Genomic DNA, 57,671 nt, shown 5'->3' on the forward strand with positions numbered 1-57,671 from the left:
GGACAAGGGTTGCAAACTCAGGTAGTGCACAACGGGAATACGTCTTGAATCCACTCTATAATGCGACATTGAATAGCTTCAATAAATTGGGCTATACCGAACTGCTGAACAATTTTTCGGGGGATTTTGACCTGAGTAATGGGCTGCGTCTCCGGGGACAGGTAAGTTTGTTGAAACGTTTGAATACCGATGATAATTTCCGCTCGCCCTTAGCTAATGACTTTTATTTCTATCCTACGGCACAAACAGACGAAAAGGGTAGTTATACCAGTTATACAAACAATGAATTGTACTGGGATGCAAACATACGTCTCAATTGGATGCGTACGATTGATAAACATAGCTTCAATGTGGTGGGGGGAACCAATATACGGACAGAAAGCTATGACGAGCGTTCATTTCAAGCGATCGGATTTCCGAATGATCGGTTTACAAGTGTAGGATTTGCCAAGGGATATGCTGAGAATGCGAGCCCGTCGAGCAGTTTGGGTGCCTCCAGGTTGTTTGGAGCTTTTTTAAGTGCTAACTATTCCTATGATAACCGCTATCTGATGGATGCAACGGTCCGAATTGATGGCTCCTCAAAATTTGGGGCAAATAAGCGCACCGCACCATTTTGGTCGACTGGTATCGGCTGGAATATGCACAAGGAGAAATGGTTCGCCAACGATGTTGTCAGCCAGCTGCGGCTGCGTGCAACACTGGGGCTGACGGGATCTGTGCAGTTCGATCCTTACATGTCGCGGACAACCTATAGTTACGATAAAAGCAATTGGTACTCATCGGGGCTGGGAAGTATCGTGCGTAACTATGGCAATGAAAACCTGACCTGGCAAAAGACCCAAAGTACCGATGTTGGTCTTGATCTAGGCCTTTGGCACGATCGTCTGACCCTTTCGCCACGCTACTACCATAAGATAACCCGTGATATCTTGGCTGATATTAACCTGGCACCTTCTACCGGATTTAGCTCTTATAAAGAAAACCTGGGGGACCTTGAAAATAAAGGATTTGAGCTCAATGCCAATTGGATTGCCCTTAAAAACGAAAAATGGACTCTGAGTCTATTGGCGAATTTGGTGCGGAACAGAAATAAAATCGTCCGTATTTCAAACGCATTGAAGAGCTACAACGAACGTGTCGACGAAGCTCAGCAGGGAACTGATTTAATGGCTGTTCCTTTGCTTCGTTATAAAGAAGGGCAATCCCTCGACGCTATCTATGCCGTTCCTTCTTTGGGTATCGATCCCGAGAATGGAAAGGAAGTTTTTATTAAAAAAGACGGGACGTTGTCGTATGACTGGGATGCAAGGGATATTGATGTCGTTGGAGTAGCTACACCAACAATGGAAGGATTTTTCGGAGGGACACTTCGCTATAAGCAATTTATGATGGTCGCTTATTTCCAAACGCGGATAGGAGGTAAAACCTATAACCAAACCTTGGTAGACCGTGTCGAAAATGCCGATCCACGCTACAATGTGGATAGCAGGGTTCTGGAGGAAAAATGGAAAAATCCTGGCGATGTTACCTTTTACAAAAGTATTCAGGATTTGGGACAGACAAGAGTGTCCTCGCGTTTTATTATGCCGGACAACTTATTTGCCCTACAGTCTCTTAATCTTTCTTATGATGTAGGGAAAGCGCTGTCGAAAAAATTGGCGCTGTCAAGCCTGCGTGTCGGCCTTGTTGCAAATGATATCTTTCGTTGGTCTTCGGTGAAAGTGGAACGTGGAATTACGTATCCATTTGCCCGAAGTTTGACTTTTACCCTACAGGCAGGATTATAAAAGATGGTAAATCCCATCCGAAGGATGGAAAAAATATGTACAGATGAAGAATTTAACTATAGTTTTAATACTGTTCACAGCCCTGAGTACGCTTTCTTGCTCCAAGTGGCTCGATATACAACCAGAAAGCGAAATTGACAAATCAGTTCTCTTCTCCACCGAAGATGGTTTCAAGGAAGCCCTGATTGGGGTATATACGCGTTGTGCAAAAGATGATCTCTATGGTAAGGAGCTAACCATTGGAACACCGGAGGTATTGGTCCAGAACTATGCATTATCAAGCAATGATCCGTTGCGTTATCAGCAGACAAAGTTGTTTAAATTTAATGACGGTAATTTTATTGGCCGAAAGGACAATATCTGGAAAGGTCTATACAATGGTATTGTTAATACCAATCTGATACTGGAGGAAATCGACCGTAAAAAACAATTGTTTACGGGAAGCAATTATCAATTGATCAAAGGTGAGTCGCTGGCTTTGAGAGCATATCTGCATTTTGATGCCTTGCGCCTATTTGGTCCGGCTCCGGTTGTAAATAACAAAATCGAAGCCATTCCATATGTAACGACCTATTCCAATAAGTCTACCAAATTGTCCACAGTGTCCCAACTATTGGATTCAGTAATCCGAGATCTGGAAGAAGCCAAAGAATTGCTGAAAGTTGACCCCATCCGCCTGAAATCCTATGTGGTTGGTTATCCCACTGTCGGTGACACGTTGAAAAATTCGGAGCTACAGGACAAGAGCCTCTTTTTACAGAATAGAAGGCACCGGCTTAACTATTATGCCGTGTGTGGACTGCTGGCACGCACCTATCTCTACAGCGGAGACAAAGTAAAGGCATTGCTGAACGCACGTGAAGTGATTGATGCCAAAAAATTTCCATGGACCAATGCCACTGATTTCCTTGCTGTCGATGCGGATAAAAAGGATCGGATTTTCTATAAAGAACTGTTGTTTGCCTGGTATATCCCGGCTATGAACAACACCTATAACAATGACTGGTTTCAGGACAACAACAGCGCGATCTATTTGGATCAGGATGAGGCAAAAACCATCTACGAGGTTGCAGGAGCCGGTGGCGGTGACATGCGCTATACACAATGGTTTGGAACAGTAAGCGTTGGAAATTCCTTTATATCATCTATTCACAAATATCGCCGGAATACGTTGGGTGACAGTTTTGCCGCCAATCTTCATTATTTGGTAGCTCCGGCGATCCGCTTGAGTGAAATCTACTATATCGCCGCCGAATGTAGCTACGAAACAGCACCCGCTCAGGCTGCAGCATGGCTTGACGAGGTCCGTGAACATCGAGGCATTGGTCAGAAAGTGGATATTTCGACAAACGCCAAACTCCGAACCGAACTACTGAAGGAATATCGGAAAGAAATGTTTGCCGAAGGACAATTGTTTTTCGCGTATAAACGGCTCAATGAACCAATTGTCGGACAGCAAGGCACTACAATTCCGGCCAGTCAACAAATTTATGTATGGCCGTTGCCGGATGATGAAATTATCTATGGACAACGGTAAATCGTAACCAAAATGAAAAAAGATACTTTATTACTTCTGCTATTGCTACTACCACTGCTGATGTTGTGTTCTTGCAAAAAGGCAGTTTTAGCGACCTACGACAGGTCGGCAAATGTTTATTTTGATTTGAGCGACGCTGATCGGGATAGCATTGTATATACTTTTGCCTACGATATGACCAAGGCGCAGGATACCATTTTTGTTCCTGTCAAAGTAATGGGATACCGTGACCAGCACACTCGGCATTTTGAGGCTTTCGTGGAAAAAGATTCATCAACGGCGCGTGCAGACCTGCACTATGATCCGTTGAAATCAGAATATCCATTGGAAAGTAATGCCGGTCGGGCCTTTATGCCTATCGTTGTGCATAATATAAGCGCGCTTGAAAGTCAATCTGTATCACTGCTCGTAAAACTTAAGGCTAGTGATGACTTTGGGGTTGAAAACCCAACACTGATACGGGCGCGAATTATTATTTCGGCCCAATTGGAACAGCCTGCCTGGTGGACCATGTGGCTCGATAATTATTCGCGGGTAAAACATCAGCTCTTCCTAATTGTCACCGAACAACGTTCGCTTTCGACGGTCGGGCTCGATGCACCCAAAAATCTCTACTTTGCAAATCTCTTGCTCATGATGCTCAACGATCCATTTAAATGGGTCAAGGATCATCCAGAAAAAAAATACGTGCTGAGCAGCAACGATAATGGACAGACCTACCAATTCTATCATGTGGACAATCCAAACCGAAGCATCTTATTAAGGAAAAATAGCGCTTCGGGTAAGTATTATTTTATAGATGAATCAGGAAAGGAAGTCAGATAGATGAAAAGAAATTTAAACAGATTGAGAGCAATACTATTTTTTGCTATTGTGTCTTTAACCCTATTGGCTTTCGAAAGCTGTTATAAGGACAAGGGAAATTATGCCATCGATATGCCTGATGGGCCGCAGATCACAGGGTTAGATACTTTGTATGAAGCATCGGTGGGGGACAGCCTTATTATAACCCCAAAAATTACCGGCATCGATGCGGCTTCAGTGAAATGTAACTGGCGAATAGATGTGCCAGAGGCACTCGTCCCCGAAGCTAACCACTACGAAGGTCCCGCGCTGCGTATCGTTTTCGGGCTTCAGGCCAAAAGATATACGGCGCGCCTTACGGTGACCAATACGGGCAATGGGATGAAATATTTCTATAATTTTAAGATCCAGGGAACGACAGCTTTTTCGCGTGGGTCACTTGTGTTATCTGTCGAAAACGGGGTTAGTAAACTCTCGTTTATAAAGCCCGATAATACTGTACAGCCCAATATTTATGAGGCGATCAACGGCGAACCATTACCGGTGGATCCTATGCATATCCATTACTTAAAAAACCAGTTTACGGGAAATACCCCCTTGGGTTACTGGATTATATCAAAACAGGCCGGCGTGCGGTTAGATGTAAACAATCTTGTTAAGGAGGCGGTAAAACCCGGTACCCTGCACGATAACTTTTTTTTGGCACCGTCAACGATTGCTGTGGGAAGTTTGTTCGCCCATCCTCAAGGGGTAATGATGGGGGTAATCAATGACAAATTTTATGGGGGAACTACAAACACCTGGGATCAATCGAACACCTACGGCATGTTTGGAACTTATGCGGATGGGGACTACGCGTTAGCACCAGAAGTAGTATTGACAACAGTAGACAATAATTATAGCGTAATCGCTTTCGAAAAAAATAAAAAGCAGTTTGTCCGAATCAATATTTACGGTAGCCCTATGTATTTTGGTACCCAGTATAGTCCCGTCAATACTGAAATTTTTGATCCAACACAGGTAGGCATGGATCTGATCAAAATGGTGCAGATCAATAATACGGATACCTATGCTTATACGAAGGACGGGAGTGGTCATATTTATGAATTGAAGTTCAATGCAAATTTTAATGGACCATTTATGATCACCGCAATACATAAGAAGATCTTTATAAAACAAGAATGGATCAATGCGGAAACAAAGTTGGTGGCGACCCGAAATGGGTATATTTATGTGGCCTACAAAAATCAGGTATTTCGCTACAACCCGCTCAATCAGCAAGTCGATCTATTGAAAACAACCATCAAATCGGATATAAGCATGCTCAAATTAGAGGACGATGAGAATACCCTGATTGCTGGGGCAGAAGGAGCGCTGTATTATATGGATATCCGTGTTGGGAAAAATGGCGAGTTGCTCAAAACAATTGAGGGTCTTCCCGGAAATCCTGTGGATATGACCTGGCGTAACTAAAAGGAATAATATAAAAATTGAACCAAACAAAAAAATATGAAAAATTTAAAAATAGTTGCCTTAGCACTGGCATTTTTGCCTATGACATCCTTTGCGCAGCAAGCTAGCTTCCAGATCAAGGGAAGTGCACCAAAAGCTTTCAATGGCAAGAAAGTGTATCTGGATTATATAAGAGATGGATTTCCGGCATCGGATTCATCGGCTATCGTGGACGGCAGATTTAGTTTCAAAGGAACAGTAGAGGAGCCGTCTTACTCCAGGATGGTTTTTGATCAAGACAGTAAGGGGAAATTAGTCGCACAGAATATTGGCGACCGTTTATACTTCTATTTAGGCAATGAAACTTACAATATGACCATCAAGGATTCATTGCGTACTGCTGCCATAAAAGGGTCGCCGTTGCATAACGCCTATGTCGCTTATTTAAATGAAATTGGTGGTGGTTTCATGGATATCATTGATGCGGGGAATAAGGCCTTTGCGGCCGTAAAGCAAGATGCTCCCGATGCCAGCGAGCAGTATAAGGCTATTCATGAAAGGTTTGAGGCGCGTTTTGAAGCTCGCCGGGTAAAAGAGCTTGCATTTGCTGCCAAAAATCCCAATTCAATATTTGCGGTGGACGCCCTTATTGATGCGGCCAACAAACGAAAGCTCAGTGAGATCGAACCTTTGTTTTTGAAGCTGTCCAAAGAAGTGCGTCAAATGACCAATGCGCGACAGTTGGAAGCGCGTTTTCTAGCGGAGAGAAGTGTAAAAATCGGCAATAAGGCACCCGATTTTTCCCAGCCGGATACGGAAGGGAAAATGATCAAAGTATCCGATTTTAAAGGCCAGTATGTGCTTATCGACTTTTGGGCAAGCTGGTGTAGTCCTTGCCGTGCTGAAAACCCCAACTTATTAAAGGCCTATAACAAATACAAAAGTAAAGGATTGGAGGTCCTTGCAGTGTCGCTAGATGATACCAAAGGAAAAAATGCCTGGTTAAAAGCCATCAAAGATGATGGTTTGCCATGGATCCATGTCGCAGATCTAAAAGGCTGGAGCAATGAGGCTGCGGTATTGTATGGCGTACGTGCTGTACCACAAAATTATTTAGTGGATCCTAAAGGAAACATTGTCGCTATCAATATAAAAGGTGAACTGTTACACCAGGAGTTGGCCAAAATTTTTGGAAATTAATGATCGAGCGTTTTGTTATCTCTTTTAAAGATAACGAAGGAAATTATAAGAAAAGAACGGTTTAGTGATTCGGGCGGCTAGCTGCTTGTCATTCAAAGCTAGGGATTGACTCCCTAGCTTTTTTTATTTTTTTATTTTCGTCAGCAATTTAAGCATGCTTGCCGCATAATTTTTACCCAGCTGCCGGTATCCGGCAGGACTGAAGTGTAGTCCATCGCCGATACCCTGGCAACCCGCAGAAGAAATGATATGTGCAGTTGGGATAGTAGCGGGCAATGTTTGGATGATACTGTTCATGCTTGCGCATTTACCCCCTGCTTCGGCCGATAGGAGTTCACCAGCAAGTAGGGGTACATCTTCGGCTTTCAGGTGCAAATCGTGCAAGAGGTTTTCATAGACTTTTTTTACTTTATTGGGCCATTCGCGATCGCCGGTATTGGATTCCCCCTGGTGAAGTAAAATACCTTTGATAATACCTTTCTGCTGTGCCATCTTGGCCAGGACGACAAGCCTTTCATAAGGATTATTGTCATAAGCTGCAAGCATGGATTTCATCCATTCGGGTGCCTTTGCGACATAGCTTGACGTGCTATCTTGATCAAATAATTGAATATGGCAACCACCTACCGAAACATTGATGACTCCGATCTCGATATTTTTGGGAAGCTTTTCTACAAGCGTTCTGCCAAAATAATCTGCAGGTGTAAGGCCTGTGTGGCAACGCGTAAGTGGTGCCCGGGCAGGATACCACTTACCGTACTGCCGTCCCAATTCGGGGCAATCTACTGCCGCCAGCACATGAAACCGGCTGTTGGTGATGGTGTCCTGAGGTTCGAATTGTCCATGTCCCTCCATATTGGATTGTCCTAAACAAAGGTAGATATGGAAGTTCTTGTCTTGGGCACAAGCTGTTGTTCCGGTAAAACAACATACCAAGAAGATCAGTAGCAGCATTTTAAATTGTGTTTGTCGCATCGTGAAGCTTTTTATGTTTTTAAAATTAACCTATTTCGCGGTAAGTATGGCTTACCGCGAAAAGATAGTGTTTAGTTCATGGCAATAAATTTGAACTTAAATAATTGACAGGAGGTACCATAGTAATCCCAAAGCTGAAGATTGGAATTGCCGTCCATGGTACAGTTGGGTACATCCCAACCGCGTGTAGCATCTACCTTTGAGGTAATTTTGTAATAGCCATTGGCTACAGCAGTTACCTTCCAGGCCTGAGCATCATTGCTATAGTTCTGCCAAAGCCGGATGGCAGTTCCGAGCGCATTGCTATTACTCGTCAGATCAATGCAGCGATTGCTTGCACTTGCTTTTGAAACAAAGCGCCAGTATCCGTTACCGGCATCTATAGCGACCCAGCGCTGTGCATTTGCGCCATTTCTGGTCCACGGTCTGAGCACTGCACCGTTGGCATCTTCACCTGATTTTAAATCAAGTACCTTGTTGGCATCGGTCTGGAATTCGATTTCGTAAATGCCATTATTGACCAGACTAGTAACTGTACAGTTAGACATGGGGTAATTGGAGGCAGCATACTGCTGAAACCACTGTTTAGCGGGAGCAGCACAGGCTTCCCAATCATTGTTAAAAGCTGTCCCGGCGTTGGGATCCCCTTTGTGGAGCAGATCGTCGGGGGCGAGAAAGTTCCAGCTTACATTGCCGGACTGATCCACAATATATTTTAAATTTGCACCAAAACCGTTTCCGCCAGCGGTACCGGTTGATCCCGTACCAAATGTGCCATATCCCTGTGGAGCCCAGTCTGTCTCTGTAATGGCAATGGGTGCAATGTCTGCAATAGGTTTAACATTTGTATTCCAGGCATTTTGAAAAGCTTGATAGGTATTGACACCACCCCAATACCCGGGGTAGATATGTACTGCATAGCCAATGTTGCCACCCGTAATCGGATTATTGACATAGCCTTGATAATGGGACTGCCAGCCAGTTCCTGGTATCCAGCATACATTGTTGGCACCGTTATTACGAATGATATTGACCAAGGGCTGAAAGAAATTTTTCAACGCAGCAAAATGCTCGTTGCCGGTCGTCCCCCAGTTGCCATTTGTTCCCAGAATCTCAACGGGTTCGTTAGCCAATTCAAACATCACATTGTCTGCATTCTTTAGTGATGGGTGCTGCGATAGAAAAGTCCATACGGTCTTAAGATAGGTATGATAGGCATCATTGACTGCGATACGGTGTGGACATACGCCAGGAGGACGCAAGATCACATACATGCCCCGGCTGCGGGCATGGTTGATTAGTGGAATAATGACCTGATCAGTATAGGTAACCAAGCGATTATAGTTAAATCTTGAGATGTCGTCTTCAGGAATAGGAGCGCCTGGATCATTGGTCCAATACGGATCGATGTGCAGACGGATATAATTGAGATACCAACCGTCGGCCGCGCTGCTGAGTTTGTCAACGACTGCTTTATTGTAATTGAGCGCATCCTGAACATTGTAATTATCCCAGGTGCAGTAACCGGAGTTGGCACCATACTGGCAGCCATTGAACCAAGGGCTTGGCGTAATGGCTACCCCATGCAGGACAATATTATTGTCGCAGGGATCTTTGAGGTACTTGCCTCCGACATGTAGGGTCGGGGTTGGCCGCGGCCAGCTTGTAACGGCTTGCGCGGAAACATTGGATTTAAGACTTCTTTCGGATTCGCTGGTCAATGTTTTTTCTTCCAGCCGCGAGCAGCTGGAAAAAATAGCTAATAAAAAGATCAGCAATAACCACATGTTGTTTGTTCTCATAATTTACATATTTAAAGGGTGATTAATGATCTTATTTTTTAGCTAACAATGCCTCAGCAACCGCCTGATAGGCTGGCTTTCGAACGAATCCTTCGGTCCATAAACCGATGGGTTCCCCACGTCTCCAAAATGAATTCTCTTGGTCCGGACTGTCCAGTGGGCTCCATATGGTAATACCATATTGCTTATCCTTGGGAATGATCTCAAGATATTTTTCAACGACAAATTTGTACATGTCGGCCTGCTGCTGATACATTTCAGTCGTTGCATTGCTAGTCTTTATGCCATTTCCCAAACCAATATCGAGCTCAGACACTTTGATCAGCTTGCCGGTGGCGGCCAATAGGTTAAACATACTGACGATATTGTCTTTGCTTGTGTTGATGTCGATGTGCATCTGGGTACCGATCCCATCCACCTTGGCGCCTTTGCTTTCGATGTAGCTGACATACGCGATCAGTCCTTTACATTTATTGCCACTGCCTTCCAAACCATAGTCATTGATGAAAAGGAGGTCATTTGCATTGCCATATTTGCGGGCAAATTGGAAAGCTTTCACGGCATAATCTTTACCTAAGTAATCCTGCCAGTAGAACTCATCATCAGCCAGGTCGGTTTTTCCAACTCCTGTCTTCAAGGCATATTGATCGGGCCAGTCGGACATGGGCTCGTTGACCACATCCCAGGCTTTGATATAACCTTTGGTTTTTTCGAGCATGCCAGCAATAAACGTCTCAAGAGTTTTTGTGAGTATGGCGTCTTTCTCGGCAGGTGTTTTCTCAATCGTGCTACCTCCCGGGCTGCCATATCCTTCACCATTGGCGGACTGCGCTCGGGATGAATTATTTCCCCAACCGAACCAACCGTCAATATTGTTTTCAAAATCACTGTTGGCAATGAGGCTTGTTGAACTGCCAGTTTTTGTAAGCACAACCTTGTCGATGAAGATTGTTCCATCGTATTGGCCAAAATTGATAATAAAACGGTTACGCGCGGCAGTTGCAGTCACTTTAAGTTCGTATTCTTTGTAGCTTGTCGTTAATGCTAATGAGCCCATGTTGTCGCCGGTGTAATTGGCGGTGGTCTGCAGATCGATGTCAATGTTGCCCGCTTTATTGCCTCGTGCGACAATCTTCAATACATATTCTTTACCCACTTCCGTCGGGTTGATATCATAGGCGGTCTGTGCTTCCCAGGCATTGACAACAGAGGGGTTACTCATTTTTAAAGCGTGCCCCGCCAGGGCTGGACCTCCCGAACCTGGTATCACCACAGGGGCAATTAACTTATTGAGATAGGCCGCATTCTGTCCCGAGTGCCAGCAAAGGGTATGGCCATATAGCGCCATGTTGTTTTCCTGTGCGGCTGTGATAAGCTGTTCGACCCGTGATAGATTGAGACTTCCGTCGGCCTGCACAATGGAGCCATGTTTCATTTCATAGCCCATGACCATTTCTTCAAAATTTCGGTTAGCTAAGCGGTAAAGGATTCCTTTGTTAAAATAATCGTTCATATTGAGCGCAACACCGAGCTTAAATCCGGGGTTGCCTTGCTTATCCAGATAACTTTTTAATGGGTTGTAAGCATTGATATCTTCCTGCGTCAGTACTTTCTCCGGTTTATCGACGGCGTAATCCAGTGGCTGATATTTGGAACAGGAACTCCAGGCGGTGCCGAGCGAAAGTAGGATGACGATAGTTTTATTGATTTTTTTCATCGTTGTTCGTTATAGAATTGATACTACTTTTTGATGGGTGTAAATGTTTCCATTTTTACAGATCTGTCCCGCATCACGAGGGTATCCTTGCTGGTGACACTCATTTGTGTCATATCGATCGTGTAGGAAAGATAAAGTGCATCTCTGTCTGTATTACCCCAGCTGTTTTTTTCGCCCCGTTTGACAAACTTACCGGTTCCTGTAGCGGAGATGCCAGCACTTGCCGAGCTAATGCTACAATTGTTGTCGTCATCAAAAGTTAAGTTCAGATTGACATTGATATTGACATCATCAGTTCCTTTAAAAGAAAGGGGTAAGATCGATTTCTTTAGCGCTGCCGTCGTGACGCTTTTGACTTCGTCTTTTTCTACGTAGGCCTGATGTCTGACGATATTTTTTGTCAAGCTATTATTGGCACCTTTGCCGACAATTTGGTCGGTACCCCGACGCAGGTAATTGCCGTGCCAGGGATTGATATATTTGAGTGCATAAAAGATAAAATCTTTTGGTGCGACATCCCAATCGGATACAATAGCCCTATTGGCAGTCTGTAGCGAAGTTTTACCGGAGAGGATGGAATCGGCGTTAACCACTTTTGTCATCCTTAGAGGAAGTACGTAATAGGTTTCCAAGGATTTTGGGTCGGCAAAAAATGCGTCAGTCAGTTGCACTTCAACACCGCCTGTGAGACTACCACTTGGGATGTTAATTTGATTGCTGCTAAGCTGGTAGTAATTGTTGGGCAATGCGGAAACTGCCTGGCCGTTTGGATAGCTAAGGCCATTCGTAAGGCTGTTGTCGACAACAAAATCGATACGGATGTCTTTTGCATTGTTGTATACTCCTCCAGTGGTTGCCATGACTTTCACCTTATGCTGGTTGTCGAGACTGTTGTCAAAAATGTCTTCGCCTAGGGTTACCGTTCTGACTGGTGTCTGATAGGCGAAGTATACCGATTGAAATTCGAAATCTGGGAACTCCCAGTCGTTATTTTTGCAAGACGCCAGGCTTACCAAAGCCATGGCGTAAAGAAGATTGATCTTTTTCATTATGCGTGTATTAATGTTAATTCCATCCCGTATTCTGTACAAGATTGCTGTATTTGAGTACTTCACTGTACGGGATCGGACCGTAGTACATAAAGTTTTCATAAAGCCTATTCTCTACCGGAATCTCGGTATAGCTGTTGTTGCTTATACTGACTCCTTTTGCAGCAACGTTGATATCCAACTTCCAGCGACGCAGGTCCCAAAACCGAAACCCTTCAAAACAAAGTTCTAGTCTCCGCTCATTGCGGATTAGCTGCCGCATTTGCTCTTTGTTGTTTTTTACCTGTTCTAGGTAAGGATCGCCATTGTTGGCTCCTACACCCGCCCGTCTGCGAATAGCCTTGATGATGTCGTAGGCCGAGAAGGTAAAAGTACCCATGCCAGTAGGCCCCCAGGCCTCATTTGCGGCTTCGGCATAGGCCAGATACATTTCTGTCATCCGTATACGTGTATTGAAATGCATTTGTTGTGTAGAAGATGAAGGGTTGAGGTTTACATCCTGGCGCAGCAGCTTTTTCAGGTAATAGCCCGTCCGAGTAGATGTCTCGACCTTATTTAACCCATCGTTTGTTGGACTATTGGCAGCGGTATTGATAGCCGTGTTGCTTACGCCTGCTGTGGCACCATTGACAATAATGTAAGTCTTCAATCGGGGATCCCGCTTGTCGTACGGATTGGTTTTATTGTAAGCCGAATTGGCATCGTCAATGGGATAGCCATTTTCCATGGGAAAGGCATCGACCAGATTCTGTGTTGGATTGAGACGTCCTCTGCCAAACAATGTTGGCGGAAAATGGTCCTGTTCCATGCTGTTGCTATTTCCTTTGTCGGTGCGCCAAAGTATTTCGGCCGGATTGGATCCGGAGGTTAAGCCATCGACCACATCTTTATTGTACCAGGTGAATCCTTTAGGATCAATACCACTTGGTCCGCCTTTGGCCTGGATGACCTGCCCCGCATAGGTGGCGGCTTGCTCCCAGGTTGTTTTGCTGCCCTCGCTGTATGCCGGACTTGCCGCCATTAACGCTGCTCGGGCACGAATTGCCTGCGCGATGCGCTTGGTCATGCGGAGTTTGAAATAGGCTCCAAATACACGGTTGTAGTCGTCTTTATTGATTGTGCCTGCGTATTTGACCGGAACTTGACTGTCTGCACCGATGTCTTCGTAATCCATAGGCAACAGGTCTTCTGCTTTTTTGATGTCATCGTAAAGTTGCTGCATGCAGGCTTCGAACGGTGCACGACTGTGGTTAAAATCCGAATTGACATCTTCGGGAGTCAGCAGGATAGGCACACCAAGTATCTCACCGGTACTCGACTTTCCGGCATGGGATTGCAACAGGTGAAACATAAATAGTGCCCGGAGACCATAAGCTTCACCTTTCATGCGATCGTTAAACATCGTACTGACCTTGGGATCCAAGGCCCATTCTACTTTATCACTTAGGGATAAAAAATTGTTGAGGTACTGTATGGCTGCATAGCTATTGCGCCATTGGTCGAAAGGATTGTTGATGCTTGTCCATTGTCCGGTTGCTGTTTTAAGGTAAGTATTGCTTTTATCGTTGCTCACAGCATTGTCTGTGGCGACATCATCAAAGCTATAGCTATTAGCCGGAACCCGGTTGTATCCATTTAAAAGTAGCCCTTGTGCGTAAAGGGGGCGACTATTGGCTGTTTCAATTTCAAGATTATTTTCAAGAGCCGGCTCAAACATATCTTCACAGGAAGAAAATAGTAAGCTGCTTAGGATGGCTATGGTTAGTATTCTTTTCATCATTCTCGTCTTAGATAGTAAAGATTAAAATAGTGCCTTCAGTCCGATGTTGAAAAAGCGCATTTGTGGTGCTTGTCCAATATTCAATTGCATCGTTTCCTTTTCTTTGGCGATGGTTAGTAGGTTGGATCCCGTGGCATAAATACCCAGTTCGTGTATAAACTTAGCATTGAATAGACGCTTTGGGAAATCGTAAGACAGCTGCACTTTGGATAGGTTGATGCGATCGGTCTTATAGAGCCAAAAGTCTGAGCTTCGAAAGTTGTTGTCACTGTTAAAGGTGGTAAGGCGCGGATAAGTTGCGGTCTCCTTGGTCGATTCTGTCCAGCGGTCACGTACGACCACTGAATATTTATCTTCCGCATCTACCCAAAAGTAAGAACTGTTTTTCATCGCTTTGGCTCCGAACTGTCCCGTTGCCGCGGCAAATAATGTGAAATTATTCCATTTGACTGTCAGGTTGCAACCTAATGTCAGTGGGGCACCGGCCCATCCGCCTTTGCCTAAGTATACTTCGTCGCGGGTATCGATGGTACCATCACCATTCTGATCTTTATACTTGATATCTCCAGGCTTGACTTCTCCAAATGTTGAAAAGGCAGCTTGGTCAATTTCACTTTGACTGTTATAAAAACCATCATGCTGTAAGCCCCAGATGGCGTCTAGTGGTTTTCCGGCTCTGTTTTGGTAAGCAAATTCATAGAGTTCGTCCCTTTTTACCGCCTTGGTCGTATAGTACATCCCGTTGAAACCCAGTGATACGAAGGTTTTGTTGATCTGTTTGTTCAGGTTGATGCCAAAGTCGACACCCCGGCGTTCGTCGTAGTTAAAATTGACATAGGGAAGGTCAGAATAAACCGGCCAGTAAGTCATAAAATACATTGGGTACTGTGTTGCCGCCTGTACCAACCCGCCGCTCATCCGATTAACAAAGTAGGACGTATTAAAGGTGATCAGGTTGTTGTAGAGCCCACCTTCGAGGTTGATATTAAATTCCTTGCGTTTCGGGAATTTCATGTTGGGGTTGTCACCCCTGCGTCTGTCAAAGGTATGGACGAGGTCACCGTCGCGCCAGCTATACCATGCTGCGTCGTTATAGGTATAATACCCCTGATAGAGGTAATAGTCGCTAATATCCAGATCCGTGTTTAATATACCTGCCGAGGCGGATAATCTTAACTCATTGACGACTTTGCTGTCGACCAAAAAATTTTCTTTAGATAGACGCCAGGCGAGCGCTAAAGTAGGAGATAGGGCTCTTCTATTCCCTTGTGGTAATTTGGCGGAATGACTGTAAGCACTGCTAAAGTCAACATAATATTTGCTTGAATAATTGTAGCCCAACTGCAGCCCTAGGTTGGCATTGCTGGTTTTGTGGTAGCTGCCGGAGGCAGCGATCTGGAACGCATTGGCCAATAGGATTGCCGATACATGGTGGTCATTACCGTAGGTACGGTTAAAGTTTAGGGACCCATTGAGACCGATGGTCTGTCTATAGGTACTGCCACTGATATTTTGGATGCCTGAAATACGGTCGTCACCATATTTTGTGAGGCTACTGATAAGGTCTTTTCCATCATAGTTGTTCCACGATGCCTGATAAACAGCATAATTGTTGTTATAGGATTGGTTGTAATTTGACTGATAATCCACAGCCAGGTTGGTTTTGAAAACCAGACCTTCCAAGATGTTTTTTAGATCAAAATTTAAACCCGTATTAAATTGAAACTGCCGATTTAGATAGCGGTTTGTGCCGCCGGCATAAACGTTTGCAAAGGCATTGGTTTGATCCAGCTGACTTCCCCCAAGGAGATATTTGCCATCGATGAGAAAATTGCTGTTGTTGACATACACCATCGAGTTGACGTCACCTTCTTCGATCATATCAATAGGAATGAGTGGAGAGAAGCGATGTGGCCGCACGGTTGCCGCTGCACCCCAGTAGTCCGCATTTACCCCTTTGGAAATATAAAAACTGGCTGCTGCATCGACGTTCAGGGAGATCAGATCATTGACTTTCACATCGATGTTACCGCGCATATTGAATCTATTGGCGCCACCATTTTTTTTCGCCTGTCCAAAATTGAGGAGGGACCCTTCAGACCAAAATCCAAAGTTGGTATAATATTGTGCACGTTGATTGCCTCCCGAGATTTCAGCGGTGGCATCGTAGCGATTGTAGTGATCTTTGATATAGTCCGATGAATAGTAATCCACGTTGGGATAACGGTAAGGATTTGTTCCGGCTGCATGTTGGTAGATTGTTTCGGCACTATAGAGTGGTGATAATCCATCATTTTGTCGAGCTTCGTTATACAATGTCATATATTCTGCGGAGCCAAGATATTGCGGATAGCTCATAGCCGCATTGATACCGCTATTGGCTCTAATTTTTATCTGTTGACTTCCGGATTTTCCGCGTTTTGTCGTGATGCTAATTACGCCTTTGGCTGCTCGGCTACCATAAAGAGCGATGGCATTGGAGCCTTTCAATACACTGACCTGATCGATTTCTGTTGGCATAACGTTATTGGCATCACGCGGAAATCCGTCCACTAATACCAAATAACCACCCATACCCCAAATATTACCGTTGTATCCCGGAATAAAGGCATCTAGATTTTCCAGACTGTTGGTGTTGTAACTCTTGTCGAGCAATTGTGGAACATTGATGGATTGTACATTGCCCATGAGGTCCTTCTTCTGAACTTTTCGGAAAGCGACCTGTACAAGTGTCGTACTATCGGTGCCAATACTGTCCGGACCAACAAATGTCGAGCGCTCCGGAAAAATATTTTTATGTTGTCTAATGGTTGGATTAAGTGATTCTTTCGCCATTCCTTCAGCGGTAGCTATCCAACTTAATCCAAGACATAGTGCTATTCTTAATTTTTTGTACTTCATTTTTTAAATGATTAAATGAAAAACTTGTTACCAGCCTGGGTTCTGATAGAACTCGGGATACATGTTGACATCTCTGACCTTTAGGGGCAACCAGTAATGTTTGCTTGTAAACTTCCGTTCCAAAAGCACATTTTCTTTAATGTTGACGACGCGGTTTTGGGATGGATCTACGGTGTTGAAGGTTCCTGCCCGATCAAAAACAACCGATTTTTTTAAGGTGTAAGGTGATTCGGTCAACAGCAACCAGCGTCGAAGATCATTAAAACGATGACCTTCAAAAGCGAGCTCCACAGCTCGTTCCCGCCGTAATTCAGGTAACAATGCGTTAGCCGAACCTAGAAATTTGGCATCTACATGACCCACGCCAGCCCGATCCCGAACGATATTGATCGCATCAACTGCTGTTTTACCGTAATTGTCCGCTTTGCCTGTAGCTGAGTTGGAAGCCATCATGGCGGATTCGGCGTACATCAGATAGACATCAGATAAACGCATATAGGGCACGTAAATATGAAGATTGGATCCATAATTATAGGCTTGATCATATTTGTTGGCTGTTATAGGGACAAATTTACGTAACACGTAGCCTGTCTGGCTGCCAGACTGGATATCTCGATAGCTTCCATTACTGTAAAGGTTAGCGTATCGATTTTTTTCGTCCTGTGTATTTCCTTGGACGACTTTTGTTCCATCGAAAATGATATCCTTATAAAAGCGTGGGTCGCGATCTTTCCAAGGGTATTCGGCATTGTAACCTGATTCTGCGTCAGACTGGGTAATGTCTTTGATCGGTAAACCGTTTTTCATGCCATAGTAGTCGACATAATTGGCTGTTGGAATAAACTTCAATGCGTCTCCGTCGGAGACGACCAGCGGAATGTACTGTTTACTGGTACCATAATTCGATACCCATGCGTCAATGTAGGGCCCTCTAAATATAGCTTCTGTACTGCCAGGCATGGCCCAATTTTGGCCTGTTGTGTAAAAATTCAAGTGAATATTGGCCATAGGAACAAGGGCGTAATTTGTCTGTCCGCTTTCGACAAGTGAAAGTAGTTCACCAAAGGCTTGGGCTGCTTTTTTACAATAGTCAGTATGATAGGTTTTATTCCCGGTAGACTGAAAATTCATCAAAGGGCTTCCCGCCCAAAGATAATTTTTGCCAAGATAAGCAAGGGCCATGATTTTGTTGATGCGCAATTGATTTTTACCCAGGGTACGTTTTCCGGCAGTGGTATTGTCCCAGTCGATCGGCAATAGATTGGCCGCTTCTCTAAAATCGGCCGCAGCAAGATCCGCACAGGCATGGTAGCTCAATCTTGGCAACCGCAGCTTTTCGTCACTTGGAAGTACATAATTGATGTACGGCATCCCGCCAAAATATTCCATCAATCGGTGGTGAAACCAACCTCGGAAAAATAACAATTGCCCCTTGATCAGGTTCTTTTCTTCGGAGGTGGCTTCGGTTAATTTGTCGATATTCTCTAGTCCGAGACTGACTTTTCGCAGGCCAAACCAGGCCGCGCTCCATAAATCGCGGAAGGCACGGTTGGCAAATACATCCCCATTGATGGTGGTAAAATCACCCTGATCCATCCAGCCGGAGCCCCAGCCGTCGGATTCTCTTTGCCAACCCCAAAAATTACCATTGTCGATTTTGTGAACGAAATGATAATTGCCAGCCGTTGAGGTCATTTCATCTTCACCCCAGTTCCACGAGTTGGTCCAGTAGTTGTTGCTGAAGTTGACAACACAGCTGTATAACTCTTCTGTATAACCTTGAAAGTTAATAAAGTTTTTAAATGCTTCTTTGGAGGACACATTGGACTGTTCTTCTTTATCCAGGTATTTTTTACACGAGAGTAGGGATGTTGAAGACCAGATCACAGTAGATATAAAGATTACCTTGAAATACTTTTTCATAGTGGTAGGATTAAAATGTAATGTTTGCACCTAGATTAAACCGCTTTACCGTAGGGTAGGTGCCCTGTGATGCCCAGCCCGTACCGGCATAATTGGATTCACGGTCGTCTGGCATTTTGGACCAGAAAACTAAGTTGTTGCCATTTAGAAAAATGCGAAGGTTTTGAAGCCCAAGTCGTTTGATTACGCTGGATTCTCGATTAAAATTGTAGGCAATTTCGGCTGTTTTCAATCGAATGTAGGAACCATCAAACATATACCGGCTACCGGGTGTATAAGTACTCGACTGTGATAACCAGCGTGGTAGTGGTACGTCTGCGTTGACATTGTCCTTTGACCAATAGGAACCTTCGTCATAAGCGAGGTTAAGTTGGCCCGAGAAGCTGTTGAAAACAACTTGCCGGGTGACATTATTTACGGCATACCACTGGGTCATGACACTGAAATTCTTCCAATCAAATCCAATGGTATAATTATAAGTGTTCTGTGGAACTGAAGGAAAGGCGTAGGGAATATTGTCCTTAGCATCGATAATACCATCCCCGTTATAATCCAGTATATGATAATTGCCGGGTAGTTTCGCTAGGTCATTGCTTTCGTGCGCGGTACTCGAATAAAGTTCGTCCCAAGTATTGTAATATCCGGAGCTAACATAAGAATAGGTTTGACTCACTTGTTTGTTATCCGGTTTCTGATATTCGGGCAGCAACTCGGGTGCATCGGCATTGATGACTTTATCCTTGGCATAGGTAAAATTGATATCAGCCCATATTCTCCAGTCGGTATTGAGCTGTCTGTTAAATTTCAGTTCTACTTCAAACCCTTTATTCTGTACCTTACCTAGGTTGGCTGTAGGTGCCTCCATCCCAAAGTAGGAAGGAATGGCTCGGTTGGCGCCGCTAATCAGAACATCTGTCCGCCGGTCTCTAAAAAAGTCGACTTTACCGGTTATCTGGCTATTGAACAGACCGAAGTCGAGGCCGATATTGAATTTGTTAACTTTTTCCCAGCGGATATTTGGATTGCCAAGCGCACTTTCCTTATACCAGATATAAGGACTGGTATTGCCGTCGGAGTAGGAGTAGCGGCCTTCAACCCCCATGCCAGCGGTGCCCCCATATGCCCATTGGGTTAGGTACAGAAATTGACGGCCGCCACTATCGTCACCGATGTCACCATAGGACGCACGTAACTTGAGCATATTGAGAAACGAGATAGGCCTCATAAACTCTTCTTCAGTAACTAGCCAGCCTATCCCACCGGAATTGAAAAAGGCAAATCTATTGTCAGGACCGAATTTTTCTGATCCCGTATAGGCTCCATTGTACTCGAGCATATATTTATTTTTGTAGTTGTAGGTGGTGCGGAATACCCAGTCTTCGCGATAGGAGGGAATCATACTCCCTGTTCCGGTCTGATTGCGGTTGAATAAACCCATGGCAGTGATGTTGTGATTCTTAGCGATGGTCGTTGCGTAATTTAACTGCAATTGATAAAATAATCTTCGATAGGTAGACCAGTCTCTGACCTGTCCGGCACCGGTTGTCCAGTTTATGCCCTCGACGAAGTCAAATCTATTTGTACCATCGAAAGCGATCTGATAGGTTGGCAATCCCGTATTGGGATCGATCCATTTACTTTGTGTACTGTTGTTGGCATCATTGATACCGCGGCCGCCCTCGACAAACGTGTTGTCCAGTGAGATTGTCCCACGAACGTTAAGCCCCTTCGTTAAAAACTTAAGATCTTGTTCGAGCGTAAAATCTGTTGTAATACGACTTGTGGTGATGTATTCGGTTCCGCTTAGTGCCAGCACACGGGCAGAGTTTATTCCGGCTTGTGTGTTTAAGGCATAGTAACCCCAAGTACCGTCTGAATAGCGTGGATAAATAACATCTGGAGCTACCGTATAGGCAGCGATCCAATAGGAATAATCGTTGCCGCCGCCCCATGGACTTTTTTTGACACCGCGAGACCCTGCCAGGTTGGTTGAAAATTTGGTTGTGGGAGTAAGCTGGAAGTCTAAATTGGACCGTACATTCAGACGGTTAAAACCATAGCCTGCTTTATAACCGCGAGCATTTTCGAACTGGCGGAACATATCGCCTTCGTAAAGAAAATCCGCATTGGCAAAATATTTGACAAAGGGTGTACCACCAGCAATATTGACGCTGCTATTTTGTGAAAAAGCGTGGCTTTTAAATAATTCCTTTGCCCAGTCGGTATTCACATAACGTTCGCGTTCCGTCTGGTCAGCGGGAAAACGGTATTTATTGATGACGTCTTGTGGAAGATAGTTGGCCCAACTGGAAGGAGAAATGCCTAACTCATATTCGATAACCTTGTTGCGTAGCATCAAAGCATCGTACGAATCCATTTTTCCCGGAAGTTGGGAAACGGTTTTTACAATGTTGTTGACGGTACCGCGTATCAGCATTTGCCCTTCTTTACCCCGCTTGGTGGTGATTAAAATAACGCCATTGGCCCCTCTAACACCATAGACAGCAGTTGCAGAGGCGTCTTTGAGGACGGAAACAGTTTCGATGGAACTGATATCAACGGCAGATAGTGGTCGTTCCACTCCGTCCACCATGACTAAAGGGTCGGTATTATTCCAGGTACTGCGCCCCCGGATCACAATACGAGGATCTTCCTCGCCGGGCATACCTGTACTGGCCGTGGTAATAACCCCGGGCACGTTACCGGTCAATGCGGCTCCTACACTGGAAACACCCCCTGCGCGTTCGAGGATTTTACCCGAAGTTTGCGCAATGGCACCTACAACGGTTTCTTTTTTCTGACGACCATAACCGACGACAACGGTTTCCTCGATCTCGATAGACTTATCGCTCAGTTGTACTTCTACCGTGTTCTTATTGTGGATATCCACTTCGAGTTGGCCATATCCTAGCTTGGAGATAGTCAACAAATTATTATCTGTAGGGACTTGGATCGTGAAAGCTCCATTTTCATCGGTAGCCGTGGCTAGCGAGGTGCCTTTTACCCTGATGGATGCACCGCTCACTTTTTTATGGTTACTATCGACGACAATGCCCCTTATCTGCCTTTTGGCCTGAGCATAGAGTGTTGCCTGTCCCACATAAAGCAGGAACAGCAGTAAAGTGAATGGCTTAGCTATACCCCATAGCTTTTTCCAATGCCTTACTCGTGTGATTGTACATGTAATCATCATCGCATTTGTGGATTGATAAATAGGTTGAAGAATTCTTGGTTAAATTTTCTCTAATTGGCTAGATACGTTTGTATCGGTGTTCCCTTTGTTCATTTTGATAAAAAATCTAAGGGACAGTCATGGATCATCAGGTACTGTCATATGCTGTATAATAATTGGTTAAATTTTTTATAACTATATAGCAACCGGTTGCATTGTTTGCATATAGTTTTCCCTATATTGGAAATGCCTTTCAAAGCAGTTTATAATTGTATACCAAAGCTAGCCATTGGAAAATTTGGTGGATAGCAAGAATGTTTAAATGAAGGATAAGAATGTCAAAAAATACCGCTTACATGGGTCAAATGATTGTAGAGACTAGTTTAGTAGGGATTAATTTGATAATTTAGTTGACAGTTCAATACAGATTTTTTTGTATTGAAGATTACATACCTAAATATATGATACGAACTTTAGTGGTATTCACCTGGATGATGCTGACGTTTTTTTCTTATGGACAAAGCCAGCCTGTAACTTTTCAACGCTATTCTTCAAAGGATGGACTTTCTTCCAATACAATCTATAGTATCTACCGCGATAGTTATGGTTTTCTTTGGTTAGGAACAGAGGATGGGCTTAATCGCTTCGACGGACGTCATTACAATGTCTACCGCTATGATGCCAACAAAGAGAATAGTTTAATGGCAAACCATATTTCGGCCTTATGTGAAGACAGGAAGGGAAGAATATGGATAGGTACAAATGGAGGGGGATTAAGTTATTATGATCGGGAAGCAGACCGGATCAGGTCGTACAATCTTACCCCAGATGGTAAATGGCTCAGTACCGCAATTAATGCAATTGATAAGGATGCAAGTGGAAATATCTGGATCGCTTCATATGGTGCTTTGTATATTTTGGACGTCAATGATCTACAAAAGAGAATGGATCCAACTTATCGACGTATTGTAGAAGCTTTTGCCGGTAAAGTAACGGGCAGTGTTTTTCGTGACCGAAAGAACAACATGTGGGTGTCATCAGAGAATGGCATATTCCGCATATCGGCAGACCTAAAGACCATAAAACGTTTTGAAGTTCTTTCGGAAAAGGAAGGATATGGAAATGGAATTGAAATTAGTTCCATTGTTGAAGATGATCAGGGCCGTATCTGGGTCGGATCTATGCTTGGCCTTAAATATTTGAATCCGGGCGATTCGCAGTTCAATAAATTTAGCGCAGGAGAAGGGAAAGGAGCTTTAAGCAGTCCCCGCATTTACACCTTATGTTACAATCAAAAGCAGGACTTATGGATCGGAACGGACAATGGTCTGGATGTGCTTAATACCAGGGATTTAACAGTTCGGACCTTTAAGCCGGATCCAAGTAATGTTCATAGTCTTTCTCATAAATCGATACGGTCTATTTTTGTCGATAATAGCGGAATTTACTGGATAGGTACCTTTCAGGGAGGGCTAAATAAATTCGATACCAATTTAAGCCAATTTAGATTAAAAAGTTTAGATTTTTTGGAGGGTATGACCGGTGACCCAGCTATAGTAACTTCTTTCGCGGCTTATCAGAATAAGATTTTTTTGGGCGTTGATGGTGGTGGTATCTGGAAATATGACCGATTGACAGATAAACTGTCGTCTGTTGAACTTTCGGCCAACTTACCTAAAGATCTAACGGTGTTGACTTTGGAAAGAAAACACGATCAGCTTTGGATCGGTACCTACCAGCAAGGGGTTATCTGTTATGATCTGCTTAATGGAAATCTAAAAAGATATACTGTTGGTAACAGGGAAGATAATTTGAATAATAACGATATTTTTTGTTTAAAAGTAGACTTTCGGGGGAATACCTGGGTTGGGACAAATGGCGGCGGCGTGAACATCATTCAAAAAGGAAGCGCTATCGTCAAAAAATACAAGAGGGAAGAGCACTCAAACGATGGAATAGAGCTACCTGGAAATTTTATACGTGCGCTAGCGGAAGATCAGGCACATAATATGTGGATTGGAACTTACGGCTCGGGCCTGGTGATGTATGACCCTTTGAAACAACAGACTACACTGTATGACAAAGCAAAAAATAAGCTCCCAAGCAATTATATATTAGCCGTGCATACGGATAAAAATGGAAATTTATGGGTTGGAACAAATGGCAATGGAGTAGGTTTGCTGCGAAAAGGGAAAACACTATTTGAGACACTTTCTGAGAAAGATGGATTAGTAAATGGTGCTATTCAGAGTATTATCGAGGACGATAAAGGGAGGATCTGGTTTTCAACAAACAAAGGATTGAGTTGTTATTCTCCGGTGCAAAATAAGTTCAAAAACTATTCTAATGCTGTGGGATTGCAAGAAGGTGCTTTTATGCTCGGTGCGTCACTAAAAACGGACGATGGAGAAATTTATTTTGGTGGGCAGAAAGGGTTTAACCATTTTTATCCGGCTCATTTAAAAACAAATGGCAATCCTGCGAAGGTCGCACTGACGGATTTAAAAATTGACAATGTGATCGCTCAGCCCACGGAGAAGGGGCCAATACAGCAGTCGCTGTTGACTGCCGATCGCATCAACCTGAAATACAAACAAAATTTTTCAATTTCTTTTGCCGCGCTAAATCTAACTGTACCTGAGGATAACCAATACGAGTACCGACTTGTCGGCTTTGACAAAAATTGGATTCGAAATGGAAAGGAAAATAGTGCCTATTATACAAATTTGGATCCGGGAGATTATGTTTTTGAGGTTCGCGCAAGCAACAACGACGGTATTTGGAACAAGGAAATCAAATCGATTGCGATACATGTTGCTCCACCGTTTTGGCGCACCATTTATGCTTATCTATTTTATGTGCTAGCAGTATTGGGGGGGCTGCTGTGGATCAGACATCGCGGGATTCAAAAGTTAAAACAAAAATTTGCGATTGAACAAGAGCGTATCCAGGCGAGGCAGCTCATTGAACAGCAAAAGAGAGATGCCGAGACAAAGCATCAAATAGATGCAATGAAAATCCGATTCTTAACAAATTTAAGTCATGAATTCCGAACCCCAATCTCTTTGATCACAGGGCCCGTGGATGCTTTGATTGCCAAAAATAAAGATAGCAAACTGGGCGATCAACTAAATTTGGTAAGCCGTAACGCGCGGCGGCTTTTAAATTTGGTCAACCAATTACTGGATTTTCGTAAAATGGAATACCATGAATTGAAAGTGCAGGATGAAGATGGTGAATTGGTATCTTTTGTACAGGAAGTATACCGTTCATTTCAGGATATGGCGCTGCAAAAAGGTATCGATTATTCTTTTTTTCCATGCCAGGAAAAATTGTATTGTCGTTTTGACCGAAATAAGGTTGAGCGCATTCTATTTAATTTAATCTATAACGCTTTTAAATTTACCAAAAAGGGTGGGGATATCGCTGTAAGTATATCATCTATAAGCCTTGTCGACAAGAAACTGCATGTTTCCCTTGAAGTGCGCGATACTGGTATCGGAATTCCCGAGCAACTGCAACAATCGATATTTGAGAGTTTTTTTCAGCATGATACTGAGGGCAAGGTGGCAAGTCAGGGTTCAGGTATTGGACTGTCAATTGCACAGTCATTTGTTCAGATGTACCATGGCGAGATTTCGGTTAACAGTCAACCCGACAGCGGAAGTACCTTTAAATTTGATCTATGGCTGGATCAAGCTGAGTCGGTATATGAGGGAGGGGTTGAACCAGAGGTAGTTACGGAGATACAACCTGTGGAGCTTAGACAGTGCCCGCTTGTGTTGGTTATTGAAGATGATGAAGATTTTAGATATTACCTCAGCGAGTCTTTAAAGGAGTATTATCAGATTATCGAGGCTACTAATGGAAAGGATGGCTGGCAAAAAGCACTTTTTCATCACCCTGACCTTGTGGTGAGCGATGTTCAGATGCCATATATGAATGGTATGGAATTTTCACAGAAGCTGGCGCAGGATAAACGGACAAAACATATTCCTGTTGTACTGCTGACGGCCTCACAGGTCGATAATGGTCTTGTTTGCGGGCTTGAATCGGGTGCGGTGGGATATCTGACCAAACCTTTTGATATGGATGTACTGGTAGCGAAGGTTAACAGTTTGCTTCAGCTGAACCAGGCGTTCAGGGAAGTCTATAGTAAACAGGTGTCTATTTTAGCGCCCGAAATGACGATCAGGTCCGAAAAAGATAAATTTTTACAAAAAGTACTCAATTATGTACACGATAATATCGATAATCCGCAGTTATCGGTCGAAGCGCTAAGTGCCCACACCTCGATGAGCCGAGCCTCCCTTTACAATAAGCTGCTGGAACTGACGGGCATGTCTCCCGTAGATTTTATACGCTCTGTGAAACTAGAAAAGGCGGCAGGTTTGCTGGAAAAAAGCGATAAGTCTATTTCTGAAATTGCTTATGAGACGGGATTTGCCAATCCAAACTATTTTACAAAAGTCTTTAAAGCAAAATATCAAATGACGCCAAGTGAATATATCCAATCGCATAAAAATACATCCGTGCACTAAGCATAATATTGTTGTTTAAAAGGTCGTTTTAGGTCAGTTTTTTAGGAGGGTAATCTGTTTTAAACATTTTTACCCTTCTTTTTTTTATTTGTTGCAATCCTATCTGGTTGAAAGCTATAGTTTTGTCTTATAACCAATCGCTGGAGATCTAGCGAATTCAAAACTAATCAACTAAAAAAAATGAAATTTTTTATCGATACGGCAAGTCTCAGTGAGATTCGTATGGCTCAAAATTTAGGTGTCCTAGATGGTGTAACGACCAATCCTTCGCTGATGGCCAAAGAGGGTATTACAGGAACAGCTCCTGTACATGCGCACTACAAAGCTATCTGTGATATTGTAGACGGTGATGTAAGTGCTGAAGTGATTTCAACTGATTTTAACGCGATGATTGAGGAAGGTTTGCTTTTAGCGGCCTTAGACAATAAGATTGTTGTTAAGGTTCCAATGACTGAAGACGGCATTAAAGCAATTAAATATTTTAGTACAAAACAAATTAAAACCAATTGCACCCTGGTCTTTTCTGCCGGGCAAGCACTCTTGGCCGCCAAAGCCGGAGCAACCTATGTATCTCCTTTTGTCGGTAGGCTCGATGATATCTCTGTCGATGGACTGGCCCTGATTCGCGAAATTCGGACGATCTACGATAATTATGCTTTCCCTACCCAGATTCTTGCGGCTTCGGTACGTCATAGTGCGCATATCTTGGGTTGTGCCAAAATTGGTGCGGATGTGATGACTGGACCTTTGCAGGCGATATTTTCCCTCTTAAAACACCCGTTGACGGACAGTGGCCTTGCTCAATTTTTAGCTGATCATAAACGCGTTGCCGCACAAAGTAACAATTGAGATGGTCATGACAAGACATAGTATCCATAATTTAGAAGCGATTGTTAAGCAAGTCCGAAGGGATATACTCCGCATGGTGCATGGTTGCCAGTCGGGGCATCCGGGAGGATCGTTGGGCTGCACCGAATTGTTGGTCTGCTTATACTTTGAATTGATGCAGCGAAACGATCAGTTTGATTTGAATGGCCTCGGGGAAGACCTGTTTTTCCTTTCCAATGGTCATATCTCTCCGGTATTTTATAGTGTGTTGGCGCGAGCAGGTTATTTTCCAATCGATGAACTTGCCACCTTCAGAAAACTCAATTCAAGACTGCAGGGACATCCGACTACGCATGAAGGACTGCCAGGTATCCGTGTCGCTTCGGGATCCTTGGGGCAAGGTCTTTCTGTCGCTATTGGTGCTGCTCAAGCCAAAAAACTAAATCAAGATAACCGCATGGTTTATGTGCTTATGGGCGATGGCGAATTGCAGGAAGGGCAGGTATGGGAAGCGGCCATGTATGCAGCTCACAACGAAATGGACAATTTGATTGCTATTGTAGATTACAATGGTGCGCAGATTGATGGGGCTACCAACGATGTCCTTTCGCTGGGCGACCTACCCCGCAAATGGATGGTATTCGGCTGGAAGGTTATAGAGGTTATGCGCGGTAATGACATTGGTTCTGTGATTTCAGGACTACGAAAGGCCCAAGCTTCGACCGGAACTAAAATGCCTGTAATGGTGTTGCTACATACCGAAATGGGAAATGGGGTTGATTTTATGATGGGCTCACATAAATGGCATGGCATAGCACCCAGTGATGAACAACTAGCTATGGCCTTAAACCAGAATGCAGAAACATTGGGTGATTATATCGCCTAATCGTAGGACGATTTTGAAATAGATTAACATGAAAAAATATACATATACAGAATCAAAAGACACACGTTCTGGATTTGGTGCCGGTTTGCTGGAAGCAGGAAAGGAAGATGAAAATGTGGTTGCACTCTGTGCAGACCTGATCGGTTCGCTCAAAATGAACGATTTCATCAAGGCCTTTCCGGAACGTTTTTTTCAGATCGGCATTGCCGAAGCAAATATGATGGGTATTGCAGCTGGACTTACCATCGGTGGAAAAATACCTTTTACTGGTACATTTGCCAATTTTTCAACGGGTCGGGTATACGATCAGATTCGTCAATCTATTGCCTATTCGGATAAAAATGTGAAAATAGCGGCTTCGCATGCCGGCCTTACGTTGGGTGAAGATGGGGCGACCCATCAGATATTGGAAGATATTGGATTGATGAAAATGCTTCCAGGGATGACGGTTATCAATCCTTGCGATTATAATCAGACGAAGGCTGCAACGCTAGCTGCTGCCAAACACAAGGGGCCAGTCTACCTGCGGTTTGGACGACCCGTGGTGCCGGTTTTCACCCCGGAAGATCAGGAATTTGTGATCGGCGAAGCCCTGATGCTCAATCCGGGTACAACTGTGACTATTTTGGCAACTGGACATCTCGTCTGGGAAGCCATATGTGCCGGGGAAGAATTGGAAACATTAGGTATTGATGCCGAAATCATTAATATCCATACCATCAAGCCACTAGATGAGAAAGCCGTACTGACTTCTGTCGCTAAAACGGGCTGTGTTGTTACAGCCGAAGAGCATAATCGTATCGGTGGACTAGGAGATAGTGTAGCGCAACTGTTGGCAAAAAAAATGCCTACTCCGCAGGAATATGTGGCTGTAAACGACAGCTTCGGTGAATCGGGACCGCCAAGTGCGCTGATGGATAAATATGGTTTAAACGCCGATGCTATTGTAGCTGCGGTATTAAGAGTACTCAAAAGGAAAGTGGTGATTTAGTTGAAATTGGGCTGTTGTCCCGTCATGGGTGATAGCCTCGCTATCTATTTGCTATTAAACCAATTATAATATGAAAAAGATGATCTGCACCATGTTGTGCGTTTTTTCCGCCAGCCTAGTGGCCCAGGCGCAGCAGACTGCCCCACAGGGATTTGATGTTGAGCGAAAATTGACATCAACTGGGAAAATAGATTCCCTTGTTTATCCTTCAAAAACTGTAGGAGTTAAGAGGAAAGCACTGCTATATACCCCGCCGGGATACAGTGCCGCAAAAAAATATCCCGTATTATATCTCTTGCACGGAATTGGCGGTGATGAACGGGAATGGTTCAGACATGGAAATCCTCAGGTTATTTTTGATAACCTGTATGCAGAAGGAAAAATGGAACCTATGTTGGTGATTATGCCCAATGGCCGCGCCATGGAAGATGACCGTGCTGGTGGAAATGTGATGGCACCGGATCGGGTAGCGGCGTTTTCAACTTTTGAAAAAGATCTGCTCGATGACCTGATTCCATTTGTTGAAAAGCAGTTTCCCGTTATCAAGGATCGCGAGCACCGCGCGATTTTTGGATTGTCTATGGGCGGTGGACAGGCCCTGAATTTTGGACTTGGCCATATCGATACTTTTGCCTGGGTGGGCGGCTTTTCCTCCGCGCCCAATACCAAGATGCCACAGGAATTACTGCCTGTTCCGAAAGAAGCTAAAGATAAATTAAAACTGCTGTGGATCTCCTGTGGTGACCAGGATGGTTTGCTCAATATAAGTAAGCGCACACATGAGTACCTTTCGGAACATGGGGTGCCTCATATTTACTATCTGGAGTCGGGCGGGCATGATTTCAATGTATGGAGAAATGATCTCTATAATGTTTCGCAATTGCTATTTAAGGATAAGAAATAAAGGCCTTACTAATTTGATAATAGCAATAAACAATTCGAAGGTTTGCCTTGGCCGTTCTTAAAATGAGTTTGTTAGCTCTGGGAATTAATTCCGAAACTGCAAAAAATACTATCAAGAAAAATGATTGAAAAATTTATTTGGAAGTACATAAGCCTATTCATTGCGATCTTGTCACTGCATACTACAGTGTTGTTTGCCCAAAAGCGATCGGCATTGACCCTATGGTATGATCGGCCTGCAGACGAAAAGGTATGGGAACAAGCTTTACCGCTTGGAAATGGTCGGTTGGGCGCGATGGTTTATGGAATTCCATCTTGTGAGCGTATGCAGCTTAATGAGGAAACAATTTGGGCGGGAGGTCCTTATCGCAACGATAATAAGAAAGGCGGCGCGGCATTAAAAACTATTCAGAATTATATATTCGATGGGAAACCAGCTGAAGCCGATAAGCTTGCAAATGAAACCTTCTTCACTAAGACACATGGCATGCCCTATCAAACGGCAGGAAATATTCTGCTGCGATTCCCTGGGCATGAACGGTACCGGCACTATTATCGCGAACTGGATATTGAACGGGCAGTTGCGTTGTCGCGTTATACAGTAGATGGGGTAACATTTACCAGAGAAGTTTTTACTTCGTTTGCTGATGATGCCATTGTTATGAAAATAAAGTCGAGCAAGAAGGGGAAACTCAATTTCACATTAACTTATGAGAATGAGTCGAAGCATACTATTTACAAAACCGGTGATAAGCTTATTTTAGAAGGACGAGGATCCGATCACGAGGGTATTAAAGGGCAGGTTGTTTATCAGATTCATACGGGAGTAAAGCATACCGATGGACAGCTTGTCGTGAAAGAGGAATCGATTGATATAAAAGATGCAAGTTCCGTTTGTCTTTATATTTCAATTGCGAGTAATTTTCAAAATTATAAACAACTGGGAGCTGATCCCTATAAGCTGGCTGCAGAAAGATTGGAAAAGGCCATGGACAAAGACTATCAGCAGGCTTCACACCAGCATACCCTTGCTTACAGCAGACAGTTTAATCGATTCCAGCTGCATTTGGGGGATGCCAATAGCGAACAACAGTTGCCGCTGTCCGCGCGTATTGCAGACTTTGCCCGTACACAGGATCCGGCCTTAGTGACCTTGTTGGCTCAATTTGGGCGCTATTTGCTCATCTGCTCATCACAAGAGGGTGGCCAGCCTGCTAATCTACAAGGAATCTGGAACCGATCCATGCAACCAGCATGGGACAGTAAATATACAATCAATATAAATACCGAAATGAACTACTGGCCTGCTGAGGTCACCAACCTTTCCAGTACGCTTCAGCCGTTATTTTCCATGATCAAAGAACTCAGTGAACGTGGTGAAGAAACCGCGAAGACATTGTACCATGCGCGTGGCTGGGTGGCCCATCATAATACCGATATCTGGCGCGTGACGAGTCCGATTGATTTTGCGGCTGCCGGAATGTGGCCAAGTGGGGGGCTGTGGTTGTCCCAACATCTTTGGGAGCATTATCTTTTTACGGGAGATAAAGAGTTTTTGAGGCAACTTTACCCGGTTATGAAGGGAGCTTGCGACTTTCTTTTGTCTGCGCTTGTCGTGCATCGCGGTTATCCAGCTGAAAAATGGCTCGTCCTGAGTCCCTCAATTTCGCCCGAGCAAGGGCCACTTGCGGCAGGCGTGACCATGGATAATCAACTATGCTACGACATGCTTACCCGTACCGCTTTGGCGGCAGAAGCGCTGGATGTTGATGCAATGTATAGGGATACATTGCTGGCAACGGCACGGCGGATTCCACCAATGCATATCGGTCGATTTAATCAGTTACAAGAATGGCTGGAAGATGTGGATGATCCTCAAAATCGACACCGGCATGTATCCCATTTATACGGATTGTTTCCAGGTAGTCAAATTTCACCGTTCCGCACGCCTAAATTGTTTGAGGCTGCACGTAATTCATTGATATATCGAGGTGATTTTGCGACGGGATGGTCAATTGGATGGAAAATAAATTTATGGGCCCGTTTATTGGATGGAAACCATGCCTACGAAATTATAAAGAAAATGCTGAGCATTTCCGATGAAAACCATCCCGATGGACGTACCTATCCAAATCTTTTTACGGCACATCCTCCATTTCAGATTGACGGTAATTTTGGCTTAACAGCGGGTATTGCGGAGATGCTGGTCCAAAGCCACGATGGCGCTGTGCATCTGCTGCCAGCGATTCCCGATCAATGGAAAGAGGGTTGGGTAAAGGGTATCAAGGCGCGCGGTGGATTTGAAATTGAAATGCAATGGAAAAAAGGGAAGATAAAGGAGGCAATGGTCTTTTCACCTTTAGGCGGTAATTTGCGGCTACGGACAGCTTCGCCATTGAAAGGATCTGAACTTCAAATCGCAAGAGGCGATCAGACTAATACCCTTTTAGCTCCTGTAATAACACCAGTAAGTATTCAATCTGCAGATTCACAGCTGAAAGGAATTGAATTACCAAGCTATTATGAATACGATGTACAAACCTTGCCTGGAAAACATTATACATTTAAGGCTTACTAAATTAATGCGACTAATAAATCCTGTCAATATGTTAAGAATGAAAATCGGCGCTTTTGTCTTCTCCTTAATGATCCCGTTTTTGGGAGCATTGGCGCAGCAAGCCCATAATCCAATCATCTTTGCTGACGTGCCCGATATGTCCATGATACGCGTCGGTGATACCTATTATATGAGCAGTACGACCATGCACATGAACCCCGGTGTCCCGATTATGAAGTCCAAAGACCTGGTCAATTGGACGTTGATTAATTATGCGTACGATCGTCTTGGCGATCAGGATGAACTCAATCTGTCAAACCATAAAAATGCGTATGGGCACGGCTCCTGGGCAAGCAGTTTGCGCTTTCATGAGGGGCGGTACTATGTCAGTACATTTTCGGCCAATACAGGAAAAACGCATGTCTACCACACAGCAGATATTGAACATGGCCCCTGGGTTTCGAAAGAATTTCAGCCGATGATGCACGATCATAGCTTATTCTTTGACGGGGGGAAAATATATATGATCTGGGGTGGGGGACGTATCTATATTGCTGAATTATTGCCTGATTTTTCAGGTGTTAAAGCAGGAACACAACGCGTATTGATAGACGATGCCTCTTTACCCGCCAAGCCTAAAGAAGGCAAAGCCGGTTTACCTGCTGAAGGATCCCAAATGTTTAAGATCAATGGTATGTATTATCTTTTTAATATTTCATGGCCAGCGGGAGGAATGCGCACGGTGATTGTACATCGGGCGAGCCAATTGGAAGGTCCGTATGAGGGGAAAGTGGTTTTGCAGGATCAGGGTGTGGCACAGGGAGGTCTGATTGATATGCCCAACGGAAAATGGTATGCTTATCTTTTTCAGGATTATGGTGCTGTAGGCCGAATTCCATTTTTGGTTCCTGTCAAATGGGAAGATGGATGGCCAGTGCTTGGTATTGACGGAAAAGTCCCGGCCACATTGGATCTTCCCGCAAATAAAAGCTTAAGCCCCGGAATTGTTGACTCGGATGATTTTGACCGGGAAGCCGGACAAGCCGCCCTTCCCCTGGCATGGCAATGGAACCATAACCCAGTTGTTGATCTTTGGTCAGTGACCGAACGCAGTGGCTTTTTGAGACTGCGAACCGGCGACCTTACTGATGACTTTCTTTCAGCTAAAAATACATTGACGCAACGCACCATCGGCCCGAGCTGCAGCGCCGCTATTGCTATAGAGGTTTCTAACATGAAAGATGGTGATTTTGCGGGAATATCGCTATTGCAAAAAAACTATGGTTTAGTAGGAGTCCGGATGGAAGGAAATACAAAATCGTTGGTAATGATTAATGCGATGACGGGGGCGCCACAAGAACTGGCGAAGATCAATCTCAAACAGCAGCGTATATTTCTTAAAGCAAACTGCGATTTTTCAAACAAAAAAGATACGGCCCAATTTTTTTATAGCACCGATGGACACCATTGGAAGATGATAGGTAACGTGCTAAAAATGAGTTACACCATTCCTCATTTTATGGGGTATCGGTTCGGACTTTTTAACTATGCAAGTAAAGAGGCTAGTGGCTACGTAGATTTTGATTACTTCCATTTAACCATAAATTAAGATGATATGAGAAAACAATTTTTTACGTTATTTCTGTTTGGATTCCAATTCCTGTTTTTGCCTTCAATAAATACGTTAAAAGCACAAAATCCGATCGTACAGACATCCTATACGGCGGATCCGGCACCATTAGTGTATAATAACCGTCTTTATCTTTATACCACGCAGGATGAAGAAGAATCCACCTGGTTTAATATGAACAATTGGCGGGTGTATTCAACCAATGACATGGTGAACTGGACCGACCATGGTGCGATTCTCTCTTATACAGATTTTGAATGGGCAAAAGGGGATGCTTGGGCGGCGCAATGTGTTGAAAAGAATGGTAAATTTTATCTATATGTGCCTGTTATTTCTAAACTCAACAATCGTGGTGCGATCGGTGTTGCAGTTGCTGATAGTCCGTTGGGACCTTTTCATGATCCCTTGGGAAAACCATTACTACAGAGTGAATGGGGCGATATCGATCCGACTGTGTTTATTGATGACGATGGTGAGGCACATATGTACTGGGGGAATCCTCAGCTGAAATATGTCAGGCTGAATGAAGATATGATCTCTTATGCGGGTGATATCGTTGAGGTTCCGATGACAGCAGCATCATTTGGAAAAAGAGCGGGAGATCCGAAACGACCTACAACCTACGAGGAAGGTCCCTGGTTGTACAAAAGAAACAGCTTGTATTATCTTTTTTGGCCGGGAGGCCCTTTACCTGAATTTATTGGGTATTCGACCAGCAAAAAAGCCGAAGGACCCTGGAAGTATGGTGGTGTAGTTATGTCAGCCGAAGGAAAAGCATTTACAAACCATCCTGGTGTTGTCGATTTTAAAGGGAAGACCTATTTCTTTTATCACAATGGAGCTTTACCCGGCGGGGGAGGTTTCACGCGCTCTGTTGCTGTTCAGGAATTAAACTTTAATCCAGACGGCAGTATCCCGCCGATGAAAATGACTGCAGGAATTACTCAGGGGCTAGCAAACGTAAACCCTTACGAACTTCATCAGGCCGAAATGATTGCTTGGTCCGAGCATGTTAAATCCTATCAGCGTGAAAAAGTAGGTGTTTTTATAAAGGCAAGGAAAGATGGAGCTTATACCTGTGTGAAAAATGTTGACTTTGGTGAGAAAGGTGCCCGCACTTTTTTTGCACGGGTGGGAACAACACATAACGGTGGAGTCAGCATGGAGGTTCGTTCGGGAGCGATCGACGGGGCTTTATTAGCTACCATACAAGTTCCTATGACAGGGGGCGATGACCGGTGGACTACAGTGGAGACCGTACTAGCCGATAAAGTGAAGGGAATACATGATTTATACTTTGTTTTTAAAGGCAAGGCTCCGTCGAATATTCTGTTTTTCGATTGTTGGAAATTTGGAAGGTAAAGTGGTAGAATATGTTTTTTAGAATAGAAAATTTCTTTTGTTTTTCATCTTTTAGTCGTCTAACGCTGGTTACTGTTTGGCTTCTCGGACTACTACCATGTGCTGCCAGTGTACGGTTGCCAGCAATCCTGGGGGACCAGATGGTTCTACAGCGGGATATCGATCTCAATATTTGGGGATGGGCAGCGAAAGGCGAAAAGATTACTCTTCGTTTTAGAGGTGCATACTATTATACAGAAGCAGGGAGGGATGGTAAGTGGTCTGTGCATATCCCGCCACAGCATTACGGTGGTCCTTATCTCATGGAGATCAATGACATTGTTATTCGGGATGTGTTAATTGGCGATGTCTGGCTCTGTTCGGGCCAGTCCAACATGGAGACACCGATTAAGCGGCTTGTCGAACGTTTTCCTGAAATAAATGAATCGAATAATCATATGATCCGTTATTTCAAGGTGCCGACACAAAATAGTATAGTGGATAGACAGGAAGATATACCTTCTGGTGAACGATGGCATTCGGGAATCGCCTCTGATGTTATGAATTGGACGGCATTGGCCTATTTTTATGCTATGGAGTCCTATCGGCATAATGGTATTCCTGTCGGAATGATCGTATCTAGTCTCGGCGGATCAGGAATAGAGCGCTGGATTGATCAGAAATATCTGAAAAAGTTTCCCGAATTGTTGCTAGATCAACATGCTGTCGATAGCCTTCGGTTGGCCGAAAGAGATCTGGGAGCGGATTATTGGACGGAAGAAGAATATAACGATTCGGATTGGCCAACGGTGCTGGTGCCTGAATACTGGGAAAAAGCGCAGCGAACTACTAAAGGGGTACGTTATTACCGTAAGAATTTCACTGTTCCGGAAGCTAAAGAAGGGCGGCATGCCAAGTTGTATTTGGGGACTTCGATCGATAGCGATTCGGTGTATGTCAATGGTCATTTTGTAGGTTCTACTGCCTACCGTTACCCGCCGCGGATTTACGATATTCCTGCAGGGATACTTCATGCAGGAAGAAATAATTTAACCGTGCGCCTGCGATCGGATGGAGGGGATGGCGGATTTACACCCGATAAATCCTATAAGATTAGATTGGACGATGTATGTATTGATCTTGCAGGCGAATGGCGTTGGCAAATTGCGATCGACCAGGAAGAAGTTGAAAAGTATAAAAGCCGCCTGCGGCATTTGGGGCAGGTTGGTTCAGGCCTGTATAACGGAATGATCTATCCATTGCGCGGCTATGGAATAAAAGGTGTTCTCTGGTATCAAGGGGAAGCAAATGCGGGTGATCCATCCTATTATCAAAGCTATCTTACTAGTTTGATCAGTAATTGGCGCGCGCAATTTGGTCAGCCTCAGCTTCCTTTTTTGATGGTGCAGCTGCCCAACTTTATGGCCAAAGATACGTTACCAACGGAGTCTAACTGGGCAAGGATCAGGGAGGCTCAATTTGAGGTTAGCAAAGAGGTTCCTTTAACAGCGCTTGCCGTGACTTATGATCTTGGTGAGTGGAACGATATACATCCGCTAAATAAGAAGGATATGGCAAAGCGATTATTTCTATGCGCGCGTAAGATGTTGTATGGCGAACAAGTAGTCGCTTCCGGCCCACGGTTTAAACATATGCGGACCGATGGAAATCAAGTTGTCGTTTCATTCAACGAAATTGGAAAGGGACTGGCTATCGGTCATGGTAAAAAATTGCAACATTTTGCGATTGCAGGTTCAGACCGAAAATTTGTATGGGCGAATGCAATTATACGTGGGAATGAGGTTGTATTGAGTCATCCAAAGATCAGCAATCCACAGGCAGTCCGCTATGCATGGAGCAATAATCCCGAAGATGCAAATCTAGTCAACAAGGAAGGAATGCTAGCTGGGCCATTTCGTACCGATAATTGGTAGCATGAGTAGTTCGAAGCAAAAAAATCAATTGAATAGTGTAAAATATAATTCAGCAATTTAAGTAATTAATATAATCAATTTATGAAGGGACTAAATATTGTTTTAAAAAAACGGACAATGATATTGTTATTATCCGTTACGGGAATTTTATCAACAACACGGGCGTTGGGGCAGCAGCAAAATATGGTGAAGGATCTCAGTAAGGGGTTTGTGCACCAGTCTATAGGTAATCCATACCTACCACTTTGGGAGCATCTCCCTGATGGTGAACCCCGTGTTTTTGAAGATCCTGACCAGCCAGGGAAATATCGCGCATATATCATTGGTTCCCATGATTTACGTTTTACGAGTTATTGTGGGCCTGACATTCGGATGTGGTCAGCGCCGATTGAAAACTTAACGAGCTGGCGAGACGAGGGTGCTATTTTTAGCTATCCGATTGATGGAAAATGGGATGTGATGTATGCCCCAGATCTTGTAGAGGTCAAACGTAAAGATGGAAAAAAAGAATACTACTTGTTTCCACACAGCAGAGGAGATAAACGTGAAGCAATGGTAGTCAAAGGCGATCGACCGAATGGCCCCTTTAAACCTATAAACCTCACGGAAGACGGTAAGCGTACTTTGCCCGGAAGTATCTTAGGGTTTGATCCGGCCGTTTACATTGAATATGTGACGGATCCCAAAGATCCTGATTATGAAATTGGATTCCGGGCATACGGTTTTTGGGGTTTTCAACGCTCGATGGCGGCACAGTTAGATCAGAAAACGATGTATTCGCTACGACCAGGTACCGAAATTATTAATTATCTATTGCCAGCAAGTGCACGATATGGTGAATTGCGTGATCCAAAAGGTACCGCCTATCCTAATATTTTTAAGGGCGAGGATTTAGGAACTTTTAATTTTTTTGAAGCTTCATCAATTCGTAAAGTCGGCAACAAATATGTTTCGGTATACAGTGGGTATTCAGGTCCTGAATATGGGGTAGGGAGCTCAAATTCAACCTTGCGGTACGCGGTGGCAGATTCGCCATTGGGGCCTTGGAAGAGTGGTGGTGTTTTGGTCGATTCGCGTGCTCCAGTATTAAATAAAGACGGATCGGCTATCGAAACCAGCAATGCGGGGCATAATACCCATGGCAGTATCGAATTGATCAATGGACAATGGTACGTATTTTACCATAGACCGCCACGCGGATTTGGCTTTGCACGTCAAGCGGTAGTAGAACCTATCAGAGTTTCGTGGGATGAAAAAAGCGTAAAAGATGGTGGGATGGTTGCTATCCGAGCTTTTGACCCATTTCAAGAAAATTTAACCATCAAAGATAAGCAGGGAAAAGAATATAAAGGTGCAGAGGTGACATCGGAAGGATTCCATTTCTATGGATTAGACCCCTATCGGTATTACTCGGCTGGATATGCCTGTTATCTTTCAGATATCAGTTTACAACAGGATTCATGGGACGTATGGGATAACCATATGCCTGTGACAAATATGAAAAATGGAACTATCGCAGGTTTTAAATATTTTGGATTTGGTGGCCTGAAACAGGATAAATTTGGATTAAAGGCGTTTGAGGGAACAAAAAAAGGAAATCGTACGACCTTCAATCTGTTTATTACACCAAAAACACAAGCTTCATTTAAGGTCAATGTGTGGCTGGATAGCCCTTGGGATAATGAAACCTGGAAAGGAAAGCGTATTGCTCAAATAACAGTTCCCGCAAATACGGCGACAACAGTAAAGCAATTTACGGTCGATGTTTCTAATTATGTCGATCACTTGGATGGCAAACATGCTTTGTTTCTGGTCGCTGAGGGTGAAGAGGGCAAGCCGCTTTTTGATTTTATAGGATTGGGATTTAGTTCGAAAGACAAAAAAATTGAACGTCCGGTACCGCCTTCGGTTACGATTACAGTGAATGGCAAAAAACTAATGTTGCCTTCGATTCCTGTGCGATCTACCGATGAGAACGGCATCGTTGGTTACAACCATTATGAAGTTACTTTTCCAATGGAAACCAACGACAAGAAGATACCTGTGGTGAAGGCTATGGCAAATAACCCTGAAGTTGAGATCAAAATTAAACAAGGAAGCTCGTTTACCGATTACGCACAGATTGATTGTGTTTACAAAGGGCAAACCAAAAGCTATCTTGTAAAGTATGTAAAGAATTGAATCGTTAGCCGGTAAGCGGTTTTACAAACATGTAGAAAAAGGCTGTCCAATGAAAATGGACAGCCTTTTTTAAACATTTTTATTGGAATATAAAACATTTGTATTGGTTCCCGGTAGAAAGCTACTTGTAGTTTTACCCTTGTAATTCAACTAATCGAATAACCAATTATATGGATCAAAGTATAACAGAGGTAAAGCCTATTAAAGGTTTTTACAAACTTTCAATGAAACAACGGGTGGGGTTTGGCGCTGGTGATCTTGCACAGAATCTTATTTACCAGACTGTTTCGATGTACCTCCTGATTTTTTATACCAATGTTTATGGAATTTCTGCTGCTTCGGCAGGAGTCATGTTTCTCATTGTCCGAATCGTGGATGTGTTGTGGGATCCCATTGTAGGCGCATTTGTCGATAAGAGAAATCCACGGATGGGAAAATACAGATCTTATTTGGTGTTGGGAGGAATTCCATTGACGGGGTTTGCAATTCTGTGTTTTTGGAATGGCTTTTCGGGTTCTTTGGCCTACGCGTATATTACCTATGTTGGCCTATCAATGCTTTATACTTTAGTAAATGTTCCCTATGGTGCTTTAAATGCTTCTTTGACGAGAGATACGGACGAGGTGACAAAACTAACATCGACGCGCATGTTTATGGCGAACGTGGGCGGGCTGGCTGTTGGGTATGGCGTACCGCTGGTCGTACAGTATCTCGCTCCGGATGGAAAGATAAACTCAAAAGCTTCGGCCGAAGCCTGGTTTACAACGATGCTGATCTATGCTTTAGTCGGATTGGCCCTTCTGATTTTTTGTTTCTCACAAACAAAAGAACGGGTTATTATGGATGAAAAGGATACTGATAATGTACACGTATCTGATCTATGGCGAGAATTTAAGCACAATCGGCCTTTGCGTATTTTGGCCTTTTTTTTCATTACAGCATTTGCGATGATGGCCATCGGTAATTCGGCAGGATCCTACTACATGATCTATAATGTACATGCTCCGGATATGCTGCCTTATTTTATGGCTCTGGGCTCCCTGCCTGCTTTTATTTTTATGCCATTGGTGCCGGCTATCAAACGTACAATAGGAAAGAAGCAAATGTTCTATGTTTTTCTGACTGTCGCTATCCTTGGAATGCTCATGTTGTACATAATTTCATCCGCCGAGACACTCAAGAGTAGTATTGGACTGGTATTGGCTGCTCAGTTTATCAAATCAACTGGTGTAATCGTTGCTACGGGGTATATGTGGGCACTTGTACCTGAAGTCATATCCTATGGCGAATATAAAACCGGTAAGCGTATTTCGGGCATTGTCAATGCACTGACAGGTATTTTTTATAAGGCTGGAATGGCATTGGGAGGAGTCGTCCCTGGATTGGTACTGACTTATGTTGAATTTGATAAAGATAATGCCGTAAGCCAATCTGCATTGGCTGAAAAGGGAATTCTATGGTTGGTGGCTGTTATTCCTGCAGTACTTTTGGTGCTCGCGATGTATGTTATCTCCAAATACGAACTGGATGATATAACGATCGACAAAATCAACCAAGATATAGAATCAAGACATACTTATTAATCAAAAATAAACCATGAAGATGTTAAAAACTATTTTTGTGGCGGTAGCAGCCTTACTATTTGGTCCTGCTGCTTCAGCCACTTTGCAGAACCTGAAGGGGGCTCCTGATTCATTGACCTTGAAAGATGCATTTGAGGATAAATTTTTTATAGGAACAGCATTAAACCTTGATCAGATATGGGAGCGCGATCAGGCAGCGGTCGCGGTGGTCAAAACGCAGTTCAACTCCATAGTTGCCGAGAATTGTATGAAAAGTATGTTTTTGCAACCAAGGGAAGGTGAGTTCGATTTTAAGGATGCGGACCGCTTTGTCGCATTTGGAGAAAAAAATAAAATGCAAATTATCGGTCATACGCTGATTTGGCATTCGCAGACACCAGCTTGGTTTTTTGTCGATAAAAATGGGAAAGAGGTCACCCGAGAGGTACTTATCGAACGCATGCGGAAGCATATACAAACCGTTGTTTCCCGTTATAAAGGAAGGGTATTTGGTTGGGATGTGGTGAATGAGGCCATATTGGATAATGGAGAATGGCGTAAAAGCAAATTCTACCAGATCATCGGGCCGCAATTTATTGAATTGGCCTTCAAATTTGCGCATGAGGCAGATCCAAATGCAGAATTATATTATAACGATTATTCAACTGCTATCCCCGAAAAAAGAAAGGGTATTATGCGCATGGTGCAACAGGTAAAGGCTGCCGGTGGGCAGGTCACTGGAATTGGTATGCAGGAACATAATGCATTGGACAATCCATCGGTCGATGAAGTCGAAAAAACCATACTCGGATTTGCGGGGCTTGGTGCGAAGGTAATGGTGACGGAAATGGATATTTCGGTCCTACCGCATGTACGTCCCAATATGGGAGCGGAAATAGGGGAGCGTCATGCCTACAGTAAAGCGATGAATCCGTACGAAAAAGGACTTCCTGCAGCGAAAATGAATGAGTTGGGAGCGAGATATGTAGCGTTTTTTAATTTATATCTCAAACATCGGGATAAAATATCACGTGTGACATTGTGGGGTGTTGGCGATGGAGACTCATGGAAGAATGGCTGGCCTATTCCGGGACGTACAGACTATCCGTTGTTATTTGACCGGAATTATCAGCCCAAACCTTTTGTAAAGGATATTATTGCGTTGACTCAAAAAAAAAAAAGAAATAAGAAAAATGAACAAAAGTAAGTATTTATATCCGGGAGATTACATGGCTGATCCTTCAGCACATGTTTTTGAAAACAAAATTTATATTTATCCCTCTCACGATAGGGAAAGCGGCATCCCCGAAAATGATAACGGCGACCATTTTGATATGCAGGATTACCATGTATTTTCCCTAGAAGATATCAATGCGGCGGTTGTTGATCATGGAAAGGTATTGGATGTAAAAAACATTCCCTGGGCCGGTCGTCAGCTTTGGGATTCCGATGTAGCCGAGAAAGATGGGAAGTACTATATGTATTTCTCCATGAAAGACAAAAACGATATTTTTAGACTGGGTGTCGCTATGGCAGACCAACCCTATGGACCATTTGTGCCGCAGGATAATCCAATTAAGGGAAGCTACAGTATTGATCCATGTGCTTATAAAGATACAGATGGTTCCTATTATTTATATTTTGGTGGTATATGGGGTGGACAGCTCCAATTTTATCGGAATAATAAGATTGTTTCGCCCAATGAATTGCCAAAATCTGATGAAACTGCATTGTCGCCTAAGGTTGTCAAGATGTCTGCTGATATGCTGGAGTTTTCGGAACAGCCGCGGGATCTAGTTATTTTAGATAAAGAGGGCAAACCATTAAAGCATGGGGATACGGAAAAGCGATTTTTTGAAGCTTCCTGGATGCATAAATATCAAGGTAAGTATTATTTTTCCTATTCTACAGGCGACAGCCATTTGATTTGTTATGCCATCGGAGACAATCCTTATGGACCATTTACTTATCAAGGGGTGATCTTATCGCCTGTTGTTGGTTGGACCACACACCACAGCATCGTGGAATTCAAGGGCAAGTGGTACCTATTTTATCACGACTCGGTTCCATCTGGAGGAAAGACCTGGCTCAGAAGCATGAAAGTTATTGAGTTGACGTATGATGAGAATGGTCATATTAAGCCAATAGATGGATTGTCTTCTTAAAAGATGTATTTGTTTTTTTACGGATGAGGTATACTATGTATTTCCATTTCTTATTGTTGGCGTTGCTTTTTATTTTCCCCGCTACTTTACGGTCGGAGGATGGCAGCCAATTGTGGCTGCGGTTTTCAAAACAGGTAAAACCTGTAGGCACCATCCAGGTTATCAAAGGAAAATCAACCGATGTAACCTTGGCATTGGCAAAACAGGAACTGGAATGTTACTGGAAGGGAGGGGATGTCATCTTAAAATTAGATCCTAGCCGAAAGGATTTAAAAGATGGCTATCAGATAAGCCAACACGAAAATCAGGTTTATATGATTGCAGGCCAATCTGTGGGTATATTATATGCTGTTTATCATTTATTACGTCTTCAGGAAACGGGAGCAGGGATACCCCGCTCGGGATTGGTTGAAATACCTGCCTATGATATCAGGGTTTTAAACCACTGGGATAATCTCGACGGGACAATAGAACGCGGCTATGCCGGGCATTCATTATGGAACTGGGAGGAGTTGCCGAATAAACTTTCACCCCGATATGAACAATATGGACGAGCCAATGCTTCAATAGGAATTAATGCGACGGTATTGAATAACGTGAATGCTTCGTCGGATCTCTTGAAGACGGATTATCTGAAAAAGGTTAAAGCATTGGCGGATGTCTTTCGTAAATATGGCATTAAAGTATATGTCTCAATCAATTTTTCCTCACCTCAAAACATAGGCGGTTTAACCAATTCAGATCCCTTAAATCAGGAAGTTAAGCGCTGGTGGAAATCCAAAGTCAAAGAAATTTATGCATTAATTCCGGATTTCGGTGGATTTTTGGTTAAAGCAAATTCTGAAGGACAACCAGGACCGCAAGATTACGGAAGAACCCATGCGGATGGGGCAAATATGCTTGCCGATGCGCTAAGTCCTTATGGTGGTATAGTGTTTTGGCGGGCTTTTGTCTATCATCCGACTAAAGATGACCGTGCCAAACAGGCTTATCAAGAGTTTGTTCCCCTTGATGGCGAGTTCCGGGACAATGTTATTCTTCAAGTAAAAAATGGGCCTATAGATTTTCAGCCCCGAGAGCCATTCAATCCTTTGTTGGGTGCGATGCCAAATACAGCAAAGATGCTCGAATTTCAATTGACACAGGAATATCTAGGCTTTTCTAATCATTTGGTCTATTTGGCTCCTTTGTTTAAGGAAGTATTGGATAGTGATACCTATGCCAATGGGAAAGGGCAAACGGTGTCAAAATTGACCGACAGTAGGGGGCATTTGGGACGTAAAACTGCAATCGCTGCTGTCGCCAATATTGGTTTGGATACCAATTGGACGGGGCATCATTTTGCCCAAGCCAACTGGTATGCCTTTGGTCGTTTGGCTTGGAACAATAACCTGTCGTCGGTTCAGATAGCGGATGAGTGGATAAGAATGACTTTTACGGGAGTCCAGGAGTTTGTAGAACCTATAAAGAAGCTGATGCTTGAATCACGGGAGGCAGCAGTCGATTATATGATGCCTTTAGGCCTGCATCACCTTTTTGCTTTTGAGCATCATTACGGCCCAGAACCTTGGGGAGATATTCCGGGGGGACGTCCAGACTGGATGCCATGGTATTACCATAATGCGGATAGCGTGGGATTGGGCTTTGACCGAACGGTTAATGGAAGTCGTGCTGTAACACAATATAATCCACCATTGGACAAGATTTATGGGAATATATCCACCTGTCCGGAAAATCTTTTATTGTGGTTTTATCATGTTTCCTGGAATTATCGAATGAATAGCGGCAATACGCTTTGGACCGAATTATGTTTCCGTTATGACCACGGTGTCCAAAAAGTGAGGGAGTTTCAAAAAGTTTGGGATCGTATGGAAAAATATATTGATCGACCACGTTTTTTGGCTGTTCAAGCTAAACTGAGAATCCAAGCTAGAGATGCAGTTTGGTGGAAAGATGCTTGTCTACAGTACTTTCAGTGTTTTTCGCGTCAGCCGATTCCTTACGAGTTGGAGCGACCAATACATAATTTGGAGGAGTTAAAGAAAATTAAGCTGCCGATGGGGCATCATAATTAGCAACGAAAGCAATGTCTTCAAGATCTTATTCATAATGGGTTGCTTTATCTGCTTATTCGACGTTTATAAATCGTAGGTGTTTCGCCCGTTATTTTTTTAAAGAGTCTGTTGAAATAAGATATATTTTCAAAGCCCAATTTAAAGCACAGCTGTTGGATATTGTCTTCATCGATTAACATCATCAACTGTGCTTTTTCTATTTTTTTTTGATTGATGTAATGTACCGGTGTGGCATTCATGTGTTTTTTGAAAAGTCGGATCAGATGATCTTTGGAGATAAAAATCAGATTGGCAAGTTGTTCGATTGAAATCGTATGATTGATATTTTCGTCTATGTAATCGAGTACACGCAGAAGTCGTTTTTCTACTTGTGGTATTTTGTTGGTCGCTTCTGCTAGAAATCGGCTCATCAACAAATGAATGATCGCTTGGTTTTCGGAGGCTCTGGCGAAAGGCGAAGCCGTTTGAAGTGCCATGTTTTTCATTAATTCTGATGAATTATCGTAGCCCTTTGGATCGTAAATTTTTAACTCACGACCTGGATTCGAGGCATAGAGATGCTGGATGACAGTCTCCAATAGCTGATCAGATTTGATCTCCTTTGGAAAAGTGTAACGATCAAAAATACTTGACCTTCTTTCGGGATTTTCATAGATATGGATGTAATAGAGCGAGAGTTTAGCTGAACAGGCATAGCTATGATGGATATAGGCTGGTGTAAGATAGAGATGGCCAGGTCGAAGTTTAATGATTTCATCCTTTAAAATAATAGATGCCTCACCTTCACATACATAATGTATTCTTGCAAAGGGACTCTTAATATTTTGAAAGTTCCAATCTGCCAGATGTTCCGCATAGCCAATATTCAATAGTGTAAAATCGAGTTTATTCTTTTCGTTATTTATCATTATGCGAAGCGGAAAAATAGTTACATACTATATTAATCTCAGATACAATAATACTCGTTTTCTCAAAAAAAAATAGCACTTTTTACCTACAGTTGTCGATAATGTGTTTTTTTTGCGCAAGCAACGCATTTCTAAGAGATCGTTGTATGTTTTTTGTGGAATTATTCCGAGAGTTTTGTTTTTTTTGAAGGCTATGGTTTCATAACAGCTTTACGAGTAGCTGAACTTATCTGATAAATATCTTTTTAGCATAAAGCAATTTATCTGATCGTTGATAACCTTCCCTTATTTGAGATTTTTGAAAGAGAGGTTTTGTGATATATAATGGGGATGGATCGATATCGTGTTAGTTTTTATCGCTAATGTAGTTCCTTTCTCCATTCTATATAATTATTTTTGACTATACGATACTAGTAAAGATTCCAAAACAGGAAATCTCATCGATTCCGATATGAGCTTTGATCCAATTCATAATCAACGCAATTGTTATTTAAATCTTGATGCCATTTATAAATGAAAGCAATAAAAATAGTGAAAGAAGGACGTGTGGAAATCATGGATATTCCGCAGCCGACTGTTAAAGATGGGCATGTCCTCGTAAAGGTAGATTATGTTGGGTTCTGCGGTTCAGATCTGAATACCTTTCGGGGGTTGAATCCATTGGTCAATTTGCCGGTCATACCAGGGCATGAAATTGGGGCAACGGTCGTGGAATTGGGGAGTAATGTAACAACTGATCTTAAGGTTGGTACAAACGTTACAGTAAACCCGTATTCCAACTGTGGTGTTTGTACCGCATGTAAAAATAATAGGCCCAACGCTTGCCGTTACAACGAGACCATGGGGGTGCAGCGCGATGGCGCCATGACCGAATATCTTGTCTTACCTGTTGAAAAGATCATCGCTGGGGGACAACTTTCATCCAAAGAATTGGCTCTAGTGGAACCTATGAGTGTGGGCTTCCACGCCGTTGACCGAGCATCGGTAACAGACAGCGATATTGTATTGGTATTTGGATGTGGTATGATTGGGGTGGGGGCGATCATTCGGGCGGTATTACGGGGGGCTACAATCATTGCTGTGGATGTGAGTACTGAAAAGCTCGAACTAGCGAAAAAATTAGGTGCAAAGTATACGATTAATAGCGCTACGGAAGATCTGCATGCGAGGTTGGATGTGTTGACTCAGTCCATGGGAGCTGATGTTGTTATCGAAGCCGTTGGCCGAAAGGAAACATACCTGGCGGCCATTGCTGCCGCTGCATATACAGGCAGAGTGCTGTATATCGGGTATGCAAAGGAAGCGATTCCTTTTGATACACAATTTTTTGTCAAAAAAGAGCTTGATATCAGAGGGTCGCGCAATGCTACGGCAAGGGATTTTGCTGCTGTAATGAATTACTTGAAAATGAAAACCTGCCCGATCGAAGAACTGATAACGGGTGTTTTTCGGGTGGAAGATGCGCAATTGGCCTTGGAATCATGGTTAAATGAACCCGGACGTGTTTTTAGGCTACTGATAGCGTTTTGACCGAAACGGCTATGGCTTTGTGAAAGATCGAATTGAGGGGGAGATAACTATAAAATATCTTGCTGTTAAATGAAGGATAATGAAACAATATTAAAGCAATATATGTACATTTAGGTGTTCATAGTACAATTTAAATACCTAAAGGAAAAAAATAAACTTCAATGGCAATGAGTAGGAAATTTTTAGCGTGTTTCTTCATCATACTGTTTTCAAAGGTGCTATTTGGTAATCCGCAAGATTCTCTTCAACAGGGATTTGTCGCCAAGACGGAACGATTTTTTAAAGAATCGGCTAAAAGGAGTGTCCGGGATTTGGAAATGGACCGTGCAGCCATCCGCCAAAATCGGGTATTGGAGGATATTAAGTTATTGGCGAGCCAATCGCGTTCCTTTCTGCGCAAAGGTTTCGATTCGTTGAACGTGGACCAGGGGCTGAAGGAGCTGATCGTCTTACATGATATTGCAAAAGATGGTGTCTTTGAAAACAAGGGTTCTGCCCAATCATCGCGCAACCTTACAGTGACCTTCAACATCTTGAACGCACTTTCCATAGAGGTAAGGAGTTTAAAACGCGATATGGACCGTTATCAGGATAGGATCACAAATTATCAATTGGATCTCGACTCGTTGAGCAATGACCCCGCACTTTTTGTCATCTCCAAGGATTCTGCTAATCTTGCCCGGTATATGGGGAGGATTCGGGTGATCGCAAGGGAGATTTCACCCATTACGCTGAAATTGGCAGAGCGGATCAACAGTGTCCACGAACTGCAGAATAAAATTAATATCGAGCTGGCACGGCTGGAATCGGATATGGAGGAGGTGCTCTATTACCAGAACCGGCTCTCTAACCGAACGATAGCTCGCAACTTTGTCAATATTTGGTTCCCAAGTAAGTTTGAACGACCGATGAATGAAATCCTCTTCTTCTCATTCGTGAAAGCAAAATGGCTCTATTTTTATTATTTGAGAGCGCATCTGGGAAAACTGCTTTTCTTTTTTTTGGCAACCCTGGTCGTAGTTTCCTATGTCTATGTATTGCGCAGGAGGATCAACGATAAAAATATGGTTCAGTCAAGTCTGTTGTTGCGCCGACCGCTTCTGAGCGGGTTAATCATCGGATTGTGCGTCATGCAATTTATATTTCCCGCGCCACCTTTTGTGTTTACGATCACCATATTGACTGTTGCCTCGGTCTTTTTATCCCTCGTTTTTAGACCGGCAATAACAGGGTATTGGATGGCGATATGGCTTTCCATTCTGACCCTATTTATTTTAGCCGGATTAGATAACCTCGTGCTTCAACCTTCGCGATCGGAACGTTGGTTGATTCTTGTCATTGCTAGCCTTTCCTGCCTGGTCGGTCTGCTGGCGCTCTTGAATAAGGAACGTCGCGACGAGATCAAAGAACGCTGGATACTTTTTCCAATTGCATTTATGGTTTTCCTGGAATTTGCGTCCATTATAATGAACCTTTTTGGGCGTTTTAACCTTAGTAAAGTGCTTTTGGTGGCGGGATTGACAAATGCCGTGGTTTTTATTTTGTTTTTGTGGGTGATTCGATTGGTCAATGAGGGATTGCAATTGGCTTCTTCGGTCTATCAGAAGCAGGAAAGAAGATTATTTTATATCAATTATAATAGGGTGGGCAAAAGAGCCCCGGTTTTTTTCTATGCGGTATTGATTGTTGGATGGTTTGTGCTCTTTGGCCGAAATTTCTACGAATTCAGGTTCCTTGCAGATCCCTTGAGAGACTTTTTGGAAACCGAACACCGTTTGGGTAACTATCAGTTTTCCGTCAATAACCTCGCGGTGTTTCTATTAATTATGGTCTGTGCAACGGTGCTTTCGAAGATCGTTTCCTATTTTGCTGCGGACTCCCAATGGGAGAAAAAGGAAGGGGCAGCTCAGCATAAATTTAGACTGGGAAGTTGGATTTTGCTCGTTCGGATCACGATTATCGTGATTGGATTTTTTCTGGCCTTTTCTGCGCTGGGGATTCCGGTTCAGCAGATCGGAATTATCGTAGGGGCGTTGGGTGTAGGAATAGGTTTCGGCTTGCAGACGCTTGTCAACAATCTTGTGAGTGGTTTGATCATTGCCTTTGAAAAGCCTGTGAATGTTGATGATCTAATTGAGATCGGTGGGCGATCGGGAAAAGTGAAATCTATCGGATTTCGCAGCAGTGTAATTGCGACAGCAGAGGGGGCCGATCTGATTATGCCGAATGGGGATCTGCTCAATGCACATGTGATGAACTGGAGCCAGGGTGGTGCAAAAAAACGTCTCAGTATTCGACTTGAGGTAAAATATGGGGTAGACCTTGAATGGGTAACTCAGCTGCTCAAAAAAATAATGGACGAGGACGAGCAGATTCTTTCTTCAGGTGGCACTGCTGTGCAATTTGTGCAGGTGAGCTCGCAGGCAGTGGTGGTCGAACTCTATTTTTGGGTCAGAATATCCAAAGATAGTGGCGGTGTCAAGAGCGGATTATTAACCAAAATTTATGCAGCTTTTGCTGATGAAGGTATCGATATGGCTTTGCCGATTCAACAGATAGTCCTCGATCAGACCGATAGCGAACAAAAGTAGAACCCAATCATTAGGGTTGCTCTGCTTGAAGATGTCGAAAGAAAGAAGTACAAAGAAGCCGCCTTTCCGTTATGGAAAGCGGCTTCTTTTTTTAGATCAGGGGATTTTTACCAGGCTATTCACTGATTGTTGCATCAGTACATCAGTTTACGGGAGTCGACTTTGGAAGTAATGGGATAGACGTCTTTGTAAACATCAATTCCGGTTTGGTCGAGTGGAATGCCTGCTATAACGGTTTCCGTTCCCTGAATCGTAATATCTTTCTTACCAATCGATACCGTTGCCCAAATGGGATCCTGATAAACCAATGTGCGTTTTAAGATGCCATGATCTTTATAGAACGCTGCATCAAAAGCTTTGCTCTCAAAGGTTTCGCCTGCCCAATAGTACGAAGAGCTATTGATCTGTACGTAGTGGATGCCGTTTATCTCATTGTGATAATTGAGGTGATGGTGTCCTGTCAAAACGAGAATGACTTTGTTGAAACCCGCTTCCTTGTTGATCTGTTCAAGTAAATAGCGTACCTGCATGCCATTATCTAAGCCGCCCATGGTATTATCGAGCCCTTGATGGCAAAAAATAATCGTTCTGAGTTTTGTCTGTTGGAGATCCTGTTTTAACCAATTAAGCTGTTCTTTTCCAATGGTACGTGGATAGCCTTCAATCTTATTTTCGGGATCTTTTTCATTGCCGTCCAGCACCACAAAGTGGAAACCTTTATCGTCAAAAGAATAATAGGGGGATGTTGCATCCCAGAAAGCCAAAGCCTGCTGTTTGGTAAATCCGCCGTCGGTATCGTGGTTGCCCAGTACGTAGTGTTTTTTACCCTTAAACTGTGCCCATATAGCCATCAGTTTTTTGTTGGCGGATTTTGGGACACAGAAATCGCCTAAGGAAATAATGAAGTCGGGTTGTTCATGGTTCATTGCATCGATAAAAAGTTGAGCACGACGTTCACCATCATGCATAAGGTCATAATGCAGGTCGGCAATAATACCGAATTTTAGGTTTTGCTGTCTCGCTCCCAAGTTCTCAGATGCTGCAGAGTCTAGGTCTGTACGTGTTTTTGCAAAGCTGAATGCGGCGGGAACTAAAAGTCCCGAAATACCCAGGCTGCCAATTTTTAGGAATTTTTTTCGGTTTATCATGGTTTTTTAATTGATATTGATTTTGGGCTTTGGACAAAACTAATGATTGTTGCACATATCGCACATATTAGCGCAACGAAAAGAAATATATTGGCAGTATTGCCCGTGTAATCGATCAGCTTACCAAACAAAGGTTCACCGACAGCAGCAAATACATACGCAAACATATTCATTACACCAATGCCTGTCCCGACGAGCCTGGCTCCCAATAGGTCTGGACTCAAGGTCCAGAAATTGGCTTGTGGACCGTATACAAAGAAACCTGAGGTAAACATGAGCATACCCATCAGAAGGTGGTTGTGAATAGGTAACCAATAAATGAGAAGAGCAATAATGCAGCTGATCATCATACCTGCGGCAATAGATTTACCTCTATCTTTGTTAAAGACGAGGTCTGAAATGTACCCAAAAGATAGGGCTCCGAGAGCCATTCCAATTGGGATGAGCAGTGTAAGCCACATGTTGCCTGAGGATTCTTTATAGTTGTTCCCTAAAAAGTGGATCGGCACCCAAAAGATTAAACCGTAGCGTGCCATACTTTGAAATCCAATGGCCAGCGAAGCGATCATAAAGTTGCGATGCCGAAATACGTGTAGATAGGACTGCTTCCAGTTGTCTTGTTTTTCCGATGCTGAAACCTTTTCCTGTGCGTCTTCCTGCTTCGCTATTCCTTCTTTTTCTTCAGCAGAAGTATATCCTTTTCGTTTGGGATCGCTATATGCTACAAATAGAAAGACCACTAATGACCCGGCAAGAAATAAGATGGGATAGCGAAATAGTGTACGCCAGCTTTGTTCCTGTTGGACGAGTAACAAGGCCATCAAAAAGGTCAAAACAGAAGAGCTTCCGGCAGCCATGGTATAAAAGCCAAAGGCCTTGCCACGTTCGGAACTGTTCCACCAGTTGGAAATAAGCTTACCTCCAGAGCCCCAGGCCATGGACTGGAAATAGCCGTTTAATGTCCAAAGGACCAAAATAGCAATATAGGAGCTGGCAAAACTGATGACGAGATTACAGAGAATAGATAGCCCCCCGCCAGCGACAATCATAATCTTGGGACTCCATCGATCTGCGAGATTTCCATTGATGAGCTGGCCTATCGCATAGCCCATTAACATTGCAAAACTGATCCAGCCTACTTGCTGAAAACTGATGTCTAGCTCTTTGGCAATACCCCTTGCTGCCCATCCAAAATTGTGTCGCCCTGTGTAAAAGAATAAGTAGCAAAACATGGTTACAAACAACATTTTCCACTGGTCTTTTCTAAATTTTCTTTCCATTAAAGCTGCTCCGTTGAGGGGTTGATGAATAAACCTGCTCGTATTGGTTTGTGCGTTAATGCATAGCTTATCGCTTCATTGACTTCGGCCAGTGGAAAGTCGCGTTCGATCAATGATTCGAAGGGATACTTTTGCCAGTTTTCGATGATAAAATCTACAGCCGCGGAGAAATCGGTATAGTTGTAATTGTGCAGCCCCTTAATCGTGAGCATCTTTCGAATCACTTTTTCGGCGTCTATCCCAGTAGCGCGCTGCTTAAACACAGCACCTACGAAAACAGCATTTCCATGGAGCGCCAAAGTTTCGATGCCGAGTTCCATAGCCTCTGGCGAGCCGCTCATGTCGATAAATCGATCTATTACTGTAGCTTGTAATGCTGTGCTGGATGTGGTTTCACGCAGATCTATTGTAGCAGTCGCACCAAATTTCTTGGCAAGTTCTAAACGTGCAGGATTAATGTCAGAAGCTATGATACTTTTGGCACCCATTTCCTTGCACATGGCAATGCTAACCAGACCCAATAATCCAATGCCTGCGACATGAATGTTTTTTTTCGTAATGGTTCCTGCCAGGCGAAGGGCTCCGGCCGAAGTGGCAACAGCACAGTTGATGGTGGCGGCTACTGCGGGGGAGATATCTTTTGGAAGTACTCGTATGCAGGTATGCGGCCGTAAGATGATATGTGTGGCCAATCCACCATGAAGGTCATCCGCTTCGGTTATCTGACGGTGACCATACTTGTAGATCTTATCGTTTTTCTGCGGAATATCCGGCTGATAGTTGACACTATTCGGATCGCTGGAAAAAACAGTCCAGGTAATCAGGTCGCCAATATGTAGCTGATTGCCTCGTGTATCAAGTCCGCTATGATCAGGAGAAATCGCGGCGATAACGCCTACAATCTCATGACCTAAAATTGTAGGACGTGGTTCGTTGCGCAGCCCACAATAGGTATGAAGATCACTGCCACAGAGTGTGGTATAACGTATGTTGACCAAAATTTCACCATCCTGCAAAGGTGGAATAGGTTTAATCACTTTGGAGAGCGCTGTATTGGCGCGATCAAATACGTAATATGTTGCTAGGTTTTTCATTTTATATAAAAATACATAAGTTTTGTAATACTAAACAAAGTTTATTTATACTGTATTTTTAAATGATTAAGTTTTTGTGAATTATGTATCATTTTTTTTCAAGACAAAAAATGGACAAAGTGAAAACGTTGTGACGGATATCTTGTTATCTTGTCAAAAAAAGTGTAATCAGATTATTCTATGGAACTTGTAAAAAAGAGCCTCCTGTTTTTGGGGCTGATAGCAGTCTCTTCCTGCGGTGATAAAGTTGAGAAGAGCGTGGTGGATTGTTTCGGTCAATCTATTCTAATTGATGTCGAGCACAAGGCTTCAGACTCAAATGCATCAAAGATTGATTTTAACATTACGTATGCAGGCAAGGAGACAGTGGACAATGCGGTTCGATGGGACTTTGGTGATGGCACGGTGCAAGATTTTACAGGACGAGATGCGAGTCATACCTACACAAAAGCGGGGACGTATACAGCCATTGCTAAGGTAGGATTGAACAATGGATATTGCTCTTTCGATATTAAAGAAACTGTAACGATAAAATAGCGTTTTTAAGTTAGATTTAACCCTATAATTATACCCTTATCATGAAAAAGAAATATTTTTTTACGATGACCTTGCTGAGTATGTTTTTTTCGGTAATGGCCCAGGAGAACAAAAAGGTAAATACGGGCTGCGGTATGGCATCTACCTATGCCGAGATGGCCTTTATGAGCTTTAAAAAAGCCTATCAGGCTGGATCACTGGATGAGGCCAAAGTTTTGCTTAAGGACGCCGTAGGCAAAGCGAAAGAAGCTTCTGCCTACAGTATAATTCCAAATTGCAATTGTGCGAATGCCAAAAATTATTCACTTAATGCGGTAATCTTTGGAAATAAGGCGTTAAAAGCAGCTGATTTGGACAATCTGAAAAAGTGGGCCAAGAAAGCGATGGATATGTCACTGGATGTGATGGCAGCCATACCCAATTGCAAATAATTTTGAGCATATTCAGTAGACTTTAGGCAGGCTTTGGAAATTTAGGAAGTCTTTGCTGAAAGTGCAGCATCGCCGAAATGGATTTAAAAATAGATAGGTTTATTTGGCGAATAAACAAAAATAAGATACTTAAAACTATTTTACTGAGCTATTGTTCATTAAACCAAAGGTATATAAGGTATACGTCTATTAGAGGATATTTTTTTGTAAAGGCTAGGTCAATATTGATCTAGCCTTTTTTTGAATGAGTTAAGAAAGAATCGAGGTAAGTGTAATTTTTTTTAAGGTAAATTTTTTAATTAGCATGTGATTGTTTAGCTTTGGTATTCCATTAGTCATTATTGTTAATTTATTACCTAAAAATTGTGCAAAGCCAAACTATTATTACCTTACTTATTGTTGGAATAGTCATCAGTAAAACGCTGATAGGCGTACTGATCTACTTTTTAATCCGAAAAAATCGGTTGTTAAAGGTCGAGCAGCTCAAATTGACGACCGCAAACAGTATCCTCAGTGAACAGGCAATTCGTATTCACCATTATAATGAGGAATTAAAAATTGCCGAGAGTTTCAAGACTAAAGTCCTATCGATTGCCTCACATGATCTCAGAGCACCATTTGCATCGGTCGAAATTTTGTTGGCGATTGATGATATTTCTTTAGTCGATAAGGAGGATCTTAAACTTATCTTTTTAAATCTAAAAGGACAGGTGGCCAGATCGCGTACGATGTTGGAAGAGGTTTTACTCTGGACAGAATCACAACTTCGAGATAAGCTTGAAAATACTGAGAACTGCAATATTTGTGCTCAAATTGACGCGGTATTAGGGATCTATACGCTAGAAATCCAACGTTTCAATATACAGATAATAAATTCAGTGAGCCAGGATTTTTGGGTGGATACCCATAAGGGAATCTTTGCTTTTGTACTTAGAAATGTGATCAGCAATGCCATTAAATATGGACGAGTCGGCGGTACCATTACACTGCAATTGATCGATGATCGGAGCGATCGATGGGAACTTATCGTCAGCAATGATGGCGAAGAACTTACTTCGGAAGTCCTCCATAATCTAAATTTTGTCAATAGCTGGGACCGTAAAAAATCTGAGAGCAAAAATGGTGCAGGATTGGGTATCTCCCTCTGTAAGGATTTGATCAAACGGATTGATGGAAAAATGCAGTTCGAGAATCAGCATGGTACAGGCGTTTCTGTTCGGATCTCGTTTCCGCGGAAGGCTTATCAGGCTGTCTCTTGATAACAATCAATTTACTGTAAAAGCCCGATCTATATCGGGCTTTTTTTTATGAAAATTTAAATGACAAACTTAGTTTATCATGAAAGATCGGTTGGCATGAAAGGTTAGTAAACCGATTGTTTTCCAGCATTTCCAGACGAAAAACAGATCAAAGGTGTTGAACAAATTTTACTTTTTGATAGCCCCTAGCATAAAAAGTCCTTCAGTTTCGAAAGGGAGTTCAAGAATACGATTTTGGGCATCCATATCGACTTCAATAGAACCAAATCCAACTGCTTCCAATAGTTCGACGTCTTTAGCAGGACGTTGATGCGCACTGATGTCCAATGCCGATTTGATGTCATTGATCTGATCGATAGCGCCCGATGGGCATTCATCGTGCCTTTCGGTACTAAAGACCGTTTTCCCAAAATCGGCATCCAGGTTGATCAGTTTTCCGCCCGGCTTAAGTACACGTTCCATCTCGCGGTAGCATGTTTCAAGATCGGGGATGGTCCACGTCATCAACCTAGTGAAGACGAAGTCAAAGGTGTTGGCTTCAAATTGTAGTACTTGCGCATCCATGACCCGATAGTCTACGCGAAGTTCTAGTTCTTGGCTGACGAGTTTTGCATATTCAATCATCTGCGGGGAGAGGTCAACGGCAGTAACTTCAAAACCGGCAAGGGTCATAATGTTGGCAAAATATCCGGTAGCAGTACCAACCTCAAGTACTTTATTGCCCGTAGTCTGGCTACGGATGGACTTGAAAAACGCAAGCCAGCGTTCGGTCTCCGGCCGGGACCAAGCTTCATGCCTTTCCTTGCGCCAGGAACTACTACGGTCATTCCAATATGCTGTTATTCTTTTAATCATCGTAATAATGTTAACGGGTACAAATTTATCCATTTTATCAGCAATAATTGCTGGAATTTATGTCATATCTCCGATCAGCTTATTTTGGATTTTTATTCTGCTTGCCTCAGCTGCGAACATAAATATCATCAAGCCAATGCACCAACGTAGTAATAAATAATAAGCAATACCTGTTGAATATTACACGATGACGTGGGTGATTTTGCCGAGGAAAACAAATTTTAGCTGTTTTTTGATTGTTTCAATTCATCAATCGTCCGGTTGTATCGATCATAAATGACTTTTTCAGGCTCAAAATTTGGATTAGGTTTCCAATATTCTTCGATCTGAACCGTATTTTCC

At 43.3% G+C, this 57,671-nt stretch carries 38 protein-coding genes (2 of these 38 running past the window's edge); 24 read left to right on the plus strand and 14 right to left on the minus strand.

Features of this window, described 5'->3' with window-relative positions; genetic code table 11:
* The 5 genes in view from HS960_RS01600 to HS960_RS01620 are tightly spaced (at most 43 nt apart) and all read left to right on the plus strand, a layout consistent with a single transcriptional unit that may run on beyond the window.
* Positions 1–1,790, plus strand: partial view of a SusC/RagA family TonB-linked outer membrane protein gene (locus tag HS960_RS01600; protein WP_228280171.1) — the 3' portion only. The gene continues 1,582 nt to the left of window position 1, outside the view; 1,790 of the gene's 3,372 nt are visible here — the last part of the coding sequence; its start codon lies beyond the left edge, outside the window; its stop codon occupies positions 1,788–1,790.
* A 43-nt stretch (positions 1,791–1,833) separates the two neighbouring features.
* Complete coding sequence (locus tag HS960_RS01605) at positions 1,834–3,327, plus strand: RagB/SusD family nutrient uptake outer membrane protein (RefSeq protein WP_120332417.1); 1,494 nt, start codon at positions 1,834–1,836, stop codon at positions 3,325–3,327.
* A 12-nt stretch (positions 3,328–3,339) separates the two neighbouring features.
* Positions 3,340–4,152, plus strand: a complete 813-nt coding sequence (locus tag HS960_RS01610) for a DUF4843 domain-containing protein (protein ID WP_153846247.1) — start codon at positions 3,340–3,342, stop codon at positions 4,150–4,152.
* A complete protein-coding gene (locus HS960_RS01615; protein ID WP_182331108.1) occupies positions 4,153–5,604 on the plus strand; it encodes a PKD-like family lipoprotein in 1,452 nt (483 codons plus the stop codon).
* A 36-nt stretch (positions 5,605–5,640) separates the two neighbouring features.
* Positions 5,641–6,783 carry a TlpA disulfide reductase family protein gene (locus HS960_RS01620; protein ID WP_153846245.1) on the plus strand — a complete coding sequence of 381 codons (1,143 nt, stop codon included), beginning with the start codon at positions 5,641–5,643 and terminating at the stop codon, positions 6,781–6,783.
* A gap of 123 nt (positions 6,784–6,906) precedes the next feature.
* Here the strand turns inward: HS960_RS01620 and HS960_RS01625 are convergent, their stop codons facing one another.
* From HS960_RS01625 to HS960_RS01660, 8 genes are all read right to left on the minus strand, one after another.
* A complete protein-coding gene (locus HS960_RS01625) occupies positions 6,907–7,758 on the minus strand; it encodes a sialate O-acetylesterase (protein WP_159727892.1) in 852 nt (283 codons plus the stop codon).
* Between the two features lie 71 nt (positions 7,759–7,829).
* A complete protein-coding gene (locus tag HS960_RS01630) occupies positions 7,830–9,560 on the minus strand; it encodes an RICIN domain-containing protein (RefSeq protein ID WP_182331109.1) in 1,731 nt (576 codons plus the stop codon).
* Positions 9,561–9,591: 31 nt separating this feature from the next.
* Positions 9,592–11,277: an endo-1,4-beta-xylanase gene (locus tag HS960_RS01635; protein WP_202883734.1), complete on the minus strand. Its 1,686-nt coding sequence runs from the start codon at positions 11,275–11,277 to the stop codon at positions 9,592–9,594.
* A 23-nt stretch (positions 11,278–11,300) separates the two neighbouring features.
* Complete coding sequence (locus HS960_RS01640; protein ID WP_182331110.1) at positions 11,301–12,326, minus strand: DUF5627 domain-containing protein; 1,026 nt, start codon at positions 12,324–12,326, stop codon at positions 11,301–11,303.
* 16 nt (positions 12,327–12,342) lie between these two features.
* Complete coding sequence (locus HS960_RS01645) at positions 12,343–14,106, minus strand: RagB/SusD family nutrient uptake outer membrane protein (protein ID WP_227550197.1); 1,764 nt, start codon at positions 14,104–14,106, stop codon at positions 12,343–12,345.
* Between the two features lie 21 nt (positions 14,107–14,127).
* On the minus strand, positions 14,128–17,007 hold the full coding sequence (locus HS960_RS01650) for a SusC/RagA family TonB-linked outer membrane protein (protein WP_182331111.1): 2,880 nt from the start codon (positions 17,005–17,007) through the stop codon (positions 14,128–14,130).
* Between the two features lie 27 nt (positions 17,008–17,034).
* A complete protein-coding gene (locus tag HS960_RS01655) occupies positions 17,035–18,930 on the minus strand; it encodes a RagB/SusD family nutrient uptake outer membrane protein (RefSeq protein ID WP_120332425.1) in 1,896 nt (631 codons plus the stop codon).
* Positions 18,931–18,940: 10 nt separating this feature from the next.
* Positions 18,941–22,123 (minus strand): SusC/RagA family TonB-linked outer membrane protein, encoded by a 3,183-nt coding sequence (locus HS960_RS01660; protein ID WP_228280173.1) that lies wholly within the window; start codon positions 22,121–22,123, stop codon positions 18,941–18,943.
* A 440-nt stretch (positions 22,124–22,563) separates the two neighbouring features.
* Here HS960_RS01660 and HS960_RS01665 point away from each other — a divergent pair, with 440 nt between their 5' ends.
* The 14 genes from HS960_RS01665 to HS960_RS01730 all read left to right on the plus strand — a co-directional run bounded on the left by HS960_RS01665 (position 22,564) and on the right by HS960_RS01730 (position 45,696).
* On the plus strand, positions 22,564–26,643 hold the full coding sequence (locus tag HS960_RS01665; protein WP_159727886.1) for a hybrid sensor histidine kinase/response regulator transcription factor: 4,080 nt from the start codon (positions 22,564–22,566) through the stop codon (positions 26,641–26,643).
* A 180-nt stretch (positions 26,644–26,823) separates the two neighbouring features.
* Entirely contained in the window at positions 26,824–27,492 is a 669-nt protein-coding gene (gene fsa, locus HS960_RS01670; RefSeq protein WP_120332427.1) for a fructose-6-phosphate aldolase, read from the plus strand.
* 7 nt (positions 27,493–27,499) lie between these two features.
* On the plus strand, positions 27,500–28,357 hold the full coding sequence (locus HS960_RS01675; RefSeq protein ID WP_200845569.1) for a transketolase: 858 nt from the start codon (positions 27,500–27,502) through the stop codon (positions 28,355–28,357).
* Between the two features lie 28 nt (positions 28,358–28,385).
* Entirely contained in the window at positions 28,386–29,348 is a 963-nt protein-coding gene (locus tag HS960_RS01680; RefSeq protein ID WP_153846236.1) for a transketolase family protein, read from the plus strand.
* 70 nt (positions 29,349–29,418) lie between these two features.
* Positions 29,419–30,252, plus strand: coding sequence for an alpha/beta hydrolase (locus HS960_RS01685; protein WP_153846235.1), 834 nt, complete (start codon positions 29,419–29,421; stop codon positions 30,250–30,252).
* A 120-nt stretch (positions 30,253–30,372) separates the two neighbouring features.
* The gene (locus tag HS960_RS01690) at positions 30,373–32,829 is read left to right on the plus strand and encodes a glycoside hydrolase family 95 protein (RefSeq protein ID WP_159727884.1); all 2,457 of its coding nucleotides are present in this window, start codon (positions 30,373–30,375) and stop codon (positions 32,827–32,829) included.
* A gap of 28 nt (positions 32,830–32,857) precedes the next feature.
* Positions 32,858–34,417: a glycoside hydrolase family 43 protein gene (locus tag HS960_RS01695; RefSeq protein ID WP_227550195.1), complete on the plus strand. Its 1,560-nt coding sequence runs from the start codon at positions 32,858–32,860 to the stop codon at positions 34,415–34,417.
* Between the two features lie 6 nt (positions 34,418–34,423).
* Positions 34,424–35,800, plus strand: a complete 1,377-nt coding sequence (locus HS960_RS01700) for a glycoside hydrolase family 43 protein (protein ID WP_088162338.1) — start codon at positions 34,424–34,426, stop codon at positions 35,798–35,800.
* An 11-nt stretch (positions 35,801–35,811) separates the two neighbouring features.
* The gene (locus HS960_RS01705) at positions 35,812–37,713 is read left to right on the plus strand and encodes a sialate O-acetylesterase (RefSeq protein WP_200845568.1); all 1,902 of its coding nucleotides are present in this window, start codon (positions 35,812–35,814) and stop codon (positions 37,711–37,713) included.
* 117 nt (positions 37,714–37,830) lie between these two features.
* Complete coding sequence (locus HS960_RS01710; protein ID WP_200845567.1) at positions 37,831–39,894, plus strand: hypothetical protein; 2,064 nt, start codon at positions 37,831–37,833, stop codon at positions 39,892–39,894.
* 170 nt (positions 39,895–40,064) lie between these two features.
* Positions 40,065–41,477 carry an MFS transporter gene (locus HS960_RS01715; RefSeq protein WP_153846232.1) on the plus strand — a complete coding sequence of 471 codons (1,413 nt, stop codon included), beginning with the start codon at positions 40,065–40,067 and terminating at the stop codon, positions 41,475–41,477.
* Positions 41,478–41,496: 19 nt separating this feature from the next.
* Positions 41,497–42,663, plus strand: coding sequence for an endo-1,4-beta-xylanase (locus HS960_RS01720; protein ID WP_159727878.1), 1,167 nt, complete (start codon positions 41,497–41,499; stop codon positions 42,661–42,663).
* Positions 42,650–43,621 (plus strand): glycoside hydrolase family 43 protein, encoded by a 972-nt coding sequence (locus HS960_RS01725; RefSeq protein ID WP_159727876.1) that lies wholly within the window; start codon positions 42,650–42,652, stop codon positions 43,619–43,621. The genes HS960_RS01720 and HS960_RS01725 overlap by 14 nt, the downstream gene beginning before the upstream one ends.
* Positions 43,622–43,644: 23 nt before the next feature.
* The gene (locus HS960_RS01730; protein WP_202883735.1) at positions 43,645–45,696 is read left to right on the plus strand and encodes an alpha-glucuronidase; all 2,052 of its coding nucleotides are present in this window, start codon (positions 43,645–43,647) and stop codon (positions 45,694–45,696) included.
* Between the two features lie 44 nt (positions 45,697–45,740).
* Here the strand turns inward: HS960_RS01730 and HS960_RS01735 are convergent, their stop codons facing one another.
* Entirely contained in the window at positions 45,741–46,604 is an 864-nt protein-coding gene (locus tag HS960_RS01735; protein ID WP_159727874.1) for a helix-turn-helix domain-containing protein, read from the minus strand.
* A gap of 513 nt (positions 46,605–47,117) precedes the next feature.
* Here HS960_RS01735 and HS960_RS01740 point away from each other — a divergent pair.
* Entirely contained in the window at positions 47,118–48,134 is a 1,017-nt protein-coding gene (locus tag HS960_RS01740; protein ID WP_153846229.1) for a zinc-binding alcohol dehydrogenase family protein, read from the plus strand.
* Between the two features lie 167 nt (positions 48,135–48,301).
* On the plus strand, positions 48,302–50,725 hold the full coding sequence (locus HS960_RS01745; RefSeq protein WP_182331112.1) for a mechanosensitive ion channel family protein: 2,424 nt from the start codon (positions 48,302–48,304) through the stop codon (positions 50,723–50,725).
* A 134-nt stretch (positions 50,726–50,859) separates the two neighbouring features.
* Here HS960_RS01745 and HS960_RS01750 read toward each other — a convergent pair whose 3' ends face one another.
* Genes HS960_RS01750 through HS960_RS01760 form a run of 3 tightly spaced genes read right to left on the minus strand, consistent with a single transcriptional unit; the run spans position 50,860 to position 54,247 of the window.
* Positions 50,860–51,873, minus strand: a complete 1,014-nt coding sequence (locus HS960_RS01750; RefSeq protein ID WP_159727870.1) for a metallophosphoesterase family protein — start codon at positions 51,871–51,873, stop codon at positions 50,860–50,862.
* On the minus strand, positions 51,870–53,153 hold the full coding sequence (locus HS960_RS01755) for an MFS transporter (RefSeq protein WP_228280175.1): 1,284 nt from the start codon (positions 53,151–53,153) through the stop codon (positions 51,870–51,872). Before HS960_RS01755 ends, HS960_RS01750 begins: the two co-directional genes overlap by 4 nt.
* Positions 53,153–54,247, minus strand: coding sequence for a zinc-binding dehydrogenase (locus HS960_RS01760; protein WP_153846226.1), 1,095 nt, complete (start codon positions 54,245–54,247; stop codon positions 53,153–53,155). The genes HS960_RS01755 and HS960_RS01760 overlap by 1 nt, the downstream gene beginning before the upstream one ends.
* 180 nt (positions 54,248–54,427) lie before the next feature.
* Here HS960_RS01760 and HS960_RS01765 point away from each other — a divergent pair, with 180 nt between their 5' ends.
* The 3 genes from HS960_RS01765 to HS960_RS01775 all read left to right on the plus strand — a co-directional run bounded on the left by HS960_RS01765 (position 54,428) and on the right by HS960_RS01775 (position 56,474).
* Complete coding sequence (locus HS960_RS01765; protein WP_153846225.1) at positions 54,428–54,784, plus strand: PKD domain-containing protein; 357 nt, start codon at positions 54,428–54,430, stop codon at positions 54,782–54,784.
* A gap of 41 nt (positions 54,785–54,825) precedes the next feature.
* Entirely contained in the window at positions 54,826–55,215 is a 390-nt protein-coding gene (locus HS960_RS01770; RefSeq protein WP_227550190.1) for a hypothetical protein, read from the plus strand.
* 365 nt (positions 55,216–55,580) lie between these two features.
* Complete coding sequence (locus HS960_RS01775) at positions 55,581–56,474, plus strand: sensor histidine kinase (protein ID WP_153846224.1); 894 nt, start codon at positions 55,581–55,583, stop codon at positions 56,472–56,474.
* A gap of 168 nt (positions 56,475–56,642) precedes the next feature.
* Here the strand turns inward: HS960_RS01775 and HS960_RS01780 are convergent, their stop codons facing one another.
* Both HS960_RS01780 and HS960_RS01785 read right to left on the minus strand, forming a co-directional pair.
* Entirely contained in the window at positions 56,643–57,329 is a 687-nt protein-coding gene (locus HS960_RS01780) for a class I SAM-dependent methyltransferase (RefSeq protein WP_159727862.1), read from the minus strand.
* A 221-nt stretch (positions 57,330–57,550) separates the two neighbouring features.
* Positions 57,551–57,671, minus strand: the final stretch of a protein-coding gene (locus HS960_RS01785; RefSeq protein ID WP_153846222.1) for a hypothetical protein. 584 nt of this gene lie beyond the right edge of the window; 121 of the gene's 705 nt are visible here — the last part of the coding sequence; the start codon falls outside the window, past its right edge; its stop codon occupies positions 57,551–57,553.

It is taken from the genome of Sphingobacterium paramultivorum, from assembly GCF_014109745.1.
GTDB classification, from domain to species: domain Bacteria; phylum Bacteroidota; class Bacteroidia; order Sphingobacteriales; family Sphingobacteriaceae; genus Sphingobacterium; species Sphingobacterium paramultivorum.

What these genes read in the sequence shown, in the direction of transcription:
- HS960_RS01605 (WP_120332417.1), top strand. Translation starts at nt 1,834, where the DNA reads ATGAAGAATTTAACTATAGTTTTAATACTGTTCACAGCCCTGAGTACG.
- HS960_RS01610 (WP_153846247.1), top strand. Translation starts at nt 3,340, where the DNA reads ATGAAAAAAGATACTTTATTACTTCTGCTATTGCTACTACCACTGCTG.
- HS960_RS01615 (WP_182331108.1), top strand. Translation starts at nt 4,153, where the DNA reads ATGAAAAGAAATTTAAACAGATTGAGAGCAATACTATTTTTTGCTATT.
- HS960_RS01620 (WP_153846245.1), top strand. Translation starts at nt 5,641, where the DNA reads ATGAAAAATTTAAAAATAGTTGCCTTAGCACTGGCATTTTTGCCTATG.
- HS960_RS01625 (WP_159727892.1), bottom strand. Translation starts at nt 7,758, where the DNA reads ATGCGACAAACACAATTTAAAATGCTGCTACTGATCTTCTTGGTATGT.
- HS960_RS01630 (WP_182331109.1), bottom strand. Translation starts at nt 9,560, where the DNA reads ATGAGAACAAACAACATGTGGTTATTGCTGATCTTTTTATTAGCTATT.
- HS960_RS01635 (WP_202883734.1), bottom strand. Translation starts at nt 11,277, where the DNA reads ATGAAAAAAATCAATAAAACTATCGTCATCCTACTTTCGCTCGGCACC.
- HS960_RS01640 (WP_182331110.1), bottom strand. Translation starts at nt 12,326, where the DNA reads ATGAAAAAGATCAATCTTCTTTACGCCATGGCTTTGGTAAGCCTGGCG.
- HS960_RS01645 (WP_227550197.1), bottom strand. Translation starts at nt 14,106, where the DNA reads ATGATGAAAAGAATACTAACCATAGCCATCCTAAGCAGCTTACTATTT.
- HS960_RS01650 (WP_182331111.1), bottom strand. Translation starts at nt 17,007, where the DNA reads ATGAAGTACAAAAAATTAAGAATAGCACTATGTCTTGGATTAAGTTGG.
- HS960_RS01655 (WP_120332425.1), bottom strand. Translation starts at nt 18,930, where the DNA reads ATGAAAAAGTATTTCAAGGTAATCTTTATATCTACTGTGATCTGGTCT.
- HS960_RS01660 (WP_228280173.1), bottom strand. Translation starts at nt 22,123, where the DNA reads ATGATGATTACATGTACAATCACACGAGTAAGGCATTGGAAAAAGCTA.
- HS960_RS01665 (WP_159727886.1), top strand. Translation starts at nt 22,564, where the DNA reads ATGATACGAACTTTAGTGGTATTCACCTGGATGATGCTGACGTTTTTT.
- fsa (WP_120332427.1), top strand. Translation starts at nt 26,824, where the DNA reads ATGAAATTTTTTATCGATACGGCAAGTCTCAGTGAGATTCGTATGGCT.
- HS960_RS01675 (WP_200845569.1), top strand. Translation starts at nt 27,500, where the DNA reads ATGACAAGACATAGTATCCATAATTTAGAAGCGATTGTTAAGCAAGTC.
- HS960_RS01680 (WP_153846236.1), top strand. Translation starts at nt 28,386, where the DNA reads ATGAAAAAATATACATATACAGAATCAAAAGACACACGTTCTGGATTT.
- HS960_RS01685 (WP_153846235.1), top strand. Translation starts at nt 29,419, where the DNA reads ATGAAAAAGATGATCTGCACCATGTTGTGCGTTTTTTCCGCCAGCCTA.
- HS960_RS01690 (WP_159727884.1), top strand. Translation starts at nt 30,373, where the DNA reads ATGATTGAAAAATTTATTTGGAAGTACATAAGCCTATTCATTGCGATC.
- HS960_RS01695 (WP_227550195.1), top strand. Translation starts at nt 32,858, where the DNA reads ATGTTAAGAATGAAAATCGGCGCTTTTGTCTTCTCCTTAATGATCCCG.
- HS960_RS01700 (WP_088162338.1), top strand. Translation starts at nt 34,424, where the DNA reads ATGAGAAAACAATTTTTTACGTTATTTCTGTTTGGATTCCAATTCCTG.
- HS960_RS01705 (WP_200845568.1), top strand. Translation starts at nt 35,812, where the DNA reads ATGTTTTTTAGAATAGAAAATTTCTTTTGTTTTTCATCTTTTAGTCGT.
- HS960_RS01710 (WP_200845567.1), top strand. Translation starts at nt 37,831, where the DNA reads ATGATATTGTTATTATCCGTTACGGGAATTTTATCAACAACACGGGCG.
- HS960_RS01715 (WP_153846232.1), top strand. Translation starts at nt 40,065, where the DNA reads ATGGATCAAAGTATAACAGAGGTAAAGCCTATTAAAGGTTTTTACAAA.
- HS960_RS01720 (WP_159727878.1), top strand. Translation starts at nt 41,497, where the DNA reads ATGTTAAAAACTATTTTTGTGGCGGTAGCAGCCTTACTATTTGGTCCT.
- HS960_RS01725 (WP_159727876.1), top strand. Translation starts at nt 42,650, where the DNA reads ATGAACAAAAGTAAGTATTTATATCCGGGAGATTACATGGCTGATCCT.
- HS960_RS01730 (WP_202883735.1), top strand. Translation starts at nt 43,645, where the DNA reads ATGAGGTATACTATGTATTTCCATTTCTTATTGTTGGCGTTGCTTTTT.
- HS960_RS01735 (WP_159727874.1), bottom strand. Translation starts at nt 46,604, where the DNA reads ATGATAAATAACGAAAAGAATAAACTCGATTTTACACTATTGAATATT.
- HS960_RS01740 (WP_153846229.1), top strand. Translation starts at nt 47,118, where the DNA reads ATGAAAGCAATAAAAATAGTGAAAGAAGGACGTGTGGAAATCATGGAT.
- HS960_RS01745 (WP_182331112.1), top strand. Translation starts at nt 48,302, where the DNA reads ATGAGTAGGAAATTTTTAGCGTGTTTCTTCATCATACTGTTTTCAAAG.
- HS960_RS01750 (WP_159727870.1), bottom strand. Translation starts at nt 51,873, where the DNA reads ATGATAAACCGAAAAAAATTCCTAAAAATTGGCAGCCTGGGTATTTCG.
- HS960_RS01755 (WP_228280175.1), bottom strand. Translation starts at nt 53,153, where the DNA reads ATGGAAAGAAAATTTAGAAAAGACCAGTGGAAAATGTTGTTTGTAACC.
- HS960_RS01760 (WP_153846226.1), bottom strand. Translation starts at nt 54,247, where the DNA reads ATGAAAAACCTAGCAACATATTACGTATTTGATCGCGCCAATACAGCG.
- HS960_RS01765 (WP_153846225.1), top strand. Translation starts at nt 54,428, where the DNA reads ATGGAACTTGTAAAAAAGAGCCTCCTGTTTTTGGGGCTGATAGCAGTC.
- HS960_RS01770 (WP_227550190.1), top strand. Translation starts at nt 54,826, where the DNA reads ATGAAAAAGAAATATTTTTTTACGATGACCTTGCTGAGTATGTTTTTT.
- HS960_RS01780 (WP_159727862.1), bottom strand. Translation starts at nt 57,329, where the DNA reads ATGATTAAAAGAATAACAGCATATTGGAATGACCGTAGTAGTTCCTGG.